Consider the following 57126-nt stretch of genomic DNA (forward strand, 5'->3'; position numbering starts at 1 on the left):
CGCACTGGAGCACTTACACCAAGTCCGCTGGTTTCCCCAACAGAAGGGGGCTGGTTTGGTGAATGACACAGTGCCCTTCCTGTTCGACGATTGCCGTCAGGGAGGTGCAGCTGAAGCTGATAGGCGAATTCAGCAGCTCCGCAATGGCCAGGCTGACGCAGCTACAGTTTGGCCTCATATGGCTGCTCTCGCGTCACTCGTAGCTGAAAGTCACGGGATACAACCCTCTCCGAGGAATGGGGTAGAGAGAAATGCATTCAGCTATTCAAACATTTCGCCACTGATCACCAGGATCAATCGTTTCGCTGAGGATCCCATGTTCCGCTCTGTCGTGGATGTAGACGGTGGGGCAGGAACTGGGACTCCGCTCAACTGGGCGCATGAATCTACTAACCTGGTGGAGGAGGTGTTTGGCGGTCAGGATGTGCCATGGCGGGTACACATCCTAAACCTGCGGCATTTATCGCACGATCTCACCCCGTTCATCCTCGGGTCACTTTTGGAGCTTTACGCCTACGAGCTTTTTCGGAGAGGGCAGGAGAACAAGATCCCTACCCTGCTCGTTCTGGAGGAGGCCCACCATTACCTGCGCCCTATTGGATCTGGCGAGAACGCAGGTGAAAATTCACTTGCGTATGAACGGCTCGCAAAAGAAGGCCGGAAGTTTGGCCTTGCGCTTTGGTTGAGTACGCAGAGGCCGTCAGAGATATCTCCCACGGTTCTTTCGCAGTGCAACAACTGGGTCTCCTTCAGGCTGACATCTGAAAAAGACTTGGCGGCGATTCAGTCGGCCAGCGAATGGGCTGATCGGCGAGAAATTCGCCGTATTGCGGGCTTACCAAGGCAGACGGCGGTTGTTTTCGGCGGAAGCATTGCTATGCCAACACTGGTTCGTGCTGCTGAAGCGTGCCCCACGCCACATTCGGGTGATGCTGATTTCAGCGGCTGGGCAACTAGAAGATCTGAAGCGCCGCCACCAGCACCACTCCCTGCGGCTCCGCCCCGTCCATGGAACGAATCGCCACCTGAACTCTTATACGACGGTGATGTGCCATTCTAGCAACAGCTGGGATTGTAGCTGTCGACTTCTATCTATTATCCGAAAGTTGCGCTGAGAGTCGGGAATGGCTGCGTCAGACGAACCCTTGATCTATAACTTGCAAGGCTGCCGATTGAGGCCTATCGAGACTGGCTGCTTCGGGAGTTCCAGCCATGCACTGCCATGATGATACGGGTAAAAATTCGATACAAATGCTAGTTCAGGTAGAGTGAAATTGGGGTGGGAAAGTGTTTGCCTAAAACGTCCAGCTACTCAATCAGCTGATTGTATGGGCTTGCCAAGCAAGTCACGCGCAGTACAAAACTCATGTTCATAAATCGACATCAGTTCAGAGAGCTCCGCAGTCGTATAACCTTTTTTGCTGAGGTCTAACCGTACAAGCGTTAGGGTCTCAGCAACTCGCAAAATGACAGCCTGATACCAGGCAAAGTGCTCCATGGCGTCCTTATCAACGTCCGCAGAGCGAAGCTTTTCAGCCGCGATCACCCTCGAAAGCCCCAAAAATGTCTTGAAATCAGGGCGACCCTTTTTCAGCTGTACCCAGTAGCGCAGCAGCCTCATGCGGGATTCGACACTATCCACCCCACCCTCGCGCCCCCAAAGCTGCCCCAGAAATCTGGTTGCTTTCTGCTTCTGCTGCCAACCAGCCATTTTGGCTAGACGATCAAGCGCAGATTGCATAGGACTGCTCCACTCCTGAGCGATATCATCAAATGCAGGTATCAGCTCCTGGAGCGGAATATCATGAGCCATCCCGTCCCGTTCAACCTGTTCCCATAACCCCATCGTTAAATCTGCAACACACCACGCTAGAAGGCGCATTAGGACTGCAAGAGTGTCGACGACGTGCGCACGGTTGAGCATAGGGTCGAGCTCAGCCTCCTTATCAGAGGAGAGCACAGCTAAGCGCGCAATTAGAGCCTCCCGCATTGCTGGACAGCCAAAACGATTCACTGTCGACGAATGCGCGTAAACCTTCCACCGCCTCAACCGGCCAAGATCTGGATGAAGATCAATTGCATTGAGGTGCATCGCCTCCTTGACGAAGGCGATCCAAAATTTCTTCGAGACATCCTGAGAGAAAAAATCACTGGCAAGCAGTCCAGCCCATTCATTGCCGGGCGGCCAGAGGTAATCCAGATCGAGAAATCCAGAGAGCACACCAGATAATCCCGCGCTCTGTGCTGCCCGCATTATTCGAACAAAAGCACTGCGTCCAAGGCACGTACCCGGGCTGCACCAGGCCTTAGACATCGTCTTTGCGACGGGCAAATATGGTCGCTCTGCCCGCGTGGCATCCCATACCGCCTCGCGAGAGGTATGAAGCAATTTGTATACAGCGCCGAGAGAAGGGAGTAATGCAGTGTTTCCAACAACCCTGATAGTTTTCTCACCATCGTCCAGAGATTGAAGGTGCTCATAGAGCTCCTCTGGCGACAGGTTTGCAAACAGGCGATCCATGCTGTTTCCCTTTGCCCAAACGGTACAAGTGGCGCTTCCAGTCCAGACAGAACTCAACGCACGCCCGACACCATAACTAGAGGGGTTTTGCTGAAATTTTGCAGGAATTTTGCAGGGGCCAGAAATAAAAAAATCCAGCCACCGCTAAGTGACTGGATTTCTTGAGGTTTTTTGGTCGGGACGGAGTGATTCGAACACTCGACCCCTTGCACCCCATGCAAGTGCGCTACCAGGCTGCGCTACGCCCCGACATTGCCACCTTTCAGCGGCGGACGGCAATATACCTTAATTTGCTGATAAGTAAAACATTTTGGATTCAGGCGCGTAGCACATCCAATAGCTGCTCAAGCTCCAGGATCATTTGGCGTACCAGTTGGCGGTATTCCGAAGCGTCATCGTGCTTCTCGTCGCCAACCAGTCTCTGGCGTGCACCACCGATCGTGAAGCCTTGGTCATACAGAAGCGATCGGATCTGGCGAATCATCAGTACGTCTTGATGTTGGTAATAGCGTCGGTTACCGCGGCGCTTTACCGGATTAAGCTGCGGGAACTCCTGTTCCCAATAACGCAGAACATGCGGCTTGACTGCACAGAGCTCGCTAACTTCGCCAATGGTGAAGTAACGCTTGCCCGGAATAGCAGGCAATTCGTTGTTATGGCTTGGTTCCAGCATAGGCCTCAACCCTTGCTTTAAGTTTTTGGCCCGGTCGGAATGTAACGACCCGTCGTGCAGTTATGGGGATTTCCTCCCCTGTCTTGGGATTACGCCCGGGGCGCTGACGCTTGTCGCGCAAATCGAAGTTGCCGAATCCTGACAGCTTCACCTGCTCGTTATGCTCCAGCGCCTGCCGGATTTCTTCGAAAAATAGTTCGACCAGCTCCTTGGCCTCTCGCTTGTTCAGGCCTAGCTCTTCATATAGACGTTCCGCCATTTCAGCTTTCGTCAGAGCCGCCATAGGCTATTTCCTTAACGTGGCGTTGAACGCTTCTTCCAGGGACGTGAGAATTCGCTGCATTGCGCTACTCACTTCTTCGTCGGTTAGAGTGCGTGATGGGTGTTGCCAGGTCAAGCCGACTGCCACACTTTTGCTAAGCGGATCAATACCTTTTCCTTGGTAAACATCAAAAAGCTTGAGATCCGAGAGCCATTCTCCGGCCACGGTTCGAATGTTCTGCACCAAGTCATCGGCAGCAACCGCTCGCGGGACCAAGATAGCCAAATCCCGACGTACTTCAGGGAAGCGCGACAGCTCAGTGAACGCCGGTAGGCAACCCTCAGAGAGGCCTGCCATAAGCAACTCAAATAGATAGACCGGCTGCTCGATGCCCAGCGTACGCGCGAGTTCCGGGTGCAGCGCGCCAACGTAACCAATCAAGACACCATTGCGCTCGATGCGCGCCGTTTGCCCCGGATGCAAGGCCGGATGCTCACCTGCGCAGAAGCGAAACGCGCTGGTATCGCCGGTAGCGCCAAGCAACGCCTCGGTATCAGCCTTCATATCGAAGAAGTCGATGTTCTCCTGTCCATTGGCCCAGCCTTCCGGCAAGCGGCTGCCGCAAGCCAGCCCGGCGATGACATTCTCCTGTTTCAGTTGGTCCAACTGACCTACGAAGCGCATTCCAGCTTCGAAAAGACGTACACGTGACTGCTGCCGGTTGAGATTGTATTGCAGCGCCTTAACGAGCCCCGGCCATAGCGAAACCCGCATTGCCGCCATATCCGATGAAATCGGATTCGCCAGCAGTAGGGGCTCCTCAGCAGGCGCGAACAGCCGCATCAATTCAGGATCAATGAAGCTATAGGTGATTGCCTCTTGATAGCCACGTGCGATCAGGAGGCGCCGCAGATCGGATAGTTCCACCGAAGTTTCCGGCCGAGCCTTCGGAGCGAGACGGGCCTGCGGATAACGAACCGGCAATCGATCGTAGCCATACAGGCGTCCCAATTCCTCGATGAGATCGACCTCGATCGCCAAATCGAAGCGATGACTGGGCGCGATGACCTTCCAAGCCTGAGCTGACGTCAGTCGCTCAACCTCAAGCCCCAACGCAGTCAATGACCGCTCGATTTGCTGTTCGTCGAGTGCAAGGCCCAGCATCTGGGTAATTCGCTCGGCTCGTAGCGTAATCGGCGCGCGCTGCGGAAGATCATCAGGGCTGCTGACTTCTACAACAGGGCCAGGCTCACCGCCTACAATCTCAAGCAACAAGATCGTTGCCCTTTCCATTGCCTTGCGCGGAAGATCGAAATCGACGCCCCGCTCGAAACGATGGGACGAATCGGTATGCAGGCCATAGGCGCGCGCTTTTCCGGCAAGTGCCACAGGATCGAAAAAAGCGCTTTCCAAAAATATGTCCCGGGTCGTGCTCGACACTCCGCTGTGCTCTCCGCCCATGACTCCCGCGATAGCTAGCGGACGCTCGTGATCAGCAATGACCAGGGTGTCGGAACCTAGGCTAACTTCACGTCCGTCCAGCAGGGTCAGCTTTTCACCTTCCTCTGCCATGCGCACGCTGACGCCCCCCTTGATTTCGGCAACGTCGAATGCATGCATCGGCTGTCCCAGCTCGAGCATTACGTAGTTGGTGATATCGACTACCGCATCGATGCTACGGATGTCCGAGCGCCGCAGCCGCTCGATCAGCCATTGCGGTGCAGGCCGAGACAAATTGACGTTGCGAATGACCCGACCGAGATAACGTGGACAAACCTTCGGGGCGGCCACTTCGATAGGTAACGCGTCTTGGCACGAAGGCTGAACCGGTTCGATGAGCTCGGCGGAAACCGGTACCCCGTAGACAGCACCCACCTCGCGAGCGAGCCCAGCTATGGAAAGGCAGTCCCCACGATTAGGCGTCAGACCGATCTCGATAACAGCATCGTCAAGATCGAGAAACGACCGGAGGTCCATGCCCACTGGCGCACTGGGCGTCAGCTCCATCAGCCCGCCGTCGTCGTCTCCGATGCGCAACTCGGCTTCCGAGCACAGCATGCCGTTGGATTCGACACCCCGAAGCTTTGCCTTCTTGATCGTGAAATCATCGGGCAATTGCGCGCCGATCTTTGCGAAAGGAATTTTTAAACCCGGCCGGACATTAGGCGCGCCGCAGACCACCTGATGCGTATCCTGACCATCGCTGACCCTGCAAACCCGAAGCTTGTCCGCTGCCGGATGTTGCTCGGTTTCGATGACTTCGCCAACGACCACGCCGGAGAAAGCGCCAGCTACGGGAGATACCGAATCAACCTCGAGGCCAACCATAGAAAGGCGGGCAACGAGCTCCTCGCGTCCCACCGGCGGTTTAACCCAAGCGCGCAGCCACTGTTCACTGAATTTCATTTGTGCTCCTGAAAACTCTATGTGGCCGGTACTAGCGGAACTGGGCCAAAAATCTCAAGTCGTTGTCGAAGAACAAACGCAGGTCATTCACACCGTAGCGGAGCATTGCAAGCCGCTCGACGCCCATGCCGAATGCAAAGCCTTGATATCGTTCCGCATCAATGCCAGACATGCTCAGCACGTTCGGATGAACCATTCCGCATCCCATGACTTCGAGCCAGCCGGTCTGCTTGCACACTCGGCACCCCTTCCCGGCGCACATCACGCACTGCATGTCCACCTCTGCCGAAGGCTCGGTGAAAGGAAAGAAGGATGGACGAAACCGCACGCCAAGCGGCTTCTCGAAAAACACCCGAAGGAACTCTTCGATCGTGCCTTTGAGATCAGCGAAGCTGATCCCCTCGTCTACCAACAGGCCTTCGACCTGATGAAACATGGGCGAATGAGTGATATCCGAATCACACCGATACACTCGGCCCGGACAGACGATACGAATCGGCGGTTCGCTGCTTTCCATCGTCCGCACCTGAACCGGCGAGGTGTGGGTTCGCAAAAGCATGTTGGCATTGAAGTAAAACGTGTCATGCATCGCCCGGGCAGGGTGGTGACCCGGAATATTGAGCGCCTCGAAGTTATGGTAGTCATCCTCGACTTCAGGGCCTTGCGCGACGCTGTAGCCAATATGGCTGAAGAATCGCTCGATGCGCTCCATCGTTCGCGTGATCGGATGTAATCCGCCGGAGACCTGGCCGCGCCCCGGTAGCGTGACATCTATCGTCTCGGACGCCAGCCGAGCATCCAGCGCTGCTTTTTCCAATGCTGTACGGCGTGCATTAAGTACGTCTTGGACACGGGCCTTCGCTTCATTAATAAGCGCGCCTGCGTTCGGCCGCTCTTCGGCTGGGAGCTTGCCAAGCATTTGCATCAGCTGCGTCAGTTCCCCTTTTTTTCCGAGGTACTGAACTCGAATCAGCTCGAGAGAGCCGATGTCCTCGCTCGCCTGCGCACCTTCTATAGCCTTCGCGGTCAGCGCATCCAAATTTTCCATTGCAACCTCCGGAGGTTCTTGCAGAACGACGCATTGACCCAAGGGCCCTTCTGTTGCGGCGTTTTGTCAAAAACCCATTTCCAATACGAAATAGGGGAAGAGCACAGGCTCTTCCCCTATCGAAAACATCACACCGAATCAGACGATTCGTGATTGTCGCAAGGACTCAAGCCAAGGATGCTTTTGCTTTCTCGACAATCGCAGCAAACGCCGACTTCTCGTTTACTGCCAGGTCAGCCAGCACCTTGCGATCGATCTCGATTGCCGATTTCTTCAAGCCAGCAATCAGACGGCTGTAGGACAGGCCGTTCTGACGAGCACCAGCATTGATACGAGCAATCCACAGTGCGCGGAACTGACGCTTGCGCTGACGACGGTCACGGTAGGCATATTGGCCTGCCTTGATAACCGCCTGCTTGGCGACGCGGAATACGCGCGAGCGCGCACCGTAGTAGCCTTTTGCAAGCTTCAGGATTTTCTTGTGACGAGCACGGGCGATTACGCCACGCTTAACACGAGCCATTTTTCAGTCCTCTCTAAGGTATCAACGCAGGCGCAGGGAACGCTCGGCACGAGCAACGTCAGACGGATGCAGCATTGAGGTGCCGCGTAGCTGACGCTTACGCTTGGTCGACATCTTGGTCAGGATGTGGCTCTTGAAGGCATGCTTGTGCTTGAGGCCACCAGCAGTCTTCTTGAAGCGCTTCGCAGCGCCACTTTTGGTCTTCATCTTTGGCATGTTCGGTACTCCAGTAGAGTGATTACAAATAACCGCAAGGCCTGCCAGTGCCCTGTAGGTTACTTTTTCTTCTTGGGAGCGATGACCATGATCAGCTGGCGTCCTTCCATCTTGGGATGCTGTTCAACGGAACCATATTCAGCGAGATCGTTCTCGACCCGCTTCAACAGCTCCATTCCCAACTCCTGATGTGCCATCTCACGACCGCGGAACCGCAAGGATACCTTGGCCCTGTCCCCATCGCTAAGGAAACGTACCAGGTTACGAAGCTTGACCTGATAATCCCCCTCTTCCGTCCCTGGGCGAAACTTGATTTCTTTGACTTGAACCTGCTTCTGGTTCTTCTTAGCCGCAGCCACCTGCTTCTTCTTTTCGAAGAGATGCTTGCCATAGTCCATGATTCGACATACGGGAGGCACGGCATCGGCGGAAATTTCCACCAGATCCAGCTTGGCTTCTTCTGCTACACGAAGCGCTTCATCAATCGAGACGATGCCGATTTGCTCGCCATCCGCACCAATTAAACGAACCTCGCGTGCCGAGATGTTCTCGTTGATCGGGGCTCTGGGTTGAGCTCGTTTATCTTGTCTCATTTCACGCTTAATAATGATTACTCCAACTCTTGGCGACCACGCCGGGCAACCGCCTGCATCAGCAAATCCTGAAAGCGATCAAGCGGCATGCTGCCGAGATCGACGCCCTCACGGGTGCGCACTGCGACGGAACGTGTCTCAACCTCCCTGTCTCCGATAACCAAGAGATAGGGAATCTTGAGCAAGGTATGCTCGCGGATTTTAAAACCGATCTTTTCGTTTCTCAAGTCAGCCTTGGCACGAAATCCGCTTTGATTGAGCGTTTTCTCCACCTCACCAGCAAACCCGGCCTGTTTATCGGTGATGTTCAGAATCGCCGCCTGCACAGGCGCCAGCCACGCCGGAAACGCGCCTTCGTAATGCTCGATCAGGATACCGATGAACCGTTCGAACGATCCGAGAATGGCTCGGTGCAGCATGACCGGATGCTTGCGGCCGTTATCCTCGCCGACATACTCAGCGCCAAGACGCACCGGCAAGTTGAAATCCAGCTGCAACGTACCACATTGCCAGACACGACCGAGGCAATCCTTCAGGGAGAATTCAATCTTGGGACCGTAGAACGCACCTTCACCCGGCTGCAGATCATACGGAAGCCCTGCGCTTTCGAGCGCTGCAGCAAGCGCCGCCTCGGCCCGATCCCACAACTCATCCGACCCAACACGCTTGGCCGGGCGAGTCGAAAGCTTGAGCTGAATGTCGTGGAAACCAAAATCCGCATAGACCGCTTGCGTGAGCTTGATAAACGACGCGGACTCGGCCTGCATCTGCTCTTCAGTACAGAAAATGTGCGCATCGTCCTGAGTGAATGCGCGCACCCGCATGATCCCATGCAGCGCGCCTGACGGCTCGTTCCGATGACAGGCACCAAACTCGGCGAGCCGCAACGGCAGCTCGCGATAGCTCTTCAGCCCCTGGTTGAACACCTGCACATGGCAGGGGCAATTCATGGGTTTGATTGCATAATCGCGGCTTTCGGATTCGGTCGTGAACATGTTCTCGGCATAGTTCGCCCAGTGCCCGGACTTCTCCCAAAGGGAGCGATCAACAACCTGCGGTGTACGTATTTCCAGATAACCGTGGTCTCGCTGGATGCCGCGCATGTACTGCTCAAGCACCTGATAAATCGTCCACCCGTTCGGGTGCCAGAACACCATTCCTGGCGCTTCTTCCTGCGTATGGAAAAGATCCAGGCGCTTCCCGAGCTTGCGATGGTCCCGCTTTTCGGCTTCTTCGATACGTTGAACGTAAGCCGCCAGCTGCTTTTTATCAGCCCACGCCGTGCCGTAAATGCGCTGGAGCTGCTCGTTCTTGGAGTCGCCGCGCCAGTAGGCGCCCGAGAGCTTGGTTAGCTTGAACGCCTTGAGGAAACGCGTGTTGGGGACGTGCGGCCCACGACACATGTCGACGTATTCTTCGTGGTAGTACAGCCCCATCGCCTGCTCGTCAGGCATGTCGTCGATCAGGCGCAGCTTGTAGTCCTCACCCCTCGAGGCGAACACGTCCACCACCTCGGCACGAGGCGTCATTCGCTTGATGACGTCGTAATCCTTGTCGATCAGTTCGCGCATCCGCTGTTCGATCGCCGCCATGTCATCCGGCGTGAAGGGGCGCTCGAAGGCGATATCGTAATAGAAGCCCTCATCGATCACCGGACCGATGACCATCTTAGCCGACGGAAACAACTGCTTGACCGCATGCCCGACCAGATGCGCACAGGAGTGCCGGATGATCTCCAGACCCTCTTCGTCCTTCGGGGTGATGATTTGCAGCGTGGCGTCCTGTTCGATCAGGTCGCAAGCGTCGACCAGCTTACCGTTGACCTTACCGGCCAAGGTGGCCTTGGCGAGGCCGGCACCGATCGATTGGGCGACCTCCAGAACGGAAACCGACTTATCGAACGCGCGCTGACTGCCGTCAGGAAGAGTAATGGTGGGCATGGCTGCCTCCTGTCCTAGTGGTGACCCCTACCAAAGGCCACATGGGTTGGGATGAGCCAGTTAGCGACCCGTAAGGAAGTAAGCCCGCCTCACAATGGCTGGCACCAAGAACTACCTCAACGGCTCGCAATCACTGGAAACCTAGCTCTCGAAGCGACCATGCCTGGGTTTTCGCCAGCCATGAAACAACAAAGGGCGATCCAAGATCGCCCTTTGCAGTCCGCCCAAGCGGTATTTGGTAGGCACAATTGGATTCGAACCAACGACCCCCACCATGTCAAGGTGGTGCTCTAACCAACTGAGCTATGTGCCTTCGATGGACGCGCATTCTACAGCGCTAAACAGGCGCGTCAAGATTTTATTTCTGCTAACTAGCTGAAATTGCTGCGGCTTTGGCTCAGCTGGGAATTTCACCGAGACTGGTTACCGGGTAGGATGCCATGTCGTTCTATATAACGAACAAGGCATTCAACATGAAGAACACCTCCTACCCAGCCTCCTATTACGCGGCTACCGCCATCCCGGCATCTCCCCGGCCAAGCCTGCAGGAAGCGATCGAAGCGGATGTCTGTATCGTCGGGGCCGGTTACACCGGGCTTTCAACCGCACTCTTCCTGGCCGAGAAAGGCTTCAAGGTCGCTGTCCTCGAAGCCGTGAAAGTAGGCTTCGGGGCATCCGGCCGAAATGGTGGTCAGATCGTGAACAGTTACAGCCGTGACCTGGACGTCGTTGAAAAAACGGTTCCCACCAATGAGGCGGCGCTGATCGGTAACATGGCGTTCGAAGGCGGGCGGATCATTCGCGATTTTGTCACCCGTTACGCCATAGCTTGCGATCTGAAGAGCGGCGGCGTGTTCGCTGCTTTTACGCCGAAACAAATGCGCCACCTGGAGAGCCAGCAGACGCTATGGCGGCGCTATGGCCACGATGCGCTCGAACTGCTGGACCGTAACGCCATCAGGCGTGCGGTCGCCTGCGACCGCTATATCGGCGGCATGCTCGATCACAGCGGCGGGCACATTCATCCGCTCAACCTGGCGTTAGGTGAGGCGCAAGCCATCGAGTCTTTGGGTGGCTCCATTTACGAGTACAGCCCGGCTACCGCCATCGAACGGGAAACTAGGCCCATCGTCCGCACTCCACAAGGAAGCGTGACCGCCGACTACGTCGTGATAGCGGGCAACGCGTACCTTGGCAATCTGGTACCCGAACTTGCAGCCAAGTCGATGCCGTGCGGTACGCAGGTCATCGCGACCGAACCGCTCACCACGGACGTCGCCTCGCACCTGTTGCCGCAGGATTATTGCGTCGAAGATTGCAATTACCTGCTGGACTACTTTCGCCTGTCGGCCGACAAGCGCCTCATCTATGGCGGGGGAGTCGTCTATGGGGCCCGGGACCCAAGCGATATCGCCGCGATCATTCGCCCAAAGATGCTCAAGACCTTTCCGCAGCTCGCCTCTGTGCGTATCGACTACGCCTGGACTGGCAACTTCCTCCTGACGCTCTCGCGCTTACCGCAAATGGGGCGGATCGGAAGCAACATCTACTATTCGCAAGGCTGTAGCGGCCACGGTGTGACCTTCACGCACGTCGCCGGAAAAGCCCTCGCCGAAGCACTGAGTGGACAGGCCGAACGTTTTGACGCCTTCGCCAGCTTGCCGCACTACCCATTCCCAGGCGGACGTTCCCTGCGAGGCCCCCTCAGCGCCCTGGGAGCCGCCTATTACAGCCTCAGGGATCGGTTGGGGTTCTGACCACGGGGCAGGCAGGAAGCGAAACATCGCAGATTGGCTCCCTGCCCGACTCCGGCACATCGTGCTTCAACGCATCTTGATAGCGGGACTCCTGCGGCGCCAATGTACGCGCGCAATGCAGGGCTTTTTCCGATGCCGATCGACAGCCAACCTCGGCCAAGACATTCGCCAGATTGAACCAGGCCGGATGAAAGTCTTGATCGGCCCGCAGACTGGCGATGAAGGATGCCGCAGCCCTGCCGTCATTCCCTACGAGATATTCACTGTTGCCATGCGCGAAAAAAGTCATGGCTCCGGGCCAACGTTCGGTCGCAACCCGGTAGGCCCTGTTTGCGCTAGAAGTCTGTCCGACCTGCTCAAGATCGCTAGCGGCAAGCAGCCATTTCCTTTCAATTGCCGTGGCCGGCAGTTGGTCGGGCGGGACAACGACGACGGCCCAGCGCTCACCAGGCTCCCAGGTTGCGAAAAAATGCCGAAAGCCCATCTCCAGGCGCTCCGTTGTTCCTGAGCGCAGCAGCAGAACCTGCCGATCGAGGTCATAACCGATGACGACCGCGAAGTGCCACTGAGGCCAGATGCCTAGCCCGAGATCCTGCAGCACAAGAACCGGATTGCCGCTCGCCAGCTCCTCGAACAGGGCATCGAGAGTGGGCTCGAGAGTATAGACCAGAAGCCCCTCGGCTCGCGCAGCCGCGACCAGCTCTACCTGAAGGCTGCCCTCTCGCCCCGGCAGATAAACGCTCTGCCGAAGGGCCTCGGGGTCGATAGCTATGCCTCGATGAGTCAGCAGGGTCGCCAGCGCCGCGGGACCGCACTGATATTCACGTTGGGGAAAAAACGGGGTATCGGCTAGCTCGACCCGCTCTGGCAAATGCGAATTGTGCGGCAGGATGGGTGCCCTGCCCGCACAACCCGTCATCAATAGGCAAAAAAGGGTCAGCCAGAGTGCCTTCAACGATTAATGCAGTTCACAAAGTTGAAGATATTGGTCGCACACAACATGTCGGTAATGATGAAAATCACCAGGAACAGAACGATGATCCCCACCACGCCCGCGCCGGCAGGTGCCTGCTCGAGCTGCTGATTGAATTGGGCCAGCTCGCTTGGCGTGAGGTTGTTGATTCGCTCGGCAACCTGTTCCCGCTCGACGCCCATGGACAGCAGCTTGGCCGCCACTTCCTCGTCATCCAGCAACGCATGCAATTGCTGCTTGTCCATCGCCTGATAATGCGAAGACAGCACTTCCTGATTGGAAAGCATCGCGGCTTGAACATGCGGAACGTGGGCGACCAACAGCAAATGCAGCGCTGCGAGGACAGTGCTGAGCAGACGTGTCCACCTTGAACGGATCATTGAAAGGCTCCTTCTCTTAATCGATCTACTGTCTTGTCGCGTCGTGCATGCCAACCAGGGGCTAACCACGTCCGACATTCGATAGACGGGAAGTCCCATAGTTAGTTCATTGCCAGCCCAGCGTCAGCTGTCCGCGAGCCGCCAGCTGGTACCGGACTTGTTGTCCTCGAGCACGACCCCCATCTCGGCCAACTGGTCTCGTATCCGATCGGACTCCGCCCAGTTCTTCTCAGCCCTGGCCTGCAACCGCCTTGCGATCAATTCATTGACCTGCTGTGCGTCGACTCGGTCATCAGCGCCTGCACGCAGAAACGCTTGCGGCTCAAGTTGCAGCAACCCGAGCACACAGGCGAGTTCCTTGAGCCGAGCAGCGAGCCCGGCCGCGGCATCGATATCGACGCTACGCAGGCGATTAACCTCGCGCGCCATGTCGAACAGCACTGCGCAGGCTTCCGGCGTATTGAAGTCATCGTCCATCGCAGCGGCGAAACGATCGCTGAATTCATGATCACCGGACGGGATCGAATCAGGCAGGCCGTTCAGGGTGCGATAAAAACGTTCAAGCGCCGACTTGGCTTCCCTGAGACTGTCCTCGGAATAGTTGATGGGGCTGCGGTAATGGCTGGCCACCAGCAGGTAACGCACCACCTCAGGGGAATACTTATCGAGCACTTCGCGGATAGTGAAGAAATTGCCCAGCGACTTGGACATCTTCTCGCCATCGACGCGAACCGCGCCTGCATGCATCCACGTCTTCGCGTAGAGCTTTCCAGTAGCCGCTTCGCTCTGCGCGATCTCGTTCTCGTGATGGGGGAACACCAGGTCCGGCCCCCCGCCATGAATATCGAAGGTATCGCCGAGGCAGCAGGTCGACATGACCGAGCATTCGATATGCCAGCCAGGCCGCCCCTTGCCCCAAGGCGAATCCCAACTCGGCTCGCCGGGTTTGGCACTCTTCCAGAGCACGAAGTCCAGTGGATCCTCCTTGCTCTCGCCAACCTCGATCCTGGCACCGATCTTCAGGTCCTCGATCCGCTTGCGCGACAGCTTTCCATAGCCAGCGAACTTGCCAACCCGGTAATAGACATCGCCATTGCCCGGCGCATAGGCGAACCCTTTGTCGATCAGGGTCTGGATCATCTGGTGCATGCCGGCAATGTGATCGGTCGCTCGAGGCTCCTGATCAGGACGCAGCACACTGAGCCGGGTTTCGTCTTCATGCATGGCCGCGATCATTCGGGTCACTAGCGATTCGAACGGCTCGCCATTCTCGTTGGCGCGTCGGATGATCTTGTCGTCGATGTCCGTGATGTTGCGGATGTACGTCAGTTGATAACCACGGTGCCGGAGCCAGCGGGCGATCACATCGAACGCAACCATGACGCGCGCATGGCCGATATGGCAAAAGTCATAAACCGTCATGCCGCAGACATACATGCGGACATGGTTGCCGACCAATGGCCGCAATGGCTCTTTGGCCTTGGTCAGGGTGTTGTAGATCGACAGGCTCATCACTGACCGCCCCACGAATCACGGAGCGTGACGGTCCGATTGAACACGAGCGCACCGGGCCGACTGTCCTTGCGGTCCACGCAGAAATATCCCTCCCGCTCGAACTGGAAACGGTCCTCCGCTTGTGCCTGGGCGAGCGAAGGCTCTGCGCGGCAGCCGGTCAGGGTCACGAGCGACTCGGGGTTGATGTTGTCGAGAAAGCTCCCGCCCTCCTCCGACTTTTCCGGATTCGGCGAGCGGAACAACCGGTCGTAGAGACGCACTTCGCACTCGACGCTGTCGGCAGCCGGCACCCAGTGAATCACACCCTTGACCTTGCGCCCTTCGGGATTCTTCCCGAGGGTGTTTTCGTCATAGCTGCACCGCAACTCGATGACCTTGCCATCGGCGTCCTTGATCGCCTCGTCCGCACGAATGACGTAGCTGCCGCGAAGCCGGACTTCCCCACCTGGAACCAGACGCTTATAGCCAGCCGGCGGGACTTCCTCGAAGTCGCTCGCATCGATGTAGATTTCGCGGGCGAACGGCAGCACGCGCACGCCCATGTCCTGCTTGGGATGGCGTGGCAGTTCGAGGTTCTCCTGCTTGCCTTCGGGGTAGTTGGTGATGATCACCTTGAGCGGCTTGAGCACGCACATGGCCCGGGCTGCGTTAGCGTCCAGATCTTCTCGTATGGCGAATTCGAGCATCCCGATATCGACCACACCGCCGGCGCGATTGACGCCGATCATGTCGCAAAACGTTCGGATCGACGATGGCGTATAGCCGCGCCGACGGTAGCCCGAGAGGGTCGACATGCGGGGATCGTCCCAGCCGCTGACGTGCTTCTCGTCGACCAGTTGTTTCAGCTTGCGCTTGCTGGTGATGGTGTAGTTCAGGTTGAGGCGGGCGAACTCGTACTGACGGGGCTTGGCCGGCACCGGCAAGTTGTCCAGGAACCATTCGTATAAAGGGCGGTGATCTTCGAACTCCAGCGTGCAGATCGAATGCGTGATGCCTTCCAGCGCGTCCGACTGACCGTGAGTGAAGTCATAGCTGGGATAGATGCACCAGGCATCCCCCGTCTGATGATGATGCGCATGGCGAATGCGATAGAGGATCGGATCGCGCAGGTTCATGTTGGGCGATGCCATATCGATCTTGGCCCTGAGCGCGCGCGCGCCGTCCGGGAATTCCCCTGCCTTCATGCGAGCGAACAGGTCGAGGTTTTCGTCGACGCTCCGGTCACGAAACGGACTGTTTCGCCCCGGCTCGGTCAGTGTTCCGCGGTATTCGCGCGCTTGCTCCGGAGACAGGTCATCGACGTATGCCTTGCCGGCCTCTATCAGCATCACCGCCCAGGCGTGCAATTGCTCGAAGTAATTCGATGCATAGCGCTCCTCGCCTGCCCAGGAGAAGCCAAGCCACGTTACATCCGCCTTGATCGCATCGATGTATTCCTGATCTTCCTTTGCCGGATTGGTGTCATCGAAACGAAGATTGCACTGCCCACCAAACTCTTCAGCGAGACCGAAATTGAGGCAAATCGATTTCGCATGGCCGATGTGCAAATAGCCATTGGGCTCCGGCGGAAAACGCGTCACGATCTGCGTGTGCTTGCCCGACTCCAGATCGGCTTGAACGATTGAACGCAGGAAGTTGGAGGCGGCGGAATTCTCAGGCTTGCTCATGATGTCCTTACGGTCTGCCAATATGCGGCGCAGGGTAGGCCGGCCAAATCAAAGGGCTTATCATAACGGACCCGTCAACCCCCTGACAGGGCCTTCGCCCGCGATCAGCGGCCGGCGGTACGAAGCGTCTGACATTGCTGGTAAAGCCAATAGCGATGTCATATGCCAGCTACCCACCGTTACGGAACACACCATGATCAAACTGCACACCAACCACGGCGTCATTACGCTGAAACTGTTCGAAGACAAGGCGCCGGCGACGGCGGCGAACTTCAAGGAATATGTAAGTGCCGGTCATTACGACAACACCATATTTCATCGCGTGATTGGCAACTTCATGATTCAGGGCGGGGGTTTCGAGCCCGGCATGAAGCAGAAACCCACCCGTTCGCCAATCAAGAACGAGGCCAATAACGGCTTATCGAACAAGACGGGCACCGTCGCGATGGCCCGCACCATGGAGCCCCACTCGGCTTCCGCGCAGTTTTTCATCAACGTCGCGGACAATACCTTCCTCGATCACACTGCACCCACCGTTCAGGGTTGGGGTTATGCCGTATTTGGCGAGGTAGTCGAGGGCATGGACGTGGTCAACAAGATCAAGGCTATTTCGACGACCATGAAGTCCGGCCATCAGGATGTACCCGTCGACGACGTGATCATCGAAAAGGCCGAAGTCGTCGAATAACGATGACCGTCCTGCTCGTATCGGATCTTCATTTGCAAGAAGAGCGCCCGGATATCACCCGGGCGTTTCTATCTTTTCTTTCAGAAACCTGTCGCGGCGCCGAGGCACTTTACATACTCGGGGACTTCTTCGAAGTCTGGATCGGCGACGACGGCATGTCCGCTTTCCAGCGTTCGGTGGCTGAGGCCTTGAAGCGAACGAGTGAGCGTGGCACTCGCATATTCGTCATGCACGGCAACCGTGACTTCCTGCTAGGCCAGCAGTTCTGCAAGGCAGCCGGATGCACCCTATTGCGCGATCCCAGCCTCATCGAGTGGAACGGCCAACCCGTATTGCTGTTGCATGGCGATAGCCTCTGCACGCTCGATGAGCACTATCAACGCATGCGCACGTTGCTGCGAAATCCGCTCAGCCTCTTCGTTCTGCGCCATCTACCTCTGGCGACACGCAAGCGACTGGCGGCGAAGCTGCGTGCTAAAAGCCAGTCCGCCGTGCGCATGAAAGCCAGCGACATCGTGGACGTGACCCCCGCCGAGGTGGAACGCACCTGCCTGCAGCATGGTGTGAGGCTGATGATCCACGGGCACACCCATCGGCCCGCCATTCACGATTTCGAGATAGCCGGCCAGCCAGCACAACGAGTCGTCCTAGGCGACTGGGACACCCAGGGCTGGGCCGTGCGGCTGACACCCAACGGCCTGTCTCTTTATCCGTTCGACTTGACCGAACCCGTCGCCGGCACGCCGCTATGAAAATAGAAGGCGTCATCCGCCGACTCGATCAACTCTTGCTCTCTCGCCCTGATGCGCACGATCGCCGCGTCGACATCCGACTCATCGGCGAATTCATACGCCAAGGCCAGATAGTCAGCGAAATGGCGTGCTTCCGATTTCAAAAGACCGGTGTAGAACTTCGATAGTTCTGCATCGAGCCTCGGCGCGAGCGCGGCGAATCGCTCGCAGGAACGAGCCTCGATGAACGCGCCAACGACCAGCGTATCGGACAGTCGGTGCGGTTCCTGATTACGCACCAGCTCGCGCAGTCCCGCCGCATAGCGTGACGAACCGATATTGCGCAGCACCACGCCGCGCTTGCGAATGTAGCCAAGCACCTGCTCGAAATGCCGCAACTCCTCGCGTGCAAGGCGCGACATCTTGTTCTGCAGACTTGGCTTGTCGATGTAGCGGAACATCAGCTGGAAGGCAGTGCCTGCCGCTTTTTTCTCGCAGTTCGCGTGATCCAGGAGCAACACCTCTTGATTCGCCAGAGCCGCTTCCACCCAGGCCGGCGGCGTAGGGCATGCGAGAAAGTCATCGATAGTCACTGATCGCTCCAAGACCGGTGCGCTGTATGTCTTCACACCCTTATTTCCATGCCGTCGACGAGAAAGCGCGGGGCGATGTAACGCTCATAGTGCGCTTCGGAAAGAAGAAAGAACTCGCGATCGACGATGTCCCTCAATTCGACGAGCGTTCGCTCTCTGAACTCGGGCAACAGCGCGACGCCATAGGCTTCGATGCAACGAATCAGGCGAGCGCCCTTGGCAAGCAACCCGTATGCCCAGCAATAAGGCGATTGCTCAGGCGAATACCGGATTTGCCGTGCGTCCAGTTGCGCACGCAGCAAGCCGGCGTCGAACACATCGACCTTGCTTTCCATCACCTGCGCCAGAAGCGCGCCCAGCCGCCGCAAGACCGCCCGCTTTTCATCGTTGGAATAGAGATTCCAATTGATCACCTCATGATGAAAGCGCTTGCAGCCGCGGCAAACCACGTCGCCGTAGACGGTCGAACACAGGCCAACACAGGGCGTCTTGAGAGGGGCGGTAGTCATCGTCGCGGCAACAGCTCATTTCAAGCGCGGCATCTTAGACTTTTGTCCTAGCGAGGTCACCACGGCAACGCCAGCTGTCCTTTCCGCAGGCCGGAAGCCGCGATTATCGCGGGGTTCGCAACGCAAGTGCCTTGGCTTTCTCGAACCGCGAAGTCATGGCGGCCGCTTAACTTCGAAGGGGCTTTCCAGTAGAATCGGCCCGCCGTTTTTGGCGCCAATGTCCCAAGAAGCTGTTTTCAAAGCGTCACGAGCACAGTTGACCGGCCCGGTAGGACACAAAGGCAAGCCTGCGTCCTACCCTTCCCTCCGGCGTAAAACTTTGAAAACAGCTTCCGGATGCGCGTCCCGTAGTTTGGGACCAATGATGAGGGAAAAACTGTGCTTGAAGCCTACCGCAAACACGTAGAAGAGCGTGCCGCCCAAGGCGTCGTGCCTCAGCCGCTCAATGCAGAGCAGACCGCAGCGCTGGTCGAACTGCTCAAGAATCCTCCCGCCGGCGAAGAAGCATTCCTCGTCGACCTGATCTCCAACCGCGTTCCGCCGGGCGTGGACGAAGCCGCCTACGTCAAGGCCGGTTTCCTCTCCGCAGTCGCCAAGGGCGAGGCGACCTCCCCGCTGATCGACAAGAAGCGCGCGGTCGAGCTGCTCGGCACCATGCAGGGTGGCTACAACATCGCCACGATGGTCGAACTGCTCGACGACGCCGAACTGGCAAGTGTCGCAGCCGAGCAGCTCAAGCACACGCTGCTCATGTTCGATGCGTTCCATGACGTCGCCGAGAAGGCCAAGGCTGGCAATGCGGCCGCCAAAGGCGTGATGCAGTCCTGGGCAGAGGGCGAGTGGTTCAAGGCCCGTCCTGCCGTACCGGAAAAACTCAGCCTTACCGTATTCAAGGTTCCCGGCGAGACCAATACCGACGACCTGTCGCCCGCCCCGGACGCCTGGTCGCGCCCTGATATCCCGCTGCACGCGCTGGCCATGCTGAAAATGGCACGCGACGGCATCGAGCCAGTCCAACCGGGCTCCATCGGCCCGTTGAAGCAGATCGAAGAAGTGAAAGCCAAGGGCTTCCCGGTCGCTTACGTCGGTGACGTCGTTGGCACCGGTTCCTCGCGCAAGTCAGCTACCAATTCGGTGCTCTGGTTCTTCGGTGACGACATCCCTTACGTGCCGAACAAGCGCGCGGGCGGCTTCTGCTTCGGCAGCAAGATCGCACCGATCTTCTACAACACCATGGAAGACGCCGGTGCACTGCCGATCGAGTTCGACGTATCGGACTTGAACATGGGCGACGTGATCGACGTCTATCCCTACGCCGGCAAAGTGTGCAAGCACGGCACCGATGACGTGGTGTCCACGTTCGAGCTGAAAACCGACGTGCTGCTGGACGAAGTCCGTGCCGGTGGTCGCATCCCGCTGATCGTGGGCCGCGGCCTGACCGAGAAGGCTCGCGCCGAGCTGGGCATGGGTCCGTCCGATCTGTTCAAGAAGCCCGAAGCCCCTGCCGACAGCGGCAAAGGCTATACCTTGGCGCAGAAGATGGTTGGCCGCGCCTGCGGTCTGCCAGAAGGCAAGGGTGTGCGTCCGGGGACCTATTGCGAGCCGAAGATGACGACGGTCGGTTCCCAGGACACCACCGGCCCGATGACTCGCGACGAACTGAAAGACCTCGCATGCCTGGGCTTCTCCGCCGATCTGGTCATGCAATCGTTCTGCCACACCGCAGCGTATCCCAAGCCCATCGACGTCAAGACTCACCACACGCTGCCCGACTTCATCATGACCCGCGGCGGCGTATCCCTGCGCCCGGGCGACGGCATCATCCATAGCTGGCTGAATCGCATGCTGCTGCCGGACACCGTCGGTACCGGTGGCGACTCGCACACCCGCTTCCCGATCGGCATTTCGTTCCCGGCCGGTTCGGGCCTGGTGGCATTCGCCGCCGCCACTGGCGTCATGCCGCTGGACATGCCGGAATCGGTACTGGTTCGCTTCAAGGGCAAGATGCAGCCGGGAATTACGCTGCGCGATCTCGTGCATGCCATCCCCTACTACGCCATCCAGAAAGGCCTCCTTACCGTCGAGAAGAAAGGCAAGAAGAACATCTTCTCCGGCCGCATTCTCGAAATCGAAGGCCTCGAGACACTTACCGTCGAACAAGCCTTCGAGCTGTCGGACGCATCGGCCGAACGTTCTGCGGCAGGTTGCACGATCAAGCTGTCGAAGGAGTCGATCGCCGAGTACCTGCAGTCGAACATCACCCTGCTTCGCTGGATGATCGGCGAAGGCTACGGTGACGCTCGCACCCTGGAGCGTCGCGCTCAGGCGATGGAAGCCTGGCTTGCCGATCCGGAACTGCTCACCGCTGACGCCGATGCGGAGTACACCGAAGTCATCGAGATCGACCTGGCCGAAGTGACCGAGCCGGTGCTCTGCGCGCCGAACGACCCTGACGACGCCCGTCTGCTGTCCCAGGTCGCTGGCGACAAGATCGACGAAGTGTTCATCGGTTCGTGCATGACCAACATCGGTCACTTCCGTGCCGCCGGCAAGCTTCTGGACAAGGTCAAGGGTGGCATTCCTACCCGCCTGTGGCTGGCTCCGCCAACCAAGATGGACGCTCACCAGCTGACCGAAGAAGGCTATTACGGCATCTACGGCAAGGCCGGTGCGCGGATGGAAATGCCCGGATGCTCGCTGTGCATGGGTAACCAGGCACGCGTTGCATCGAACTCGACCGTGGTGTCGACCTCGACCCGCAACTTCCCGAACCGTCTGGGCGATGGCGCCAACGTCTACTTGGCCTCAGCCGAGCTCGCCTCGGTTGCATCGATCCTGGGTCGTCTGCCAACGGTCGAGGAATACATGCAGTACGCGGCCGATATCGACAGCATGGCGGCCGACGTTTACCGCTACCTGTCGTTCGATCAGATTGCCGAGTTCCGCGAGGCAGCTGAAAAAGCGAAGATCCCGGTCGTACAGGCCTGATCGGAGCGTGTGATAAAAGGCCCTGCCGTATGGCGGGGCTTTTTATTGGCCCGCTTTCCGAGCAGACACAAGCGCAATAAAAAAACCCGGCCTCGCGACCGGGTTTTTCGTTACCGCAAGCCTTAGCGAACTTGCGCTTCGACTTCCGCTTCGACGCGACGGTTGATCTGGCGACCTGCGTCGGTGGAGTTATCGGCCACCGGGCGAGACTCACCGTAACCAACGGTGCTGACACGATCATTTTCCAGGCCGTACTGCTCGACCAGCACGTCACGGACGGCATCAGCGCGGCGCTCGGACAGACGCTGGTTGTACTGGTCGGTTCCGACCGAGTCGGTGTGACCGGCTACCACTGTGGTGGTTTGCGGATACTGCTGCATGAAGTCAGCGAGGTTCTTGATCTCGGCATAGCTTTCTTCACGCACACGCGCCTTGTCGAAATCGAACTTCACATCCAGCTCGACCCGGACAACCTCGGGAGCGGCGACTTCAGGCTCGGCAACCGGTGCCGGAGCGGGCTCAAGAACGGGCTCGGGCGTAGGCTCGACGGCCGCCACCTGCTGCGCACCACCGCCGAAATTGAAGCCCACCCCAACGCCCGCCATCCACTCGGCTTCGTTGGCATCGATGTTGTACATGCCGTCGACGCTCGCCTTGGCGAACAGATTCTCGGTGACGTAGTACTTAACGCCCGTGCCGACGTTGGCGAAGGTGCTGTGATCTCGACCGCTACGTGCAGCCTGGCCAATGCTCTGGTGAGCAACCCCGGCGGAAACATAAGGACGAAGACCGACGCCAGGCTGGCCGAAGTGGTAAACGGCATCGAGGCTGGTGAGGTTGCCCTTGATGTCTTTGTGGCCGCCGGCGCCTGCTTCATCGCTGGTCAGGTCATGGTATTCGCCGTAGGACAAGCCAAGGGAGACGTCGTCAGTCAGGAAGTAGCTCACCCCGGCGCCATACAACTCGCCCTCATCTTCGATATTGCGCGAGCTGTCGGTGTAGTACTGCTTGCCGAATGCCTCGATTTCAACCGCGCCCTGGCCTTGGGCAAAAGCGGAGAACGAAGAAGCGGCAATCACTGAGCCGATCACGACGCCCAAGGTGTTTTTCAGTTCCATCCGTAAATCCCCATCTGGTGGTTAGTATCAGAACAATCTAAGGAAGCCGGTGTGTGGACCTAGTCGTTCGCTGCATATGAGTTATTAGCGGCGACTAAGTTTCGACTTGCCCGGAAAATTTTTCTTTAAGTTTGTCCAGCGCACGCTTGTAACGCATTTTAGTGGCACTTAGCCCCATGTGCATAATATCGGCGATTTCCTGGAACTCTAGCTCTGCGACGAATCGAAGCACCAGAATCTCGCGGTCGATCGGGTTGACATGGACGAGCCAACGATCCAGCCCTCCTTTCTCCTCGATCTTCGGTGCACGTTCGTCGGACGCCTCTTCCAGCGGGTCGAGACTCAAGGCGTCGAGAAGACGGCGCTTGCGCCGCTCTTTCCGATACTGCGTGATGCACTCGTTATAAGTGATGCTGTAAAGCCATGTTTTAAACTTCGACTTCCCTTCGAAAGTCTTCAGTCCATACAAGACCTTCAACATAACTTCCTGACAGACATCGTCCGCATCGCGGTCATTACCGAGATACCGAGCACACACATTGAATAACGTGCGCTGGTATCGCCGCATCAGTTCTTCATAGGCCCGCGTTATATGAAAGAGTTCCACATGCGCACGCAACACCAGCTCTTCGTCAGAAAGCTCGCGGGGATCGTACTGCAAGGCGTGCTGATGGGGCGTAGTCAAGGCGTGGGCCGGTAATCCGTGCGCGGACGCGCCGTCTGTCCGAAAAGGCGGCATACATTACCAGAGTGGATTAACGGCTGCCCACCTGCTGTTCCAGCAACGTTTTGTTGGCGATCGAGACGAGTTCGCCCGTATCTAGCAACAGGAGGGTTTTAACCGTGCCGATTTCCTCGACCAAGCCCTCCAGATCGCCAACCCGTACGCGCTGGCCGACGCCATACAGCTCACGCACGTAGATGCCCGCCAGTATCTGCCCAACCAGATCCCGACTGCCCAGGCCAAGCGCCAGCGCGGCGGCGAGCCCAACGGAAATGAGCGTGATGGCGATCACATAGTTGAGCAGCTCGGTTTTGACCTCGAGCTGTCCGACCGCGACGGAGATGCTGATCACCACGACCAGCCCCTGAGCGATCCGTGCCAGCCCCCCGGCGTATTCCAGGCCCACGCTTTCTGCAGCCCCGCGAACCAGACCGCTGACCAGCTGGGCCAGGAGGATGCCGCCAAGCAGGATCAGCGCCGCGCCAAGCACCTTTGGAACATAGAGCGCGAGCACATCGAGCGTCGCCGACACGCGCTCGAGCCCGAGGGACTCGGCAGCCGATACCAGAAAGACGAGCAGGACGAACCAATAGATGATCTTGCCGATCAGGGTCGAAACGGGTGCGCGGATGCCGGCGCGCCCGAGCAGCTTCGTCAGCCCGGTCCCTGCCATCAGCCGATCCAGGCCTAGTTTGGCCAGCACCTTGGAAAGCAACGTATCGAGCAGCTTCGCCACGGCGAATCCAATCAGCACGACCAGCAACGCACCGAGAAGCCTTGGAATGAAGGCTGCGACCGATGCCCACATCGAGCTCATCGCGGTGATCAGGCTTTGTGTCCAGGGATCGAATTGCATGATTCAGCCAGCCTTGTTGGTCGAGCGTTGAGTGCGCCGCGAAACGGGCGCGCGATGATTGGAACCCGCCGCAAAGGCGGTAACGACAACCTGCCCCCACAGCCCCATCAAGCCGAAAAGATCGCCGACACCGACCTGCCGGTTAGCGGTTTTCAGGACGCGATCAAGGCAGGCGTCATCGTTACGCGGAGGCGACGCTTTGAGCAGATCGCGCAGGGACTCTTCGAAAGGATCGTGCATGGCAGCCTGAACGAGAAAACCAAGAAACGTTATGTCCGTGCTAGACGGCCGCGAGCGGCTTCAGGTCACATCAGAGCCAGCGCAGCAACCGGAAGACCCACCACTGAAGGACGGCGATACCTCCGACGACCAGGCAGGCGGCGATGAAACCGTAGGGGTTGTCCGCGCCGGGAATTCCACCGACGTTCATGCCCAGCAAGCCCGTCACAAACGTCATGGGCAGGAAGAAGCCGGTGGTGATTCCGAGCAGGTACATGGTGCGCGTCATCCGGTCACTGCGCCGACGCTGCTCCGCTTCCAGCACCAGGTTGACCCGCTCTCTCACCAGATCGAGTTCCTCGATGAAGCGCACCAGGCGATTGCTCAGCTCGTTCCAGTAATCCGTGTCTTCGGCCGTTGACCACGGCAGGCGGTTGCGCGTCATCTGGCTATACAGCTCGCGCTGGGGAAGCAGAAAGCGCCTGAGGCTGGCCGCGGTTCGCCGAAGCGAGAACATGCCATCCTGGCCTGGCTTGTACCGCGGGTCGGCCTCGAGACGATCCTCCTCCCGGTCGATCTGCTCACCGAGCTGCACCACCAATTCGTCGATGCGCTCGGTCAGCGAGTCAGCCAGGTAGAGCAGCACGTCCGACGCCGTGCGAGGCCCTCGTCCTTGCGACAGATGGCGCAGCACCTCCTCGGTGGCCCGCAGCGGCCGCAGGCGCAGCGAGATGACCCTCCGCTCGCTCGCATGAATGCGCAGGCTGACCATGTCTTCCGGCACGGCGTCCGGGTTGAGATTCAGCCCTCGCATGAACAACAGCACGGCATCATCCGGAAGCATCACCAGGCGCGGCCGCGTGTTCTCCTCGAGCAACAGGTCGCAGGCGAAATCGGATAGCCCGCTGTTGGTTTCGAGCCAGGTGCGCGCGAGCTCCGAGCTGCGATCCCAATGCAGCCAAAGGCTTTCCGTGTCGCCTAGCACCAGACGATCCAAGTCCTGGTAGTCGATGGGCCTGGCTCCGCCGTGCCCATCCAGCACGAGGGCATGCAAAAGACCGCTGTCGGGTTTCGCCATGGTCGAAAACACTGCCAATAAAAAGCCCGGCGCTGGCCGGGCTGGTCGTTCGGAAATGGATCAGCCCTGCGCGTCGAGCGCCTTGGGCGAAACGATGATGCCGTTGTTATCGGCATAGAGGTATTCACCAGGGCGGAAGGTCACGCCGCAAAACGTCACGTCGACGTTCAGCTCGCCAACGCCGCGCTTGAGCGACTTGAGCGGATGCGAGGCCAGCGCCTGAACGCCAAGGTCGATCTGAGCCACGACGTCGACATCGCGGATGCAGCCATAGACGACGATGCCTTCCCAGCCGTTGCGGGACGCCTTCTCAGCCAGCATGTCACCGAGCAGCGCGCACCGCAGCGAACCGCCGCCATCGACGACCAGCACCTTGCCTTCACCGTCGAGCTCGACCTGCTCCTTGACGACCGAATTGTCCTCGTGACACTTCACGGTGACGATCTGACCGCCAAAGGAGTCCCGCCCACCGAAGTTGGTGAACATGGGCTCGACTACGCGCACGATGTCGCCGTAGGCGTCGCAAAGATCGGGGGTTACGTATTGCATGCATGACTCCTTGTTCGGATGACGTCACCGCTTGAGCGCCCGCGCAGTTCAACTTGTTGCTGAGGCCGCATTTGAAACGCTTCGGGCGCCGTCCCGCAAGCCGGCGATGCGCTTCGCTGGACCGATCGCCCAAGCGCCGCGAAGAAAGCGGCAAGAAACAAGAAGGGGCGTCGCCGCCCCTTCTGCTCGCCTTAGATTTCGGCTTCGGCGAGGAAGAACCACGTATCGAGCACCGAATCCGGGTTCAGCGACACGCTTTCGATGCCCTGCTCCATCAGCCATTTCGCCAGATCCGGATGATCGGACGGGCCCTGACCGCAGATGCCGATGTACTTGCCGGCCTTGTTGCACGCCTGGATGGCGTTGGACAGCAGCTTCTTGACCGCCGGATTCCGCTCGTCGAACAGGTGCGCGATGATGCCAGAGTCGCGATCCAGACCCAGCGTCAGCTGAGTCATGTCGTTGGAACCGATCGAGAAACCGTCGAAATACTCGAGGAACTCATCAGCCAGCAGCGCGTTGGATGGCAGCTCGCACATCATGATGACGCGCAAGCCGTTCTCGCCGCGCTTGAGGCCGTAATGCCCGAGCAGGTCGACGACTTGCGAAGCCTCGCCCAGCGTTCTCACGAACGGCACCATCAGCTCGACGTTCGTCAGCCCCATCACGTCGCGGACCTTCTTCATGGCCCGGCATTCGAGTTCGAAGCAATCGCGGAAGTTGTCGCTGATATAACGGGACGCACCGCGGAAGCCCAGCATCGGGTTCTCTTCCTCGGGCTCGTAGAGCTTGCCGCCGATCAGATTGGCGTATTCGTTCGACTTGAAGTCGGACAGCCGCACGATGACCTTCTTGGGCCAGAACGCCGCCGCGAGCGTACTGACGCCCTCGACCAGCTTGTCGACGTAGAAGCTCACCGGATCGGCGTAACCCGCGATCCGCTTCTCGACGCTGGCCTTGACGTCGGCCGGCAACGAATCGAAGTTCAACAGCGCCTTGGGATGCACGCCGATCATGCGGTTGATGATGAATTCGAGCCGTGCCAGACCGACCCCTTCGTTCGGCAGCTGGGCGAAATCGAACGCACGGTCCGGATTGCCGACGTTCATCATGATCTTGAATGCCAGTGCCGGCATGGCATCGATCGAATTCTGACGAATATCGAAGCCCAGCTCGCCCTCGAAGATCAAGCCGGTGTCGCCCTCGGCGCACGAGACCGTAACCCGCTGACCATCCTGCAGCAGCTCGGTCGCGTTGCCGCAGCCGACGACGGCCGGGATGCCCAGCTCGCGGGCGATGATCGCGGCATGGCAGGTACGGCCGCCGCGATTGGTGACGATGGCACTGGCGCGCTTCATCACCGGCTCCCAGTCCGGGTCGGTCATGTCGGAGACCAGCACGTCGCCCGGCTGCACCTTGTCCATTTCCGACACGTCATGGATGACCTTGACCGGACCGGCACCGATACGCTGGCCGATCGCGCGACCTTCCACCAGGACCTTGCCCTTCTCCTTGAGCAGGTAACGCTCCATGACGGTCGCGCTTGCGCGGCTCTTAACCGTTTCGGGGCGCGCCTGCACGATGTACAGCTTGCCGTCGTCGCCGTCCTTCGCCCACTCGATGTCCATCGGACGACCGTAGTGCTTCTCGATGATCAGCGCCTGCTTGGCCAGCTCGGTGACCTCGTCGTCGCTGAGCGCGAAGCGGGCACGGTCGGCCTTGTCCACTTCGACGGTCTTGACCGACTTGCCGGCCTTGGCCTCGTCGCCGTAGATCATCTTGATGGCCTTGCTGCCCAGGTTGCGGCGCAGGATCGCCGGGCGACCCGCTTCGAGCGTGGGCTTGTGAACGTAGAATTCATCCGGGTTGACCGCGCCCTGAACGACCGTCTCGCCCAGGCCATAGGCGCCGGTGATGAACACCACGTCGCGGAAGCCCGATTCGGTGTCCAGGGTGAACATGACGCCCGCGGTTCCGATTTCGGAACGAACCATGCGCTGTACGCCCGCCGACAGTGCGACGAGCTTGTGATCGAACCCCTGATGCACGCGATAGGCGATCGCGCGGTCGTTGAACAGCGAGGCGAACACTTCCTTCGCGGCGCGGATGACGTTGTCGACGCCGCGAATGTTCAGGAAGGTTTCCTGCTGACCGGCGAACGAGGCATCCGGGAGGTCTTCGGCCGTCGCCGAAGAGCGCACGGCCACCGCCATGTTGTCATTGCCACCGGACATCTCGGCGAAGGCGGAGCGGATGTCCTGGTCGAGCTGCGCCGGGAATTCGGCTTCCATCACCCACTGACGGATCTGGGCGCCGGCCTTGGCGAGCGCGTTGACGTCATCGACATCGAGCGCGTCGAGCAGCGCATGAATCCGATCGTTCAAACCGCTCTGGTCGAGAAAGTCGCGATAGGCCTGGGCCGTAGTGGCGAAACCGCCGGGAACCGAAACGCCAGCGCCCGCCAGGTTGCTGATCATTTCGCCGAGGGATGCGTTCTTGCCCCCCACTCGCTCCACATCGTGGACGCCGAGCTTATCGAGGGAAACTACGTACTCTACCAAGGTGATTCTCCACTTCTATGTTGGAAAACTCGGACGGATCCCATCCGTGCGGTTGTGGCCCGGCCTATCGAAATAAGTGACAATGCCTGCCATTCGGGCTCGGCGAAGCGCGGCGTACTATAGCCGAGAACCGTTCTTGACTTAAGGCCCATAGGTGCGATGAAAAGAACCGCTTTCTTTATTTCAGACGGTACCGGTATCACGGCAGAAACCCTGGGCCAGAGTCTGCTTGCGCAATTCGAGAACATCAGTTTCAAGAAGGTCACGCGCCCGTATATCGATACGGCGGACAAAGCGCGTGCGATGGTGCAGCAAATCAACGAAGCGGCGGTCCGCGACGGTGCGCGCCCGATCATATTCGACACGCTGGTGAACCAGGAAATACGCGACATACTCGCCGAATCCAATGGCTTCATGATCGACATCTTTTCTTCATTCCTTGCTCCACTGGAACATGAACTGATGTCCCATTCCTCTTATTCCGTCGGTAAATCCCATTCCATCGGTCACAACAGCAATTACATGGAGCGAATCGAGGCGGTCAACTTCGCACTCGATAACGACGATGGCGCTCGCACGCACTACTACGACAAGGCCGATCTGATTCTCATCGGTGTGTCGCGCTGCGGTAAGACACCGACCTGCCTCTACATGGCCATGCAATTCGGCATTCGAGCGGCCAACTATCCGCTCACCGAAGAGGACATGGAGCGTCTGCAATTACCCGCCGCGCTCAAGAATCACCGCGAGAAACTCTTCGGCCTGACGATCGATCCCGACCGCCTCACCGCCATCCGCCACGAGCGCAAGCCCAACAGCCGTTATGCCAGCTTCGCCCAGTGCGAGTTCGAAGTACGCGAAGTGGAAAGCCTCTTCCGTCGCGAAAACATCAACTTCATCAACTCCACCCATTTCTCGGTCGAGGAAATTTCCGCAAAGATCCTCGTGGAGAAAGGCGTCGAGCGCCGGCTCAAATGAATCGGCCCGTTCGCTAGACAGCAGGATCGGCGGTTAGTGCGGTTGCAGGGCGGTTTTCGGGCGAATGGTCCGTCCCGCCCCATGAGAAGCGAGGCGCGACGAGCACGCCGCACCGCTTGATCGAGCCGACGTAGCAAGCCTGTGCGTGCTGGCCCTATCGCCGGCGCTATGAGTAAGCGAACCGAAAGACCGCCGCCGGCCGCGCTTTCAGAACGCGTCGCCCGGAATACGAACCCACCCTTCCATCAGGATGCGCGCACTGCGGCTCATCACGGCCTTGGCGACGACCCATTGGCCCTGCGCCTGCCGTGCCTCGGCGCCGACGCGCAAGGTCCCGGACGGATGGCCGAAGCGCACCGAATCACGCACACCGCCCCCCGCGGCCAGGTTGACGACCGTACCGGGAATGGCCGCGGCCGTCGCGATCGCAACCGCCGTCGTGCCCATCATGGCGTGATGAAGCTTGCCCATCGACATGGCGCGCACGAGCAGATCGGTGTCGCTGGCGCGGACGTCCTTACCACTGGAAGACCGGTAATCGACTGGGGGCGCGACGAAGGCCACCTTGGGTGTGTGCTGGCGCTTGGCGGCTTCCGATAGCTCGGCAATCAGCCCCATCCGAAGCGCGCCCTGGGCACGGATGCTTTCGAAGAGCGCAAGCGCCGCGACGTCGCCGTTGATGTCGTCCTGCAGCTCGGTGCCGCGGTAACCGATGTCCGCAGCATTGACGAAGATGGTCGGGATGCCGGCATTGATCAGCGTTGCCTGCACCGGACCCAGCTCGGGAATCGTCAGGGTGTCGATGAGGTTGCCGGTCGGGAACATGGCGCCGCCCCCGCCCTCACCCTCGTCGGCCGGGTCGATGAACTCTATCTGCACCTCGGCCGCCGGGAAGGTGACGCCATCGAGCTCGAAGTCGCCGGTTTCCTGCACCTGGCCGTCGGTGATCGGCACGTGGGCGACGATGGTCTTGCCGATGTTCGCCTGCCAGATGCGAACCGTGCAGTGGCCGTTCGCCGGGATGCGCTCGGGCTCGATGAAGCCGGCGTGGATGGCGAACGAGCCCACCGCCGCCGACAGGTTGCCGCAGTTGCCGCTCCAGTCGACGAATGCCGAGTCGATCGCGACCTGTCCGAACAGGTAGTCGACGTCGTGTCCGGGCCGGCTGCTGCGGCTGATGATGACCGTTTTGCTGGTGCTCGAGGTCGCGCCCCCCATGCCGTCGATCTGCTTGCCGTACGGATCGGGGCTGCCGATCACGCGAAGCAGCAAGGCGTCCCGTGCGACCCCGGGGACGCGCGCAACCTCTGGCAGGTCGTCGAGGCGAAAGAAAACGCCCTTGCTGGTGCCGCCTCGCATGTAGGTGGCGGGAATACGGATCTGGGATACGTGAGCCATGGCGAATCCTGAGCAGATGTCGATGCGGGCTTGCTCGCGAACCGTGCCACCGCGGCCTCGGTGATGGTTCGCGAGCGAGCGCCTACGAGTTAGTGACGGGCCTGAGCGGTGGGCAGCGTGGATTCGAGGAAATCCTGCGCAAAGCGTTGCAGCACGCCGCCCGCCTCGTATATCGAGACTTCCTCGTCGCTGTCCAGCCGGCAGAGCACCGGCACCTCCAGGCGCTCCCCGTCACGACGATTCACGACCAGCGTCAGCGTGGCACCCGGTCGCCGGGCGCCGAGCACGTCATAGGTCTCGGTGCCGTCCAGCCCAAGCGTCTTGCGGGTCGTGCCGGGCTGGAATTCCAGCGGCAGCACGCCCATGCCGATCAAGTTGGTCCGGTGTATGCGCTCGAAGCCTTCAGCCACGATCGCCTCGACCCCGGCCAGTCGCACGCCCTTGGCGGCCCAGTCGCGCGAACTGCCCTGACCGTAATCGGCACCGGCGATGATGATCAGCGGCTGCTTGCGCTCGAGGTAGGTCTCGATCGCTTCCCACATGCGCGTCACCGTGCCGTCCGGCTCGATACGGGCGAGCGAGCCCTGCTTGACCTTGCCGTCGATCACCGCCATCTCGTTGATCAGCTTCGGATTGGCGAACGTCGCGCGCTGCGCCGTGAGGTGGTCGCCACGGTGAGTGGCGTAGGAATTGAAGTCCTCCTCCGGCAGGCCCATCTTCGCCAGGTATTCGCCGGCCGCGCTGTCGGCCAGAATCGCATTCGACGGCGACAGGTGATCGGTGGTGATGTTGTCACCGAGCAGCGCCAGCGGCCGCATGCCCCTGAGCGAGCGCTCGCCGGCCAGCGCGCCTTCCCAGTAAGGCGGACGGCGGATGTAGGTACTCATCGGTCGCCAGTCGTACAGCGGACTGACCTGGCTGGCCGCCTCGCGGGTGATGTCGAACATCGGGATATAGACCTGGCGGAAATGGTCCGGCTTGACCGATGCCTTGACCACCGACTCGATCTCCTCATCGCTCGGCCAGATGTCCTTCAGACGGATTTCACGCCCATCGACGATGCCGAGCACATCCTTCTCGATGTCGAACCGGATGGTGCCGGCGATCGCATAGGCGACCACCAAGGGCGGCGAAGCAAGGAAGGCCTGCTTGGCGTACGGATGGATACGCCCATCGAAATTGCGATTGCCTGACAGCACGGCCGTGGCATACAGATCGCGTTCGACGATTTCCTGCTGGATTGCCGGGTCGAGCGCGCCGGACATTCCGTTGCAGGTGGTGCAGGCGAAGGCAACGATGCCGAAGCCCAGCTGCTCCAGTTCTTGTTCCAGCCCCGCTTCTTCGAGGTAAAGCTTCACGGCCTTCGAACCGGGCGCGAGCGAGGACTTGACCCACGGCTTACGGCTCAGGCCCAGCCGGTTCGCGTTGCGCGCCAGCAGGCCCGCCGCGATCACGTTGCGCGGGTTGCTGGTGTTGGTGCAGCTCGTGATGGCCGCGATGATCACGGCGCCGTCGGGCATCGCGCCTGGCACCTCGGTCCATTGCCCGGCGATCCCGCGGGCGGCCAGTTCGGTGGTCGCGACCCGGGCATGCGGGTTCGAAGGGCCCGCCATGTTGCGCACGACGGAAGACAGATCGAAACGAAGGGTGCGCTCGTAGCGCGCCGCACCCAGGCTGTCGGCCCACAAACCGGTGTGCCGCGCATAGGTTTCGACCAGTCGCACCTGCTCCTCGTCCCGGCCAGTCAGGCGCAGGTACTCGATGGTCTGCTCGTCGATGAAGAACATCGCTGCCGTGGCGCCGTACTCGGGCGCCATGTTCGAAACGGTCGCCCGATCGCCCAGGGTCAGCGCCGAGGCGCCTTCGCCATGGAACTCCAGGTAGGCGCCCACCACGCGCTCCTTGCGCAGGAATTCGGTCAGCGCGAGCACCATGTCGGTGGCGGTGATGCCGGGTTGCAGCCGGCCGTTCAGCTCGACACCGACGATGTCGGGCAGACGCATCCACGACGCCCGGCCGAGCATGACGTTCTCCGCCTCCAGGCCACCCACGCCGATGGCAATCACGCCGAGCGAGTCGACGTGCGGCGTGTGGCTGTCGGTGCCCACGCAGGTATCGGGAAACGCCACGCCGTCACGCGCCTGGATCACCGGCGACATCTTCTCCAGATTGATCTGATGCATGATCCCGTTGCCCGGCGGAATGACATCGACATTCTCGAACGCCCGCTTGGTCCACTCGATGAAGTGGAAGCGGTCTTCGTTGCGCCGGTCCTCGATCGCCCGGTTCTTCTCGAACGCCTGCGGATCGAACCCGCCACACTCCACCGCCAGCGAGTGGTCGACGATCAGCTGCACCGGCACTACGGGATTGACCTTCGCCGGGTCCCCGCCCCCGTCGGCGATGGCGTCGCGCAGACCGGCCAGGTCGACCAGCGCGGTCTGGCCAAGAATGTCGTGGCAGACCACACGGGCTGGATACCACGGGAAATCCAGGTCGCGGCGTCGCTCGATCAACTGTCGGAGCGAATCGGTCAGTGCGTCCGGATCACAACGTCGCACCAGGTTCTCGGCCAGCACACGCGAGGTGTACGGGAACTGTTCATAGGCACCGGGCTGGATCTGCTCGACCGCCGCACGGGCATCGAAGTAATCCAGCGCCGTTCCCGGCAGGGGCTTGCGGAAGGCAGTGTTCATGGTGGACTCGTTCAGGCTACGGTCTCGTATCGGATCGGGGCGAGTTGTCGCCCCGGATCGGTTGTCAGCGCTTGTCCAGTGGCGGAACGGCGCGCTGCTCGGGGCCGGTGTAGTCGGCACTCGGACGGATGATGCGGTTGTTGGCTCGCTGCTCGAACACGTGGGCACACCAGCCGGTCACACGCGAGCAGACGAAGATCGGGGTGAACAGCCGGGTCGGAATGCCCATGAAGTGGTAGGCCGATGCGTGGTAGAAGTCGGCGTTAGGGAACAGCTTCTTCTGCGCCCACATGGTCTGGTCGATCGCTTCGGAGACCGGGAAGAGCACAGAGTCGCCCACCTCGTCCGCCAGATTGCGCGACCACTCCTTGATCACCTCGTTGCGCGGGTCGGACTCCTTATAGATGGCATGGCCGAAGCCCATGATCTTGTCCTTGCGCTCGAGCATGCCCAGCGTTCCCTGGACGGCCTCGTCAGCCGAGCCATAGCGCTCGATCATCTCCATCGCCGCTTCGTTGGCGCCCCCGTGCAGCGGGCCGCGCAGCGAGCCGATGGCGGCCGTCACGCAGGAATAGAGATCCGAGAGCGTCGAGGCGCAGACCCGCGCCGTGAAGGTAGAGGCGTTGAATTCGTGCTCGGCATACAGGATGAGCGAGACGTTCATGACCTTGACGTGCAGATCGCTGGGCTTCTTGCCATGCAGCAGCGCAAGGAAATGCCCGCCGAGCGTGTCTTCGTCGGTGTCGCAATCGATGCGCGTGCCGTCCTGCACGAAGCGGTGCCAGTAGGTCATGATCGCCGGGAAGGCCGCGAGCAGCCGGTCGGTACGGTCGCGCTGCTGGCTGAAGTCGGTTTCCGGCTCCAGCGTGCCGAGCACCGAGGCACCGGTGCGCATCACGTCCATCGGATGGGCATTGGCCGGGATGCGCTCGAGCACCTCTTTCAGTGCGGTCGGGAGATCGCGCAGGCCGCGCAGTTTCTGCTTGTACGCCGCCAGCTGCGCCGCGTTCGGCAACTCGCCGTGAACCAGCAGGTGAGCGACCTCCTCGAACTCGCAACGCTCCGCCAGTTCGCGAACGTCGTAGCCGCGGTAGGTCAGGCCGGCGCCCTCCTTGCCGACGGTACACAGCGCCGTCTGCCCGGCGACCTGGCCGCGCAGGCCGGCGCCGCCCAGTGCTTTCGCTTCAGCCATCGCTCTCTCCTTTCTTGACCTTGTTATGGGATGGATTTCGTATGGACGACCGGGGCCGGATGGCCAGCCCTCAGTGCTTCTTCTGCGCGAACAGCGCATCGAGGTGCTGCTCGTACGCGTGGTAGTCGATGCGCTCGTACAGCTCCATGCGCGTCTGCATGGTGTCCACCACGTTCTTCTGCGTGCCGTCACGACGGATCGCCTGGTAGACATTCTCGGCGGCCTTGTTCATGGCGCGGAAGGCGGACAGGGGGTACAGCACCAGCGAGACATCGGCCCCTGCCAACTCCTGTGTGGTGTACAGCGGCGTCGAGCCGAACTCGGTGATATTGGCCAGCACCGGCACCTTCACCCGCTCGGCGAAGGTCTTGTACATCGCCAGCTCGGTGATCGCCTCGGGGAAAATCATGTCCGCGCCCGCCTCGACACAGGCCGCTGCGCGGTCGAGCGCCGCGTCGAGGCCTTCCACCGCCAACGCGTCGGTGCGGGCCATGATGACGAAGCTGTCGTCGGTGCGTGCATCGACCGCTGCCTTGATGCGGTCGACCATTTCCTGCTGGCTGACGATCTCCTTGTTGGGACGATGGCCGCAGCGCTTGGCGCCCACTTGATCCTCGATGTGCAGCGCGCCGGCACCGAACTTGATCATCGCCTTGACGGTGCGAGCCACGTTGAATGCCGACGAGCCGAAACCGGTGTCGACGTCCACTAGAAGCGGCAGGTCGCAGACATCGGTGATCCGGCGCACATCCGTCAGCACATCATCGAGACCGGAGATCCCGAGGTCCGGCAGACCGAGCGAGCCTGCCGCTACCCCGCCGCCGGAAAGATAGATCGCCTTGAAGCCGGCGCGCTTGGCCAGCAGGGCATGATTGGCGTTGATCGCGCCGACGACTTGCAGCGGATGCTCGCTGGCAACCGCATCGCGAAAACGCTGGCCGGCCGTGGGAAGGCTCATGGATCACCTCTTGTCTGCATGGGTGGATTCGGCGGCCTGCTGAAAATGCCGCTCGATGTTGCGTTTGGAACCGGCGATGTGACGCCGCATCAGCAGTTCCGCCAATTCGCCATCGCCCTCGGCGATCGCGTCGAGAATCCGGTGATGCTCCGCGAACGCCTGATGCGGCCGGTGCGGCGTGGCGGAAAACTGGATGCGGTACATCCGCACCAACTGATAGAGCTCGCCGCAGAGCATGCGGGTCAGGGTCGCGTTGCCACTGCCCTGGATGATCCGGTAGTGGAAGTCGAAATCGCCCTCCTGCTGGTAATAGCCCAGTCCGGCCTGGAACGCCTCGTCCTTCTCGTGGGTTTCCAGCACCTGCCGAAGTTCATCGATCTCGGTACGGCTCATCCTGGCGGCCGCCAGCCGGCAAGCCATGCCTTCGAGCGACTCGCGAATTTCATACAGCTCGATGAGTTCGCGCTGATCGAGCGACACCACCCGTGCGCCTACATGAGGAATGCGCACCAGCAGCTTCTGGCCCTCCAGCCGATGGATCGCCTCGCGCAGCGGCCCGCGGCTTATGCCGTAGGTGCGCGCCAGCTCCGGCTCGGAAATCTTGCTGCCCGGTGGGATGTCGCCTTGCACGATCGCATTCTGGATGCGGCGGAACACATGCTCGGACAAGGTTCCCGCCTCGGTGAACCCAAGGTCGGCGAGGTTGCTTGCATTAGCCATATTGTCGACACATGCCGTACGTAGTTGCCGTGCAAGCTAGGTCAAAGCAAACGCAAGGTCAATACTGTCGACAATTACGGGAGGCGCTGCCTCACGCATGGCGTTTCATAAATGTTGCCAAGCGCCGCATCGCCCTGTCGCAGGCTCCACGGTCGCCTGCTAGAATCACCGCGCCTTTCAGCTTCCGGCCATGCGCCGGCTTTCTGTCGTGCACGACCAAACGACCAGCCAATGGACTTATGAGAGCTGCCTCTTTTTTCCTTTCGCTCTGCCTGCTCCTGCTCCCCAGCCTGGGTTTCTCCGACGACAAGACCGTTTATGGCCTGACCGAACGCGTGGCCATTCCCGAATTCGGGCTCGAGTTGCCCGCCAAGCTGGACACCGGCGCACAAACGGCCTCGCTCAGCGCCCGTGATATCGAGCGGTTCACGCGCAACGGCAAGCAATGGGTGCGCTTCGATCTGGCCATCGACAAAACCCACCAGCAGGCGATCGAGCGACCGGTCGCCCGTCTCAGCAAGATCAAGCGGCGCGCCGGCGACTACGACCCGGAGCAGGAAAAGACCTACACGGCCCGCCCGGTTATCGAAGTCGACATGTGCCTGGGCGGTACCCGCCGAAGCATCGAAGTGAACCTCACCGACCGCAGTGCATTCCAATACCCACTTCTTATCGGTTCAGACGCACTGACCCAGTTCGGCGCACTGGTCGATCCCAGCCTCACCTACGCCGCCGGCAAACCCGGCTGCCTAACCGCCTCAGACGCTGACGAGTAATTGCTATGCGCGCACTGACCTTGCACCTGAAGATCCTGATCGTCCTGCTCGTCACCCTGGGCGTCGGACTGACGGCGTATCAGATATTCGTCCTGGGCATCCCGGTGACGGCCGACGAGACGGACGACCTGTGGAACATCGACGCCAAGATCGAATTCGTCGCCAGTCCGCGCGAGCCGGTCAAGGTCCAGATGTTCGTGCCGCCGCTGAATCAGGAATTCGTCAGCCTCAACGAGAGTTTCATCTCCAACAACTACGGCGTGAGCATCAACCGCGTTGACGGCAACCGCCGGGTGACCTGGTCGGCTCGCCGCGCGGAAGGCCGCGAGACGCTCTACTACCGACTGGTGCTGACCAAGCGCTACAGCGGCGAACAGACCAAGGCCGAAGGCCCGATATTCCGGGACAGCATCCCGCTCGAAGGCCCCGAGAAGATCGCGGCCGAAGCGCTGCTCTCGCCCATCCGCCAGCACTCGGCGGACGTGGAGACCTTCATCAGCGAAGCGATCAAGCGGGTCAACAACCCCAACGACGACAACGTCAAGCTGCTGCTCGGCGGCGATGCGTCCACCGAGAACAAGGCTCGGGTCATCGAGATCATCCTGTCGATCGCCCATGTTCCGATGCAGCGCGTACACACCATCCAATTGTCCGACGAAGCCCAGACCCCCGAGCTGTGGCTGCGCAGCTTCAATGGCGAGCGCTGGCTCTATTTCAACCCGGAAACCGGCGAGCAAGGCTTGCCCGAAGACCGCCTGGTCTGGTGGATCGGGGACGAGCCGCTGCTGACGCTCGAGGGCGGCAAGAGCCCCGAAGTGACCTTCACGCTCAGCAACAGCGAGATGAACGCCATCCGCCTGGCCAAGCTGACGGACGAAAACACCGAAGCCAGCTTCCTGGAGTACTCGCTGTACGGGCTGCCGCTGTCTACCCAGCAGACCTACCAGATCATGATCGTCATCCCGATCGGCGTGCTGGTGATCCTGGTGCTGCGCAACCTGATCGGCATCCAGACGCTCGGCACCTTCACGCCGGTGTTGATCGCGCTGGCGTTCCGGGAGACGCAACTGGGCTTCGGCATCATTCTGTTCACGCTGATCACCGCGCTCGGCCTGTCGCTACGGTCTTATCTCGAACATCTGAAGCTGCAGATGCTGCCGCGCCTGTCGGTGGTGCTGACATTCGTGGTGGTGCTGATCGCTGTCATCAGCCTCTTCAGCCACAAGCTCGGACTGGAGCGCGGACTATCGGTGGCGCTGTTCCCGATGGTGATCCTGACGATGACCATCGAGCGGCTGTCCATCACCTGGGAAGAGCGCGGCGGCAACCATGCCTTCAAGGTCGGCGTCGGCACCATCATCGCCGCATCGCTCGCCCATGCGCTCATGAGCATTCCGGAACTGGTCTACTTCGTCTTCACCTTCCCGGCGGTGCTTCTGGTGCTGGTGGGCTTCATGCTGGCGATGGGTCGTTACCGCGGCTACCGGTTGACGGAGCTGTTCCGATTCAAAGCCTTTCTGAAGGACTGAGCCCATGTTCGGCCTGATCAAGACGTGGAAGGCGCTCAGCGCCCGCGGCATCATGGGCATCAACCGCCGCAATGCCGATTACGTGCTCAAGTACAACAAGCGCAGCCTGTATCCGATCGTCGATGACAAGATCATCACCAAGGAACGCGCGATCGAAGCGGGCATCCATGTGCCGGAGATGTACGGCATCATCGAAACCGAGCAGGAAATCAGCAAGCTCCACGACATCATCAAGGACCACAATGACTTCGTCATCAAGCCGGCACAGGGTGCCGGCGGTGACGGCATCCTGGTCATCGCGGACCGTTTCGAGGGGCGCTACAAGACGGTATCGGGCCGAATCATCAGCCATGACGAAATCGAGCATCAGCTCTCGAACATCCTCACCGGCCTGTACTCGCTCGGCGGCCTGCGCGATCGGGCGTTGATCGAATACCGCGTCACACCCGACCCCATCTTCAAGAGCATCAGCTACGAAGGCGTGCCGGACATCCGCATCATCGTGCTGATGGGCTACCCGGTCATGGCCATGTTGCGCCTGCCGACCCGCCAGTCCAACGGCAAGGCCAACCTGCACCAGGGCGCCATCGGCGTCGGGGTCGACCTGGCCACCGGCATCACCCTGCGCGGCACCTGGCTGAACAACAAGATCACGAAGCACCCGGATACGACCAACGCGGTGGATGGCGTGCAGCTGCCCAACTGGGACGGCTTCATGAAACTGGCGGCCGGTTGCTACGAGCTCTGCGGTCTTGGCTATATCGGGGTGGACATGGTGCTCGATCAGGACAAGGGCCCGCTGATCCTCGAGCTGAACGCCCGCCCTGGTCTCAACATCCAGATCGCCAATGACACCGGCCTGACGCTCAGGACGCACCAGGTCGAGGCACGCCTCGCGGAGCTGAAGGCCAAGGGCATCCAGGAAACACCCGAGGAACGTGTGAAGTTCTCTCAGGAGCTCTTCGGCCACGTACCGGCCCACGATTGACGACGGGCTCGACGCTAGCCAAGGTCGAGCCTCCAGCCCATCCCGATGCCAACCTGCCGACTTTTCCCCCTTCCCTACCAGCCCGACCCCGGGTACTGGTTCGGTTGCGTTCACGACGCTCCCGGCGCCGTCCTGCTCGATTCCGGACGCCCCGGTGCGACGCGCGGGCGTTTCGACATCCTGTCGGCCGAGCCGCTGCTGATCCTCGAGCCCGACCGGGGCGAAACCGGTTCGGCCTTCTTCGACCGCCTGCGCGGAGCGCTGTCCCGCCTCGCCCCGGCATACCCGCCAGCCGGTGTCGAACTGCCATTCACCGGCGGCCTGATCGGCATGCTGAGCTACGACTTCGGCCGCTCGCTGGAGCCTATGCCGGTACGTGCGCAAGACGACACCGCCCTGCCCCAGGCACGCCTGGGCCTGTATGACTGGGCAATCGTCAGCGATCACCAGCTCGGCCGCAGCCAGCTCGTCTGCCATCCCTCGATGAGCGCGGCGCGCGTCCGGGCATTGCTCGATCGCTTCGAAGCGCCTGCCGACCGACCTGCCGCGCCCTTCCGTCTGACCGCCCGCTTCACCGCCGACCTCGCGCCCGCCGACTATCACGCGGCCTTCGAGCGCATCCAGGCCTACATCCAGGCCGGCGACTGCTATCAAGTCAACTACGCGCAACGTTTCGTGGCGCACTACGAGGGGAGTCCGTGGCAGGCCTATCGCCGGCTCCGCGCGGCCTGCCCCACGCCCTTCGCTGGCTATCTGGCGACAGGCAACGGAGCAATACTCAGCCTGTCTCCGGAGCGTTTTCTGAGTGTGCGCGAGCGGCAGGTCGAGACACGGCCGATCAAGGGCACCCGACGACGCGGCGCCTCGCCCGCCGAAGACACCGAGCAGATCGAGGCCCTCAGGCGCAGCGAGAAGGACCGCGCCGAGAACCTGATGATCGTGGATCTGCTGCGCAACGACCTGGGCCGCAGCTGTGCGCCGGGCAGCGTGCGGGTGCCGGAGCTTTTCAGCATCGAGACCTACCCGAACGTGCACCACCTGGTCAGCGCCGTGACCGGTACGCTGGCACCCGACCGCGATGCGCTGGACCTGGTCGCCGGCAGCTTTCCGGGCGGCTCCATCACCGGCGCACCGAAAATCCGCGCCATGCAGATCATCGAAGAACTCGAGCCGCATCGACGCGCCATCTATTGCGGCTCGCTGCTTTACCTGGACGTGCGGGGTTACCTGGACAGCTCGATCGCGATCCGCTCGCTACTGCTCGAGGACGGCCGAGCGCTGTGCTGGGGTGGCGGAGGCATCGTCGCCGACTCCGTCTCGCAGGACGAGTACGTGGAGTCGGTGACCAAGGTGAGTGTCCTGCTGGAGACCCTGCAACAGGATACGGTCTAGCGGCGCCCCGGCTTACAGGCTCAACGGGCGATTGGACGCCTTGAGGAATTCCTGCTTGAGCGCCTCGAAGGTATGCACGGCGGGGAATTGCGGGAACTCGCGAATGACGTTTTCCGGCGCGTGGAACAGGATGCCGGCGTGCGCCTCGGACAGCATGGTGGTGTCGTTGTACGAATCGCCGGCGGCGATGACGCGGTAGTACAGACTCTTCAGCGCGATCACCGATTGCCGCTTCGGATCCTTCTGGCGAAGCTGGTAATCCACGACCTGACCGCTCTCATTGGTGATCAGCCGATGGCACAGCAGCGTCGGAAACCCCAGCTGCCGCATCAACGGCTGGGAGAATTCGTAGAAGGTGTCGGACAGGATCACGACCTGGAAACGCTCACGCAGCCAATCGACGAATTCCACGGCGCCGTCCAGCGGCTTGAGCTTGCCGATCACCGCCTGAATGTCCGCGAGCTTCAAGCCATGCTCGTCGAGAATGCGCAGGCGCTGCTTCATCAGTACATCGTAATCAGGGATGTCCCGCGTGGTGGCTCGCAGCAACTCGATGCCGGTTTCTTCGGCGAACGCGATCCAGATTTCCGGCACCAATACGCCTTCGAGATCCAGGCAAGCAATTTCCACGGCACACTCCTGAGGGATGGATAAAGAGAGCCCGGCACTCTAGCGACCTGTGACTGGCCAGGCAACGAAACGCTTATACCCAAACCGCCACACTACTCGGCAGAAAGGATATTTAGGGGCATAAGTGTTGCTTTGCTACCATCCGCCGCCACAGAGCGCTCGAGCGCCACGCATAGGAACAAGCCTGATGACCGATCTCACCGATGTAACGGCCCTGGCGGAAAGGTACGCCGACAAGTCCCCGCAGGACATTCTCAAGCTCGCCTTCGATCTGTTCGGCGACGACCTCTGGATTTCCTTCAGCGGCGCCGAGGACGTGGTGCTCGTCGACATGGCGTGGAAGCTGAACAAGGGGGTCAAGGTATTCACCCTCGATACCGGCCGGCTTCACGGCGAGACCTATCGCTTCATCGAACAGGTCCGCGAGCACTACGGCATTCCCATCGACATCCTGGCGCCCGATCCCGCACGGCTCGAGCCAATGGTTCGCGAAAAGGGTCTGTTCAGCTTCTACCGCGACGGCCACGGGGAATGCTGCGGTATCCGGAAGATCGAGCCGCTGCGGCGCAAGCTGTCGACCGTCAAGGCCTGGGCGACCGGCCAGCGGCGGGACCAGAGCCCCGGTACGCGCAGCCAGGTCGCGGTGCTCGAGCAGGACACCACCTTCTCCGCGCCCGACCGGCCGCTGTACAAGTTCAACCCGCTCGCGCAAATGACCAGCGAAGAAGTCTGGGGGTACATCCGCATGCTGGAGGTGCCCTACAACAGCCTGCACGAGCGCGGCTTCGTCAGCATCGGCTGCGAGCCCTGCACGCGCCCGGTACTACCGAACCAGCACGAGCGCGAGGGTCGCTGGTGGTGGGAAGAAGCGACGCACAAGGAGTGCGGGCTCCACGCCGGCAATCTGATCGTCAAAGCCTGATCGCCCGCGCCGCGCCTGCTCAGTAGGTCGGCAGTTCGAGCCCATCGAACAACGCGTCGACCTCTGTCCGGTTGTGGCATTGCATCGCGTTTTCGATGGCCTGCCGCGTGAGGTGCGGTGCAAACTTTTGTACGAAGTCGTACATGAAGCCGCGCAGGAAGGTTCCGCGACGGAAGCCGATCTTGGTCACGCTGGCTTCGAACAGCTCGCTGGCATCGAGCACGACCAGATCCGAGTCGACCGAATCATCCACCGCCATTCGAGCGACGATCCCGACGCCCAGCCCCAGGCGCACGTAGGTCTTGATCACGTCGGCATCCGCCGCGGTGAAGACCACCCGGGGCATCAGGCCGCGCCGACTGAAGGCCTCGTCGAGCTTGGAGCGCCCCGTGAAGCCGAAGACGTAGGTCACCAGCGGGTGCTCGGCCAGCGCCTCCAGTGTCAGCTTGCCTACGCTCGCAAGCGGATGCCCCTTGGGCACGATCACGCAACGGTTCCAGCGATAGCACGGCATCATCACCAGGTCGCCGAACAGATCCAGGGCCTCGGTCGCGATCGCGAAGTCGACGGTACCATCGGCCGCCATCTCGGCGATCTGCATGGGCGTGCCCTGGTGCATGTGCAGCGCGACGTCGGGGTACTGCTTGATGAAGGCACCGATGACGCTGGGCAGCGCATAGCGCGCCTGCGTGTGGGTGGTCGCGATCGTCAGCGTGCCCTTCTTCTCATCCGAAAACTCCTGCGCGATCTGCTTGATGCTCTCGCACTTGCGCAGGATTTCCCCGGCGGTGGTGATGATGCGCTCACCGGCGGGCGTGATGCGGGTCAGGTGCTTGCCGCTGCGCGCGAACACCTCGACCCCGAGTTCATCCTCGAGCAGACGAATCTGCTTGCTGATACCCGGCTGAGAGGTGAACAGGCTTTGAGCGGTAGCCGACACGTTCAGATCGTGATGCGCCACTTCCCAGATGTAGCGCAGTTGCTGAAGCTTCATGGTGCCCCCGAGGCGACGGTTGCGGCGATCTGCCTATAACCACATGGATATTGGGGATGGATTCTAGGTCCTTCCGACACGCTTTGCCGCTCCGTGCGCACGATTCAAACGCCTCGGTGCGGCAGCATGGGCACCAGGTAGACCGGCACCTCGGCCAGCTGGACGAGTCGCGCCGCGGTCCGTCCCAAGGGCGTGTCGAGTGCGGTCCCGTGGCTGTGACTGCCGACGACCAGAAGATCGACGCCCAGGCGCTCAGCCTCGGCCAGGATCACCTGCGGCGCATCACCCTGCAGTACCCGGACTTCGCGGATCAGCTCGGTATCGTCCAGCCCTTCGCCGATCTCTTCCTCGAAACCGGCATGGATGCGTTGCTCCAGGCTCGCCATCACCGCTTCGAGGCCGCCCTGACGCAACGACGCCAAGGTATCGACATCCAGGTAGGTCTGCAGGACCGATTCGGCGAACAACCCCAACGGCGCCACCGCGTGGACGACATAAAGGTCCGCGCCGAACGCCCGGCTAAGCGACAAGGCATGCTGAAGAACGTAGGACGAATACAGACTCAGGTCCGTAGCGTAGAGAATCGATCGAATCACGCGGCCTCCCGGCACTGCCGACCTGAGATGCAGCTTAGCAGTCCGCCGGCGAACGCGTCGCCGGGCAGCTCCGCGCCGTCAACGCACGACCGATTCAGCGAGCGATGAACTTCAGCGCCTGCAGCAGCATTTCAGTGCGGGGCATGTCGCATCCCGCCGCCACAGCCCGCGACAGCGGAACCTCGTAAATGGCCTCGAGCTCCAGCGGGCGTCGGTGCTTGAAGTCGTGGTACATGCTGGGGAAGTAATCAGGCATGGCGTCGGTGCCGGCGAGCATCCGATCGGCCAGGCCGGCTGGCAAGGCATGACCGCACGCCGCCGCGGCACGGATCGTCTCCTCCATGAGCGTCTTTACCAACAGACGGCTTTGCGGATGGCTCATCAGCCCCTTCGTTCCGGCGTCGAGCAGCACCGACACGCCGTTGTAGGGTGCGTTCCAGACGAGCTTCTGCCACCGGGCCTGCTCCAGGTCGGGAAGTCCGCTGGCGTTCACCCCGGACGAGCCGAACAGCTGCACCGCATCATCGACAATTGCCGACGCCTCGCCCACAGCGGCCGGGCCGGAGTGATAAGCCAGGCTGACAGCCCCAAGCGCCTGATGCTCGACCACGCCGGGTGCCGAGCGATAGGCGCAGACATAGCAGAGCCCGCCCAGCAGATGCAGGCCGGCTGGCAGCAGCGGACGTAGCGCATCTTCTACGCCCAAGCCGTTTTGCAACGAGACGATCCTGGCACCCGGCGCCGCGATCTGGCCGAGCAAGGGAGCCAGCTCCGCGTTGCTGGTCGTCTTGGCGCCGAGCAGCAACCAGTCGCATGCCGGCATCTGCTCGGCATGCCGGTAGGCCTGAACGCCATCGAGGTGCAGGGCGCCATGTACCGCACTGTGCACCGTCAGCCCCTGCTGCCTTACCGTCTCGTACTCGCTGCGCAGTAGAAAGTGCACATCGTGCCCGGCACGTGCCAGCAGCGTCCCGTAGAAGCCACCGATTGCGCCAGCGCCAACGATGCCAATCCGCTTACCTCGTTCAGCCATTTGTTGTTCTCCGTGTGATTCGAACGAACCTGCCGCCGCGGCGGAAGCGGCACCTTAGCAGGGAAGCCGGCCGACGGCGCAGCACGTGCACTATCGCAGCGCCACGGCATTGTCGAGCCCAGCCGATACGCGCTAATGTGCCGCTCCCCTTTGCGCTGAAGATTTGCCTGCGGCTGCGCCGCGCATATCGCGACTGACGAGTAACAAGATGGCTGACTTACCGATCGATGACCTTAACGTTGCCTCCAACGAGACACTGATCACTCCGGAGCAACTCAAGCGAGAAATTCCCCTGACCGACGCCGCGCTCAAGACGGTGGCGCATGGCCGCCAGGTGGTTCGGGACATTCTCGACGGCAAGGACCATCGCCTGTTCGTCGTCGTTGGGCCCTGCTCTATCCATGATCTGAAAGCCGCGCATGAATACGCCGAACGGCTGCGTACGCTGGCCAGCAAAGTGCAGGATTCGCTCTACATCATCATGCGCGTCTACTTCGAAAAGCCCCGCACCACCGTGGGCTGGAAAGGGCTGATCAACGATCCCTACATGGACGACTCGTTCAAGATCCAGGACGGCCTGCACATCGGCCGCCAGTTGCTGCGCGACCTCGCCGAAATGGGCCTGCCCACCGCGACCGAAGCGCTCGATCCGATCTCGCCGCAATACCTGCAGGACCTGATCAGTTGGTCCGCCATCGGGGCCCGTACCACCGAGTCGCAGACGCACCGCGAAATGGCGTCGGGCTTGTCGTCCGCCGTTGGCTTCAAGAACGGTACCGATGGCAGTCTGACGGTGGCCATCAACGCGCTGCAATCGGTGTCCAGCCCGCACCGTTTCCTGGGGATCAACCAGGCCGGCGGCGTTTCCATCGTCACCACCAAGGGGAACCAGTACGGCCACGTCGTGCTGCGCGGTGGCAACGGCAAGCCCAACTACGATTCAGTCAGCGTGACGCTTTGCGAGCAGCAGCTACAGAAGGCGGGCATTCGGCCCAACATCATGGTTGACTGCAGCCACGCCAACTCCAACAAGGACCCAGCCCTGCAGCCGCTGGTCATGGACAACGTGGCCAACCAGATCCTGGAAGGCAATGACTCGATCATCGGCCTGATGGTCGAAAGTCACCTGGGTTGGGGCAACCAGCCAATCCCGAAGGATCTTTGCGACCTTCAGTACGGCGTTTCGGTGACCGATGCCTGCATCGATTGGGACACCACCGAGAAGGCGCTACTCGGCATGCATGAGAAGCTCAAGGACGTACTGCCGAAGCGGCAGCGCAGCTGACTCGAGCGAGAAGGGAAACGCCGGCATCTGCCGGCGTTTCATTCATCCGTCTATCCCGCTTTCATCCTGCCCGTTGCGCTGCAAATAACGTTCGACGTACGAACAGGACGGGATGACCGTATAGCCCTCCCGCTCGGCATAATCCAGCGCCTGCTGCGCCAAGGCTGCAGCGATGCCCCGTCCCCTCAGCTCGTTCGGGACGAACGTGCGATAGATGTCCAGAGTGCGCTTGCCGAGATCCATATAGGCGAGATAAGCACGATGACCATCGACGGTTGTTTCGAACTGATGGCCCTCAAGGTCATGGCGGATGGTCAACGCCTCGCTCATGGCAACTCCTTAGCGGGTAAACCCAGCATATTGTTTTAGTTTATGGCCGTCGGCAAAACTCGCTTCCGCGCACCCGGGCATCCTAGCGTTCCGCGCGAATTAGAACAAACCTGGGCCACACGGCCGGCGACCGATGATTCAAACGCTGCCGGAGGGAATTTTTCCGTACAGGCGCTGACTTAGCAGTAGCGGCACCTGCTGCGCTTAGAGGGTGGTAACGCACGCTCGAACGACCAGCGCTTCCAATGGATGACATTCATCCACCGGCGCGGATTTGGCGACGTCGAACTGGCTTTAAAAAAAAAGCGCCGACCAACGGTCGGCTCAGTTTACTTACTACCGCTAATCGGTAGTATGTGCGCCGCCAACTTCCACGAGTGGGGAGGTTGCTAATGGATTTTCCAACTTTAAGGGGAACACGATGAACAACGTTCTGAAATTCTCTGCTCTGGCTCTGGCCGCAGTACTGGCTACCGGTTGCAGCAACAGCATGACCAAAGAAAGCGAAGCCCGTCTGACGGCCACCGAAGACGCCGCTGCCCGTGCCCAGGCCCGTGCCGACGAAGCCTACCGCAAAGCGGACGAGGCGATGGCTGCCGCTCAGAAGGCTCAGCAGACCGCTGACGAAGCCAACGAGCGCGCCCTGCGCATGCTGGAACGCGCTAGCCGCAAGTAAGCGCTGGATATGAAAAAGCCGACCAACAGGTCGGCTTTTTTTTGCCCGCGAATCGGGGCTCAGTGGATCGAGGAAGTAGCCAGCGCGGGCTGAGGTTCAGCGATCTGCACCGGCAAGCCATCCTCGGCTGCGATGATGTCCCGGATCATTTCCCAGTCCAGATGCAGCGTAGTCGGGTCTTCGTCGCGCTTGAGCAAGGTGTTGATCACCGTTGCGTGCTTGTCCATCAGCGACAGCTCCTGGTCCGACTCCAGCGGCGCATGCGCTTCGAGGTAGACCCTGCCGCCGCTCACGCCGAATTTGTACGGCTCGTCGATGATCCGCACCTTGGTACCGACCGGCACCATGTCGGCCAGCGCCAGGATGTTGTGGTTGAGCATGCGGAAACAGCCGTGGCTGACGCGCGTGCCGATACCGAAATTCTTGTTCGAGCCATGAATGAGATAACCGGGAAGCGCCAGGCCCATCTTGTAAGGTCCGAGCGGGTTGTCCGGCCCCGGCGGTACGACCCGCGGGAGCGGATCACCTTCAGCGGCATGCTCCTCGCGAATGGATTGCGGCGGATACCAGGCCGGGTTCGGCGTCTTGGCCGTGACACGCGTCTGCCCGATGGGCGATCCCCAGCCCTCGCGACCGATGCCTAGCGGAAAGGTATGAACGACGCTCTGGCCCTCAGGAAAGTAATAGAGGCGATATTCGGCGAGGTTGATGACGATGCCTTCGCGCGGGCCCGGCGGCAGAATGAAGCGGGTCGGGAGGATGATCTCGGTTCCTTCGCCCGGCAGCCACGGATCGACGCCAGGATTGGCCGCGACCATTTCCAGGTAGCCAAGATCGTTGGCTTCGCCCAGATCCGCGAAGGTGTCCTCGTACTTGGCCGTAACCACCTGAACCTGGCCGACGATATCCTCACCTTCCGGCGGCAACGGCAATTCGAGCGCCAACGCCGATCCCGATGCCAACAAGGCAGACAGGGAAACACAACGAGCGACCACAGACGCACGGGACAACATTCGAACATCCTTTGCAGCGGAAAGTAGGAGCCGCGATTGTACACCGCGTCGGTAAGTGGCCGGGAGCTACCAGGCGCTCGGCGGTATCAGCAGCCCCTTTCGAGCCTCCGACAGCAAGCCGCGACAGGACGGACAGACGCGCCGATCGCGCATCAGTGATCGATCCAGATCGCGCCAGCGAGGGCTGGCCGGCAGCAGACTGCCGCACAGCGTACGGTCACCGAAGCCGCTCAGCTCCAGTTGACGCGCAACCAGGTGGAGGCGATTTTCGCGGCATGCGAACAGATCGAATTGCTCGTCAGGCTCGATGAGCTGATAACAGTGGTAACTCGAACCAGTGCGAGGCATCCGTCGCTCCTCCCGGGGGCGCGCGAAATTAGCCGCAGCGGGCGCTCAAAGCAAGGGCTCGAGCGCCTCCCAGGCGTTATCGAGCAGCCGCTCCTGGGCCTGGGCCGTCGGGTGCACGCCGTCGTGCTGCATCAGACCCGGCACCCCACCGACGCCTTCGAGGAAGAACGGCACATAGGCGACATCGGCCTCTTCGGCCAGCGAATCGAAGGCCTCGGCATACGCCTCGGTATAACGCGCGCCCAGGTTGGGCGGCATGCGCATGCCGAGCAATACCACCTCGGCACCCGACTCCCTCGATCGCTCGATCATCGCCGCAAGATTCTGTTTCATTTGCAGCGGAGGCTGGCCTCGCAGGCCATCGTTGCCGCCGAGCTCCAGGACGACCACGTCCGGGTCATGCTCGGCAAGCAGCCGCGGAAGCCTGGAAAGCCCGCCAGCCGTGGTGTCGCCACTGATCGAGGCATTGATGACGTCATGCGATTCGTTCTGGCGCGCGAGGCGTTTTTCCAGCAACGACACCCAGCCCTGCTCGATTTCCAGGCCGAAAGCCGCGCTGATACTATCCCCGACCACCAGCACCGTTTCGGCCGCCGCCCCCTGCGCCCACATCATCGAAGCCAGGATCAGGCCATTCAACCACGTTCGCATCGGAAACCTCATGACCGCCATTCTCAGTGCCCGGAACCTTAACAAAGTGGTCCCCAGCGCGGAAGGCGCGCTCCAGATACTCAGCGACCTGACCCTGACGCTCGACAAAGGCGACAGCCTCGCCATCGTCGGCACCTCCGGTTCGGGCAAGTCCACGCTGCTCGGTCTGCTGGCCGGGCTCGACCTGCCCAGCAGCGGCGAGGTGTCGCTGGCCGGTCACTCGCTCACCGGGCTGAACGAAGACCAACGCGCCCAACTCCGGGCCGAGCACGTCGGGTTCGTCTTTCAGTCCTTCCAGTTGCTCGACAGTCTCGACGCGCTGGAAAACGTCATGCTGCCGCTCGAACTGGAAGGCGCGACGGACGCGCGCCAGCGGGCCAGCGCCCTGCTCGAGCGCGTCGGGCTCAGTGCGCGCCTGCATCACTACCCGCGCCAACTGTCGGGCGGGGAACAGCAGCGAGTAGCCCTGGCGCGCGCCTTTGCCGCCGACCCGGACGTCCTGTTCGCCGACGAACCCACCGGCAACCTGGACAGCCAGACCGGCGCCCACATCACCGATCTGTTGTTCGAGCTCAACCGTGAACGCGGCACTACGCTGGTCCTGGTCACGCACGACGAGCGCCTGGCGCGGCGCTGCGAGCGGCAGTTGCGTCTGGAGGCGGGCCGGGTCGTCGAGGCTGAGGCCGTCCAATGACGAAGCTGCCCCTGGCCCGCCTCGTCCTGCTCGCACTTCGGCAACTGTGGCGCGATACGCGTGCCGGTGAGCTGCATGTCCTGTTCGCCGCGCTGGTCATCGCCGTCGCGGCGAGCACGGCCATTGGCTATTTCAGCGGTCGCCTGAACGACGCGATGCAGTTGCGCGCGACCGAATTCCTTGGCGCGGACCTGGTATTGCGCGGCAGCGCGCCGACCGTACCGGCGCAGATCGACGCCGGGCTGGCGGCGGGTCTGGATCATGCCCGGACTGTCGAGTTTTCCAGCGTGGTCGCGACCGACGAGACGCTCCAGCTGTCGAGCGTCAAGGCAGCGGATGCGGCGTACCCGCTGCGCGGCGAGTTGCGCAGCGCGGCCGAACCCTTCGGGCCGGAGACAGCCGGCGGCGGGCCTGCGCCGGGCGAAGCCTGGGCGGAGGCGCGGTTGTTCACCGTGCTGGGACTGTCGATTGGCGACCACATCGAAGTCGGCCGCAAGCCGCTACGCCTGACCCGCGTGCTGACGTACGAGCCCGACCGGGTCGGCGACTTCTATAGCCTGACTCCCCGCGTGCTGATGAACCTCGACGACCTGCCGGACACCGGGGTCATCCAACCCGGCAGCCGGGTCCGCTATCGCGACCTGTGGCGGGGATCGCCGTCGGCGCTCCAGGCATACCGGAGCCAGGTGGAACCCTCGCTCGAGGCCCATCAGCGCCTCGAAACGGCGGAGGACGGCAATCGCCAGATCGGTAACGCGCTGGGACGCGCCGAGCGCTATCTCAATCTCGCCAGCCTCGCGGCGATCCTGCTGGCGGGCATGGCCGTCGCGCTGTCGGCCAATCGCTTCGCCAATCGACGCCTGGACGCCAGCGCCCTGCTCCGCTGCCTCGGCCTGACGCGCCGTGACGTGATGGTCCTGTACATGTTGCAACTCGGCGTGCTCGGCCTGTGCGCCAGCCTGGTCGGGGCCGGCCTCGGCTGGCTGACCCAGCTCGGCCTGTTCGGCGTGCTCGACGGGCTGATTGTCCAGACCATTCCCTCCGGCTCCCTATGGCCGGCGCTGGCCGGAATCGCCACCGGTCTCGTCGCGCTCGCCGGCTTCGCGCTGCCGCCGCTGGCAGCGCTCGGCCGGGTTCCGCCGTTGCGGGTGCTGCGCCGCGATCTGCTGCCGGTGCCGCCCAGCAGCTGGGTGATCTACGGCGCTGCGCTGCTCGCGCTGGCGCTGATCATGTGGCGGCTGAGCCTGGACCTCAAGATCACCCTGGCCCTGCTTGCCGGAGGCCTGGTCGCCGTCGTGCTGCTGGGTGGCGCGCTGATGCTGGCGCTCAAGGGCCTGCGGCGGTTGCTGGCCGGCGCGCCCCTCCCCTGGCGGCTGGGTCTTGGCCAGTTGCTGCGCCATCCGCTTGCCGCAGCCGGGCAATCGCTGGCGTTTGGCTTGATCCTGCTCGCGATGGCGCTGGTCGCGCTGCTTCGCGGTGAGCTGCTGGACACCTGGCAAGATCAATTGCCGGACAACGCACCCAACCATTTCGTCCTCAACGTGCTGCCAGCCGATGTCGAGGCCTTCGGCGCGCGGGTATCGGCCCTTTCGGACTTCGCCGCACCGCTCTACCCGGTCGTGCCGGGCCGGCTGACCGCCATCAACGGCGAACCGGTGCGCGAGCTGGTCAGCAAGGACACGCGTGGCGACCGCGCGACACGGCGCGACCTCAGCCTGACCTGGGCAGCCGGGCTGCCCGACGGCAACCGGGTCGTCGCAGGTCATTGGTGGGACGAGGATGCCGAAAGCACCGCGCCCGGCGTGTCGGTCGAAAGCGAGCTCGCTGAAAGCCTGAACCTGCAACTGGGTGACCGACTCACCTTCTCGGTCGGCGGGCTCGAGCGAGACGCCCGTGTCACCAACCTGCGGGAAGTCGACTGGGACAGCTTCCAGCCCAACTTCTACATGATCTTCGAGCCGGGCACCTTGCAGGACATCCCGGCCACCTACATGACCAGCTTCCATGCGCCCGCGGGCAGCGAGCAGGCGCTGGTCGACCTGGCACGCGCCTTTCCCTCCATCACCTTGCTTCAGGTCGAGGCGCTGCTCGCCCAGCTACGCGGCATCATTGCGCAGGTCTCGCTGGCGGTTGAATGCGTGCTGCTGTTCGTGCTCGCCGCCGGGCTTGCGGTGCTGTTCGCCGGCCTGCAGGCCACGCTGGACGAGCGCATCCGGCAAGGCGCCCTGCTCCGCGCGCTCGGTGCCCGGCGCGATCTGCTGGTCCGTGCGCGGCGCACCGAGTTCGGTCTGCTCGGCGCATCGAGTGGCCTGCTGGCGGCGATAGGCTGCGAGGCGGTGAGCGCGTTGCTGTACCGCTTCGCCTTCGACCTCGAATGGCATCCGCATCCCTGGCTGTTGCTGCTGCCGCTGTTGGGTGCGCTGCTGGTCGGCGGAGCCGGCGTCATCGGTACCCGCCGCGCCCTGAACGCGACGCCGCTGGGTGTCCTTCGCGAGAGCTGAGGCGATAGACTCCGCGCTTCGTCACCCTGAGGATCGCCATGAGCCGCTATCGCCCGCCCCGTACCGCCGGCACACCGCTGATCACGCCTGAAGGCGAGGCCCGCCTGCGCGCCGAGTTGCACGAGCTCTGGCACGTTCGCCGTCCGCAAGTGACGCAGGCGGTGAGCGAGGCCGCCGCACTTGGCGATCGATCGGAAAACGCCGAATACATCTACGGCAAGAAGATGCTGCGCGAGATCGACAGCCGAGTTCGTTTCCTCACCAAGCGGCTGGAAAAGCTCAAGGTCGTTCGCGAGCACCCAAGCGATCCGGGCAAGGTGTACTTCGGCGCCTGGATCACGCTGGAGGACGAAGCCGGCGAACAGACCCGCTACCGGATCGTCGGTCCTGACGAGCTCGATCTGAAACAGGGGCTGATCAGCATCGATTCGCCGCTGGCCCGCGCACTGGTCGGCAAGCCCCTCGATGCCGAGGTGCTGGTGCAGACGCCCACTGGCACCAGGGCCTGGTACATCGTGGCGATCGAATACCGGGACCAGACCTTCAGTTAGTGACCATTCAGTCACCATCTGGCAGGCATCTTCCACGATTGGGCAGCGATACAAGCGCCAACGTGCCGACTATCACTTTCCGAAACGCTGCGACCGTACCCCTCGGTAACAGGTAACCCGCGGCAGGGTGTTGGCCCGGTTCGTCCCGGCGGCTCGATGAGTCGTTCCAGAGCGCCCCAACGACCGGCATCGCCTATTGGCACGCTTTCTGACAGGCAGCTCGAAGCTGTACGCGCCGGCGATGGCGCGAGGAGTCGGCAAGGGATTGCCTCCCTAACCGTCCTCGACTGAAGGAAGCGTCCATGAAGAAGAACAAGAAACTGCTCGCTCTGTCCCTGTGCAGCCTTGCCCTCGCCACCGGTACGGCGCAGGCCGCCACCGGCTACACCGAGACCCGCTATCCGATCGTGCTCGGCCACGGCATGCTCGGTTTCGACAGCATGCTCGGCATCGACTACTGGTATGGCATTCCGCAAGCCCTGCGCCGGGGCGGCGCGCAGGTCTACGTCACCGAAGTCAGCCAGCTCAACACCTCCGAAGTACGCGGCGAGGAATTGCTCGCGCAGGTCGAGGAAATCGTCGCGATCTCCGGCAAACCCAAGGTCAACCTCATCGGCCACAGCCACGGCGGCCCGACCGTCCGCTACGTCGCCGCCGTGCGGCCGGATCTCGTGGCTTCGGTGACCAGCGTCGGTGCGCCACACAAGGGTTCCGATGTGGCCGACCTGATCCGCCGCATTCCCGAGGGCTCGGCCGAGGAAGCGATCGTCGCCGGGCTGGTCAATGCGATGGGTTCGCTCATCAACTTCCTCTCCGGCAGCCGTAGCAGCACGCCCCAGAATTCGCTGGGCTCGCTGGAATCGCTCAACAGCGAAGGCGCCGCGCGGTTCAATGCGCGCTTCCCGCAAGGTCTCCCGACCAGCGCCTGTGGCGAGGGCGCCTACAAGGTCAATGGCGTGCGGTACTACTCATGGAGCGGCACGAGCCCGATGACCAACCCCCTGGATATCAGCGACGCCCTCACCGGCGCCGGCGCGCTGGCATTCGACGAGGCCAACGATGGATTGGTCGGCCGCTGCAGCTCGCACCTGGGTATGGTGATCCGCGACAACTACCGCATGAATCATCTGGACGAGGTCAACCAGACCTTCGGCCTGACCAGCCTGTTCGAGACCGATCCGGTGACCGTCTACCGCCAGCACGCCAACCGCCTGAAGAACGCAGGTCTGTAAGCGAGCCCGCCAGGGCGGCAACGCCCTGGCTTCGGAGGTCATGTGAAAAAACTCCTGCTGCTTTGCGCGTTCGTCTTCGCCTTCATCGTCGGCATCTGGCTGTTCCAACCGACCGACCCGACGCTTGCCGAGACGACGCCACCACCAACGGCGCGAACCGAGCGCACAGAGGCCACCCGGCCCCGCCCTGCCGCGCCCGAGCGCACCGTGCAGGCACCGGCCAAGGTCGCCGGGCTGCCGCCGTCCTTCCGCGGAACGACGCTCGACGGCGCCCTGCCTGTCGACGCCAACGGCCAGCTCATCGTCTGCCTCGAGGTTCGGCAGCTGTTCGATTACTTCCTCAGCGCCCTTGGCGAAGAATCGTTGCAGGCCAGCGTCGACCGCCTGCGCCGTTACATCACTGGCCAGCTCGAAGCGCCGGCACGCGCGCAGGCGCTGGCGTTGCTGGACGACTACCTCACGTACAAGCGCGCCCTCCTGGACGTGGATCGCGCGCAGCCGCGTGTCGCCGATCTCGCCGCCCTGCGCCAGCGTCACGGGCAGGTGCGTGCGCTGCGCGCCTCGATCTTCAGCGTGGCGGCGCATGAGGCGTTCTTCGGCTTCGAGGAAGCGCGCGATGGCTATGCGCTTCAGCGGCTCGCGATCGTGCACGATACGACGCTGTCCGCGCAGGCCAAGGGCGAGGCGATCGACCGCCTGCGCGCCGGTGTGCCGGATGACGTTCAGTCCAGCCTCGTTCCGCAGTTGCAACAGGAATTGCGCAGTCGCACCGCCCGTCTGCGTGCCGAAGGCGCCACGCCGCAGGCGCTCAGGGCGATGCGTCAGCAACTGGTTGGAGCCCAGGCAACGGCCCGGCTGGAAGCGCTGGATGCGCAACGGCAGGGATGGCAGGGACGCGTCTCGCGCTTCCTGGCCGACAAGGCCCGGCTCGAGCGCACTTCGGGACTGGCCGCGAGCGAGCGGCAGGTCGCGATCGAGCGAATGATGGCCGAACGCTTCAGTCCGCAGGAGCGGCTACGGCTGGCGGGCAGCGTTCAGCTGGCGCAGCGGGATGACGAGGGCTGAACTCAGTTGGACGCGCTGCGGCGGCCGGCTTCGAGCAGGACCCGCTCACGCGCGTAGGCCTGGTAGTACTTGTTCACGCTGTTGACGTAGCTCACCACGCCCATGCCGACCTGCTCCATCGCGACCCGCTCGACCTGGAAGAACCACTGGTCCGGGTTCAAGCCGCGTCGCCGTGCCTCGGCCCGCAGGGTCTGTACCCGTTGCGGTCCCATGTTGTAGGCCGCCAGGACGAATGCCATGCGCTCGCGCTCGTTCAATTTCGGACTGGAAAAGAACTTCCGGCGGATGCTGGCGAGATACCGGGCACTGGCTTCGACGTTGTTCTCCAGCTTCGTTACGTTGCTGACACCCATGCTGCGCGCGGTCGCCGGCGTCACCTGCATCAGACCGACGGCGCCCGAGGCACCGCGGGCGGAGGGATTGAGCGTCGACTCCTTGAAGGCCAGCGCCGCGAGGTTCAGCCAGTCCAGGTCATGCGCGCTGGCATGCCGCTGCAAGGTCGCGCTGACCTTGTCCAGCCGCTGCCGGCCGGTTCGATCGAGCGGCGCCTGGACCTTGTACAGCCGCCTGTAAACCCGCACGAACGCGTCGTCGCGGTTGGCCGGTGCGCGGTAATCCTTCAGGAAGCGGTCGATGCCGGCGCGCAGCATCGGCGCTTTGCGCGCGGTGTACCAGTTCATGTCATCGGGCTCACCGAAGGCGATCCGGGGATCGATCCGCAGCTTCGGCATCACCTTGGCCCAGCGTCTGGCGATGGTTTCCTCGACGACCGTGGCCGGGAAAATGCCGGCCTGCACCATCTCGAGCACATCTTCTACCGCAAGCGTGGGGTCCACCCATTCGATCACCACCGGCGCCTTGTTGCGCGCCAGCAGGTCCCGGTTGATACG

General features: G+C 61.4%; 54 protein-coding genes and 2 tRNA genes (2 of these 56 running past the window's edge). 18 read left to right on the forward strand and 38 right to left on the reverse strand.

Annotation, left to right across the window (positions count from 1 at the left end; translation table 11 throughout):
* Positions 1-1060, forward strand: the 3' portion of a protein-coding gene (gene herA / locus D7325_RS17460) for an anti-phage-associated helicase HerA (protein WP_120997732.1). Its footprint begins 776 nt before the window's first position; 1060 of the gene's 1836 nt are visible here — the last part of the coding sequence; the start codon falls outside the window, past its left edge; it ends in the stop codon at positions 1058-1060.
* A 252-nt stretch (positions 1061-1312) separates the two neighbouring features.
* Here the strand turns inward: herA and D7325_RS17465 are convergent, their stop codons facing one another.
* The 11 genes from D7325_RS17465 to D7325_RS17515 form a co-directional block, all read right to left on the reverse strand.
* Positions 1313-2521, reverse strand: a complete 1209-nt coding sequence (locus tag D7325_RS17465) for a hypothetical protein (RefSeq protein WP_162988070.1) — start codon at positions 2519-2521, stop codon at positions 1313-1315.
* Between the two features lie 172 nt (positions 2522-2693).
* Positions 2694-2770 (reverse strand) — tRNA-Pro (locus D7325_RS17470).
* A gap of 67 nt (positions 2771-2837) precedes the next feature.
* Positions 2838-3194, reverse strand: a complete 357-nt coding sequence (locus D7325_RS17475) for a MerR family transcriptional regulator (RefSeq protein WP_120997734.1) — start codon at positions 3192-3194, stop codon at positions 2838-2840.
* The gene (gene ihfA, locus D7325_RS17480; RefSeq protein WP_120997735.1) at positions 3175-3477 is read right to left on the reverse strand and encodes an integration host factor subunit alpha; all 303 of its coding nucleotides are present in this window, start codon (positions 3475-3477) and stop codon (positions 3175-3177) included. The genes D7325_RS17475 and ihfA overlap by 20 nt, the downstream gene beginning before the upstream one ends.
* Positions 3478-3480: 3 nt before the next feature.
* Positions 3481-5862, reverse strand: coding sequence for a phenylalanine--tRNA ligase subunit beta (gene pheT / locus D7325_RS17485; protein ID WP_120997736.1), 2382 nt, complete (start codon positions 5860-5862; stop codon positions 3481-3483).
* Between the two features lie 31 nt (positions 5863-5893).
* Entirely contained in the window at positions 5894-6910 is a 1017-nt protein-coding gene (pheS, locus tag D7325_RS17490) for a phenylalanine--tRNA ligase subunit alpha (RefSeq protein ID WP_120997737.1), read from the reverse strand.
* A gap of 166 nt (positions 6911-7076) precedes the next feature.
* On the reverse strand, positions 7077-7433 hold the full coding sequence (rplT, locus tag D7325_RS17495; protein ID WP_120997738.1) for a 50S ribosomal protein L20: 357 nt from the start codon (positions 7431-7433) through the stop codon (positions 7077-7079).
* Between the two features lie 21 nt (positions 7434-7454).
* Positions 7455-7649 (reverse strand): 50S ribosomal protein L35, encoded by a 195-nt coding sequence (gene rpmI / locus D7325_RS17500; RefSeq protein ID WP_120997739.1) that lies wholly within the window; start codon positions 7647-7649, stop codon positions 7455-7457.
* A gap of 59 nt (positions 7650-7708) precedes the next feature.
* The gene (gene infC / locus D7325_RS17505; protein WP_177431813.1) at positions 7709-8260 is read right to left on the reverse strand and encodes a translation initiation factor IF-3; all 552 of its coding nucleotides are present in this window, start codon (positions 8258-8260) and stop codon (positions 7709-7711) included.
* Entirely contained in the window at positions 8260-10182 is a 1923-nt protein-coding gene (gene thrS, locus D7325_RS17510; RefSeq protein ID WP_120997741.1) for a threonine--tRNA ligase, read from the reverse strand. Before thrS ends, infC begins: the two co-directional genes overlap by 1 nt.
* A 236-nt stretch (positions 10183-10418) precedes the next feature.
* Positions 10419-10495: transfer RNA gene (locus D7325_RS17515), tRNA-Val, on the reverse strand.
* Positions 10496-10655: 160 nt separating this feature from the next.
* Here D7325_RS17515 and D7325_RS17520 point away from each other — a divergent pair.
* Positions 10656-11939, forward strand: a complete 1284-nt coding sequence (locus D7325_RS17520; protein WP_120997819.1) for an NAD(P)/FAD-dependent oxidoreductase — start codon at positions 10656-10658, stop codon at positions 11937-11939.
* On the opposite strand, the gene D7325_RS17525 is transcribed toward D7325_RS17520, so the two are convergent.
* The 4 genes from D7325_RS17525 to D7325_RS17540 all read right to left on the reverse strand — a co-directional run bounded on the left by D7325_RS17525 (position 11917) and on the right by D7325_RS17540 (position 16474).
* Positions 11917-12894 carry a PA2778 family cysteine peptidase gene (locus D7325_RS17525; protein WP_245962111.1) on the reverse strand — a complete coding sequence of 326 codons (978 nt, stop codon included), beginning with the start codon at positions 12892-12894 and terminating at the stop codon, positions 11917-11919. The genes D7325_RS17520 and D7325_RS17525 overlap by 23 nt on opposite strands.
* On the reverse strand, positions 12891-13292 hold the full coding sequence (locus tag D7325_RS17530; RefSeq protein ID WP_120997743.1) for a PA2779 family protein: 402 nt from the start codon (positions 13290-13292) through the stop codon (positions 12891-12893). Before D7325_RS17530 ends, D7325_RS17525 begins: the two co-directional genes overlap by 4 nt.
* A 123-nt stretch (positions 13293-13415) precedes the next feature.
* Positions 13416-14804 (reverse strand): cysteine--tRNA ligase, encoded by a 1389-nt coding sequence (gene cysS / locus D7325_RS17535; protein WP_120997744.1) that lies wholly within the window; start codon positions 14802-14804, stop codon positions 13416-13418.
* Positions 14804-16474 carry a glutamine--tRNA ligase/YqeY domain fusion protein gene (locus D7325_RS17540; protein WP_120997745.1) on the reverse strand — a complete coding sequence of 557 codons (1671 nt, stop codon included), beginning with the start codon at positions 16472-16474 and terminating at the stop codon, positions 14804-14806. The genes cysS and D7325_RS17540 overlap by 1 nt, the downstream gene beginning before the upstream one ends.
* A gap of 193 nt (positions 16475-16667) precedes the next feature.
* Here D7325_RS17540 and D7325_RS17545 point away from each other — a divergent pair, with 193 nt between their 5' ends.
* Positions 16668-17162, forward strand: a complete 495-nt coding sequence (locus D7325_RS17545; protein WP_120997746.1) for a peptidylprolyl isomerase — start codon at positions 16668-16670, stop codon at positions 17160-17162.
* Positions 17163-17164: 2 nt separating this feature from the next.
* Positions 17165-17914, forward strand: coding sequence for a UDP-2,3-diacylglucosamine diphosphatase (locus D7325_RS17550; RefSeq protein ID WP_120997747.1), 750 nt, complete (start codon positions 17165-17167; stop codon positions 17912-17914).
* Here the strand turns inward: D7325_RS17550 and D7325_RS17555 are convergent.
* Complete coding sequence (locus D7325_RS17555) at positions 17869-18486, reverse strand: MiaE family protein (protein WP_120997748.1); 618 nt, start codon at positions 18484-18486, stop codon at positions 17869-17871. The genes D7325_RS17550 and D7325_RS17555 overlap by 46 nt on opposite strands.
* Positions 18487-18518: 32 nt before the next feature.
* Positions 18519-18995 carry a DUF1289 domain-containing protein gene (locus tag D7325_RS17560; RefSeq protein WP_120997749.1) on the reverse strand — a complete coding sequence of 159 codons (477 nt, stop codon included), beginning with the start codon at positions 18993-18995 and terminating at the stop codon, positions 18519-18521.
* Positions 18996-19373: 378 nt separating this feature from the next.
* Here D7325_RS17560 and acnB point away from each other — a divergent pair, with 378 nt between their 5' ends.
* A complete protein-coding gene (acnB, locus tag D7325_RS17565; protein WP_120997750.1) occupies positions 19374-21983 on the forward strand; it encodes a bifunctional aconitate hydratase 2/2-methylisocitrate dehydratase in 2610 nt (869 codons plus the stop codon).
* Between the two features lie 122 nt (positions 21984-22105).
* Here acnB and D7325_RS17570 read toward each other — a convergent pair whose 3' ends face one another.
* The 7 genes from D7325_RS17570 to ppsA form a co-directional block, all read right to left on the reverse strand.
* A complete protein-coding gene (locus tag D7325_RS17570) occupies positions 22106-23101 on the reverse strand; it encodes an OmpA family protein (RefSeq protein ID WP_120997751.1) in 996 nt (331 codons plus the stop codon).
* A gap of 94 nt (positions 23102-23195) precedes the next feature.
* On the reverse strand, positions 23196-23762 hold the full coding sequence (gene sigX, locus D7325_RS17575; RefSeq protein WP_120997820.1) for an RNA polymerase sigma factor SigX: 567 nt from the start codon (positions 23760-23762) through the stop codon (positions 23196-23198).
* A 94-nt stretch (positions 23763-23856) separates the two neighbouring features.
* Positions 23857-24681, reverse strand: a complete 825-nt coding sequence (locus tag D7325_RS17580; protein WP_120997752.1) for a mechanosensitive ion channel family protein — start codon at positions 24679-24681, stop codon at positions 23857-23859.
* A 3-nt stretch (positions 24682-24684) separates the two neighbouring features.
* Entirely contained in the window at positions 24685-24921 is a 237-nt protein-coding gene (locus D7325_RS17585; RefSeq protein WP_120997753.1) for a CrfX protein, read from the reverse strand.
* A gap of 70 nt (positions 24922-24991) precedes the next feature.
* The gene (locus D7325_RS17590; RefSeq protein ID WP_120997821.1) at positions 24992-25978 is read right to left on the reverse strand and encodes a zinc transporter ZntB; all 987 of its coding nucleotides are present in this window, start codon (positions 25976-25978) and stop codon (positions 24992-24994) included.
* A 60-nt stretch (positions 25979-26038) separates the two neighbouring features.
* A complete protein-coding gene (gene rraA, locus D7325_RS17595; RefSeq protein WP_120997754.1) occupies positions 26039-26527 on the reverse strand; it encodes a ribonuclease E activity regulator RraA in 489 nt (162 codons plus the stop codon).
* 191 nt (positions 26528-26718) lie between these two features.
* Positions 26719-29088 carry a phosphoenolpyruvate synthase gene (gene ppsA / locus D7325_RS17600; protein WP_120997755.1) on the reverse strand — a complete coding sequence of 790 codons (2370 nt, stop codon included), beginning with the start codon at positions 29086-29088 and terminating at the stop codon, positions 26719-26721.
* A gap of 159 nt (positions 29089-29247) precedes the next feature.
* Here ppsA and ppsR point away from each other — a divergent pair, with 159 nt between their 5' ends.
* Positions 29248-30066 (forward strand): posphoenolpyruvate synthetase regulatory kinase/phosphorylase PpsR, encoded by an 819-nt coding sequence (ppsR, locus tag D7325_RS17610; protein WP_120997756.1) that lies wholly within the window; start codon positions 29248-29250, stop codon positions 30064-30066.
* Between the two features lie 207 nt (positions 30067-30273).
* On the opposite strand, the gene prpF is transcribed toward ppsR, so the two are convergent.
* The 5 genes from prpF to D7325_RS17635 form a co-directional block, all read right to left on the reverse strand.
* Positions 30274-31464 (reverse strand): 2-methylaconitate cis-trans isomerase PrpF, encoded by a 1191-nt coding sequence (gene prpF, locus D7325_RS17615; protein ID WP_120997757.1) that lies wholly within the window; start codon positions 31462-31464, stop codon positions 30274-30276.
* An 89-nt stretch (positions 31465-31553) separates the two neighbouring features.
* Complete coding sequence (acnD, locus tag D7325_RS17620) at positions 31554-34160, reverse strand: Fe/S-dependent 2-methylisocitrate dehydratase AcnD (protein ID WP_120997758.1); 2607 nt, start codon at positions 34158-34160, stop codon at positions 31554-31556.
* A gap of 64 nt (positions 34161-34224) precedes the next feature.
* Entirely contained in the window at positions 34225-35352 is a 1128-nt protein-coding gene (gene prpC / locus D7325_RS17625) for a bifunctional 2-methylcitrate synthase/citrate synthase (protein WP_120997759.1), read from the reverse strand.
* Positions 35353-35422: 70 nt separating this feature from the next.
* Positions 35423-36310: a methylisocitrate lyase gene (gene prpB / locus D7325_RS17630; protein WP_120997760.1), complete on the reverse strand. Its 888-nt coding sequence runs from the start codon at positions 36308-36310 to the stop codon at positions 35423-35425.
* A gap of 3 nt (positions 36311-36313) precedes the next feature.
* Positions 36314-37030: a GntR family transcriptional regulator gene (locus D7325_RS17635; RefSeq protein ID WP_120997761.1), complete on the reverse strand. Its 717-nt coding sequence runs from the start codon at positions 37028-37030 to the stop codon at positions 36314-36316.
* Between the two features lie 239 nt (positions 37031-37269).
* Here D7325_RS17635 and rloA point away from each other — a divergent pair, with 239 nt between their 5' ends.
* From rloA to pabB, 4 genes are read left to right on the forward strand one after another with little or no spacing between them, the layout of a single operon-like run.
* The gene (gene rloA / locus D7325_RS17640) at positions 37270-37806 is read left to right on the forward strand and encodes a retropepsin-like aspartic peptidase RloA (RefSeq protein ID WP_120997762.1); all 537 of its coding nucleotides are present in this window, start codon (positions 37270-37272) and stop codon (positions 37804-37806) included.
* Positions 37807-37811: 5 nt separating this feature from the next.
* The gene (rloB, locus tag D7325_RS17645) at positions 37812-39335 is read left to right on the forward strand and encodes an osmotic stress tolerance membrane protein RloB (RefSeq protein WP_120997763.1); all 1524 of its coding nucleotides are present in this window, start codon (positions 37812-37814) and stop codon (positions 39333-39335) included.
* Between the two features lie 4 nt (positions 39336-39339).
* A complete protein-coding gene (locus D7325_RS17650) occupies positions 39340-40323 on the forward strand; it encodes an alpha-L-glutamate ligase-like protein (RefSeq protein ID WP_120997764.1) in 984 nt (327 codons plus the stop codon).
* A 45-nt stretch (positions 40324-40368) separates the two neighbouring features.
* Entirely contained in the window at positions 40369-41715 is a 1347-nt protein-coding gene (gene pabB / locus D7325_RS17655; protein ID WP_120997765.1) for an aminodeoxychorismate synthase component I, read from the forward strand.
* Positions 41716-41727: 12 nt separating this feature from the next.
* On the opposite strand, the gene thrH is transcribed toward pabB, so the two are convergent.
* Positions 41728-42345 carry a bifunctional phosphoserine phosphatase/homoserine phosphotransferase ThrH gene (gene thrH / locus D7325_RS17660; RefSeq protein WP_120997766.1) on the reverse strand — a complete coding sequence of 206 codons (618 nt, stop codon included), beginning with the start codon at positions 42343-42345 and terminating at the stop codon, positions 41728-41730.
* Between the two features lie 187 nt (positions 42346-42532).
* Here thrH and D7325_RS17665 point away from each other — a divergent pair, with 187 nt between their 5' ends.
* The gene (locus D7325_RS17665) at positions 42533-43267 is read left to right on the forward strand and encodes a phosphoadenylyl-sulfate reductase (RefSeq protein ID WP_120997767.1); all 735 of its coding nucleotides are present in this window, start codon (positions 42533-42535) and stop codon (positions 43265-43267) included.
* A gap of 19 nt (positions 43268-43286) precedes the next feature.
* Here D7325_RS17665 and cysB read toward each other — a convergent pair whose 3' ends face one another.
* The 3 genes from cysB to D7325_RS17680 all read right to left on the reverse strand — a co-directional run bounded on the left by cysB (position 43287) and on the right by D7325_RS17680 (position 45890).
* The gene (cysB, locus tag D7325_RS17670; RefSeq protein ID WP_120997768.1) at positions 43287-44261 is read right to left on the reverse strand and encodes an HTH-type transcriptional regulator CysB; all 975 of its coding nucleotides are present in this window, start codon (positions 44259-44261) and stop codon (positions 43287-43289) included.
* 104 nt (positions 44262-44365) lie between these two features.
* On the reverse strand, positions 44366-44857 hold the full coding sequence (locus D7325_RS17675) for a universal stress protein (RefSeq protein ID WP_120997769.1): 492 nt from the start codon (positions 44855-44857) through the stop codon (positions 44366-44368).
* Between the two features lie 94 nt (positions 44858-44951).
* Entirely contained in the window at positions 44952-45890 is a 939-nt protein-coding gene (locus D7325_RS17680) for a putative 2-dehydropantoate 2-reductase (protein ID WP_120997770.1), read from the reverse strand.
* A 208-nt stretch (positions 45891-46098) separates the two neighbouring features.
* Between D7325_RS17680 and D7325_RS17685 the strand changes: the two genes are divergently transcribed.
* Complete coding sequence (locus D7325_RS17685; protein ID WP_120997771.1) at positions 46099-47175, forward strand: 3-deoxy-7-phosphoheptulonate synthase; 1077 nt, start codon at positions 46099-46101, stop codon at positions 47173-47175.
* 42 nt (positions 47176-47217) lie between these two features.
* On the opposite strand, the gene D7325_RS17690 is transcribed toward D7325_RS17685, so the two are convergent.
* Positions 47218-47505: a GNAT family N-acetyltransferase gene (locus D7325_RS17690; protein ID WP_120997772.1), complete on the reverse strand. Its 288-nt coding sequence runs from the start codon at positions 47503-47505 to the stop codon at positions 47218-47220.
* A gap of 421 nt (positions 47506-47926) precedes the next feature.
* On the opposite strand from D7325_RS17690, the gene D7325_RS17695 reads away from it, so the two are divergent.
* Positions 47927-48181 (forward strand): Lpp/OprI family alanine-zipper lipoprotein, encoded by a 255-nt coding sequence (locus D7325_RS17695; RefSeq protein ID WP_120997773.1) that lies wholly within the window; start codon positions 47927-47929, stop codon positions 48179-48181.
* Between the two features lie 59 nt (positions 48182-48240).
* Here D7325_RS17695 and D7325_RS17700 read toward each other — a convergent pair whose 3' ends face one another.
* The 3 genes from D7325_RS17700 to D7325_RS17710 form a co-directional block, all read right to left on the reverse strand.
* Positions 48241-49194, reverse strand: coding sequence for a L,D-transpeptidase family protein (locus D7325_RS17700; RefSeq protein ID WP_120997774.1), 954 nt, complete (start codon positions 49192-49194; stop codon positions 48241-48243).
* A 66-nt stretch (positions 49195-49260) separates the two neighbouring features.
* Complete coding sequence (locus D7325_RS17705; RefSeq protein WP_120997775.1) at positions 49261-49542, reverse strand: hypothetical protein; 282 nt, start codon at positions 49540-49542, stop codon at positions 49261-49263.
* A gap of 45 nt (positions 49543-49587) precedes the next feature.
* Entirely contained in the window at positions 49588-50193 is a 606-nt protein-coding gene (locus tag D7325_RS17710; RefSeq protein ID WP_120997776.1) for an arylesterase, read from the reverse strand.
* 10 nt (positions 50194-50203) lie between these two features.
* Between D7325_RS17710 and D7325_RS17715 the strand changes: the two genes are divergently transcribed.
* The 5 genes from D7325_RS17715 (at position 50204) to D7325_RS17735 (ending at position 56236) form a co-directional block, all read left to right on the forward strand.
* Complete coding sequence (locus D7325_RS17715) at positions 50204-50887, forward strand: ABC transporter ATP-binding protein (RefSeq protein WP_120997777.1); 684 nt, start codon at positions 50204-50206, stop codon at positions 50885-50887.
* Positions 50884-53388, forward strand: coding sequence for an ABC transporter permease (locus tag D7325_RS17720; protein ID WP_120997778.1), 2505 nt, complete (start codon positions 50884-50886; stop codon positions 53386-53388). Before D7325_RS17715 ends, D7325_RS17720 begins: the two co-directional genes overlap by 4 nt.
* Positions 53389-53426: 38 nt before the next feature.
* Positions 53427-53939: a transcription elongation factor GreB gene (greB, locus tag D7325_RS17725; protein ID WP_120997779.1), complete on the forward strand. Its 513-nt coding sequence runs from the start codon at positions 53427-53429 to the stop codon at positions 53937-53939.
* 302 nt (positions 53940-54241) lie between these two features.
* The gene (locus D7325_RS17730; protein WP_120997780.1) at positions 54242-55171 is read left to right on the forward strand and encodes a triacylglycerol lipase; all 930 of its coding nucleotides are present in this window, start codon (positions 54242-54244) and stop codon (positions 55169-55171) included.
* A gap of 42 nt (positions 55172-55213) precedes the next feature.
* Positions 55214-56236, forward strand: a complete 1023-nt coding sequence (locus D7325_RS17735) for a lipase secretion chaperone (RefSeq protein WP_120997781.1) — start codon at positions 55214-55216, stop codon at positions 56234-56236.
* Positions 56237-56238: 2 nt separating this feature from the next.
* On the opposite strand, the gene D7325_RS17740 is transcribed toward D7325_RS17735, so the two are convergent.
* Positions 56239-57126, reverse strand: partial view of an MltF family protein gene (locus D7325_RS17740; protein WP_120997782.1) — the 3' portion only. Its footprint extends 537 nt past the window's final position; 888 of the gene's 1425 nt are visible here — the last part of the coding sequence; the start codon falls outside the window, past its right edge; its stop codon occupies positions 56239-56241.

The sequence above is a fragment of the Stutzerimonas urumqiensis genome (genome assembly GCF_003640395.1).
Taxonomy (GTDB): domain Bacteria; phylum Pseudomonadota; class Gammaproteobacteria; order Pseudomonadales; family Pseudomonadaceae; genus Stutzerimonas; species Stutzerimonas urumqiensis.

What these genes read in the sequence shown, in the direction of transcription:
- D7325_RS17560 (WP_120997749.1), bottom strand. Translation starts at nt 18,995, where the DNA reads ATGACTACCGCCCCTCTCAAGACGCCCTGTGTTGGCCTGTGTTCGACC.
- D7325_RS17705 (WP_120997775.1), bottom strand. Translation starts at nt 49,542, where the DNA reads ATGCCTCGCACTGGTTCGAGTTACCACTGTTATCAGCTCATCGAGCCT.
- D7325_RS17715 (WP_120997777.1), top strand. Translation starts at nt 50,204, where the DNA reads ATGACCGCCATTCTCAGTGCCCGGAACCTTAACAAAGTGGTCCCCAGC.
- rloB (WP_120997763.1), top strand. Translation starts at nt 37,812, where the DNA reads ATGCGCGCACTGACCTTGCACCTGAAGATCCTGATCGTCCTGCTCGTC.
- D7325_RS17530 (WP_120997743.1), bottom strand. Translation starts at nt 13,292, where the DNA reads ATGATCCGTTCAAGGTGGACACGTCTGCTCAGCACTGTCCTCGCAGCG.
- D7325_RS17545 (WP_120997746.1), top strand. Translation starts at nt 16,668, where the DNA reads ATGATCAAACTGCACACCAACCACGGCGTCATTACGCTGAAACTGTTC.
- pheT (WP_120997736.1), bottom strand. Translation starts at nt 5,862, where the DNA reads ATGAAATTCAGTGAACAGTGGCTGCGCGCTTGGGTTAAACCGCCGGTG.
- D7325_RS17710 (WP_120997776.1), bottom strand. Translation starts at nt 50,193, where the DNA reads ATGCGAACGTGGTTGAATGGCCTGATCCTGGCTTCGATGATGTGGGCG.
- D7325_RS17650 (WP_120997764.1), top strand. Translation starts at nt 39,340, where the DNA reads ATGTTCGGCCTGATCAAGACGTGGAAGGCGCTCAGCGCCCGCGGCATC.
- D7325_RS17730 (WP_120997780.1), top strand. Translation starts at nt 54,242, where the DNA reads ATGAAGAAGAACAAGAAACTGCTCGCTCTGTCCCTGTGCAGCCTTGCC.
- D7325_RS17695 (WP_120997773.1), top strand. Translation starts at nt 47,927, where the DNA reads ATGAACAACGTTCTGAAATTCTCTGCTCTGGCTCTGGCCGCAGTACTG.
- D7325_RS17580 (WP_120997752.1), bottom strand. Translation starts at nt 24,681, where the DNA reads ATGCAATTCGATCCCTGGACACAAAGCCTGATCACCGCGATGAGCTCG.
- D7325_RS17585 (WP_120997753.1), bottom strand. Translation starts at nt 24,921, where the DNA reads ATGCACGATCCTTTCGAAGAGTCCCTGCGCGATCTGCTCAAAGCGTCG.
- D7325_RS17720 (WP_120997778.1), top strand. Translation starts at nt 50,884, where the DNA reads ATGACGAAGCTGCCCCTGGCCCGCCTCGTCCTGCTCGCACTTCGGCAA.
- acnD (WP_120997758.1), bottom strand. Translation starts at nt 34,160, where the DNA reads ATGAACACTGCCTTCCGCAAGCCCCTGCCGGGAACGGCGCTGGATTAC.
- D7325_RS17540 (WP_120997745.1), bottom strand. Translation starts at nt 16,474, where the DNA reads ATGAGCAAGCCTGAGAATTCCGCCGCCTCCAACTTCCTGCGTTCAATC.
- thrS (WP_120997741.1), bottom strand. Translation starts at nt 10,182, where the DNA reads ATGCCCACCATTACTCTTCCTGACGGCAGTCAGCGCGCGTTCGATAAG.
- cysB (WP_120997768.1), bottom strand. Translation starts at nt 44,261, where the DNA reads ATGAAGCTTCAGCAACTGCGCTACATCTGGGAAGTGGCGCATCACGAT.
- D7325_RS17590 (WP_120997821.1), bottom strand. Translation starts at nt 25,978, where the DNA reads ATGGCGAAACCCGACAGCGGTCTTTTGCATGCCCTCGTGCTGGATGGG.
- prpB (WP_120997760.1), bottom strand. Translation starts at nt 36,310, where the DNA reads ATGAGCCTTCCCACGGCCGGCCAGCGTTTTCGCGATGCGGTTGCCAGC.
- D7325_RS17570 (WP_120997751.1), bottom strand. Translation starts at nt 23,101, where the DNA reads ATGGAACTGAAAAACACCTTGGGCGTCGTGATCGGCTCAGTGATTGCC.
- D7325_RS17550 (WP_120997747.1), top strand. Translation starts at nt 17,165, where the DNA reads ATGACCGTCCTGCTCGTATCGGATCTTCATTTGCAAGAAGAGCGCCCG.
- prpF (WP_120997757.1), bottom strand. Translation starts at nt 31,464, where the DNA reads ATGGCTCACGTATCCCAGATCCGTATTCCCGCCACCTACATGCGAGGC.
- D7325_RS17690 (WP_120997772.1), bottom strand. Translation starts at nt 47,505, where the DNA reads ATGAGCGAGGCGTTGACCATCCGCCATGACCTTGAGGGCCATCAGTTC.
- rraA (WP_120997754.1), bottom strand. Translation starts at nt 26,527, where the DNA reads ATGCAATACGTAACCCCCGATCTTTGCGACGCCTACGGCGACATCGTG.
- rplT (WP_120997738.1), bottom strand. Translation starts at nt 7,433, where the DNA reads ATGGCTCGTGTTAAGCGTGGCGTAATCGCCCGTGCTCGTCACAAGAAA.
- D7325_RS17680 (WP_120997770.1), bottom strand. Translation starts at nt 45,890, where the DNA reads ATGGCTGAACGAGGTAAGCGGATTGGCATCGTTGGCGCTGGCGCAATC.
- cysS (WP_120997744.1), bottom strand. Translation starts at nt 14,804, where the DNA reads ATGAGCCTGTCGATCTACAACACCCTGACCAAGGCCAAAGAGCCATTG.
- D7325_RS17685 (WP_120997771.1), top strand. Translation starts at nt 46,099, where the DNA reads ATGGCTGACTTACCGATCGATGACCTTAACGTTGCCTCCAACGAGACA.
- D7325_RS17700 (WP_120997774.1), bottom strand. Translation starts at nt 49,194, where the DNA reads ATGTTGTCCCGTGCGTCTGTGGTCGCTCGTTGTGTTTCCCTGTCTGCC.
- ihfA (WP_120997735.1), bottom strand. Translation starts at nt 3,477, where the DNA reads ATGGCGGCTCTGACGAAAGCTGAAATGGCGGAACGTCTATATGAAGAG.
- ppsR (WP_120997756.1), top strand. Translation starts at nt 29,248, where the DNA reads ATGAAAAGAACCGCTTTCTTTATTTCAGACGGTACCGGTATCACGGCA.
- pheS (WP_120997737.1), bottom strand. Translation starts at nt 6,910, where the DNA reads ATGGAAAATTTGGATGCGCTGACCGCGAAGGCTATAGAAGGTGCGCAG.
- D7325_RS17475 (WP_120997734.1), bottom strand. Translation starts at nt 3,194, where the DNA reads ATGCTGGAACCAAGCCATAACAACGAATTGCCTGCTATTCCGGGCAAG.
- D7325_RS17635 (WP_120997761.1), bottom strand. Translation starts at nt 37,030, where the DNA reads ATGGCTAATGCAAGCAACCTCGCCGACCTTGGGTTCACCGAGGCGGGA.
- D7325_RS17465 (WP_162988070.1), bottom strand. Translation starts at nt 2,521, where the DNA reads ATGGATCGCCTGTTTGCAAACCTGTCGCCAGAGGAGCTCTATGAGCAC.
- rloA (WP_120997762.1), top strand. Translation starts at nt 37,270, where the DNA reads ATGAGAGCTGCCTCTTTTTTCCTTTCGCTCTGCCTGCTCCTGCTCCCC.
- pabB (WP_120997765.1), top strand. Translation starts at nt 40,369, where the DNA reads ATGCCAACCTGCCGACTTTTCCCCCTTCCCTACCAGCCCGACCCCGGG.
- greB (WP_120997779.1), top strand. Translation starts at nt 53,427, where the DNA reads ATGAGCCGCTATCGCCCGCCCCGTACCGCCGGCACACCGCTGATCACG.
- D7325_RS17665 (WP_120997767.1), top strand. Translation starts at nt 42,533, where the DNA reads ATGACCGATCTCACCGATGTAACGGCCCTGGCGGAAAGGTACGCCGAC.
- rpmI (WP_120997739.1), bottom strand. Translation starts at nt 7,649, where the DNA reads ATGCCAAAGATGAAGACCAAAAGTGGCGCTGCGAAGCGCTTCAAGAAG.
- prpC (WP_120997759.1), bottom strand. Translation starts at nt 35,352, where the DNA reads ATGGCTGAAGCGAAAGCACTGGGCGGCGCCGGCCTGCGCGGCCAGGTC.
- D7325_RS17520 (WP_120997819.1), top strand. Translation starts at nt 10,656, where the DNA reads ATGAAGAACACCTCCTACCCAGCCTCCTATTACGCGGCTACCGCCATC.